This is a genomic window from Arthrobacter sp. efr-133-R2A-63 (genome assembly GCF_030209795.1).
Lineage (GTDB): Bacteria > Actinomycetota > Actinomycetes > Actinomycetales > Micrococcaceae > Arthrobacter > Arthrobacter bambusae_A.
This window is the reverse complement of sequence record NZ_JARVRG010000037.1, coordinates 1-56475: the sequence shown is the minus strand read 5'-3', so window position 1 is coordinate 56475 and position 56475 is coordinate 1. Positions and strand designations below refer to the sequence as shown.

The following is a 56475-nucleotide window of genomic DNA, read 5'->3' as shown; positions in this document are numbered from 1 at the left end:
CCTGGACTCGTCCGAACAGGACATCGACGAGCTCATTGACGTCAACCTTCGAGGCCTGCTCCAGCTCACGCGGCTGGTCCTGCCGGGCATGGTGGAGCGCGACCTTGGCCACATCATCAACATCAGCTCGATCGCAGGCGTCTACAACTTCTACGGCCACACGGTGTACCACGCCACGAAGGCCGCCGTGCACCAGATCTCCCGCCAGCTCCGGAACGACACCGTCGGCAAGCGCATCCGCGTGACGGAGATCTGCCCGGGCCGGGTGGAAACCGAGATCTTCGGCCGGAACATGGGCGGCACGCCCGAAGCCATGGAAGAAGCATGGAAGACGTACTACGAGGGCTACGAGTCGCTGACCACTGACGACATCGTCAACGCGCTCGACTACGCCATCGAAACCCCGCGCCACGTCAATGTGGGCATGCTGGAACTCATGCCGACGTTCCAGGTCCCGGGTGGCCTCACCTTCGACAGGCGCTGACCGCAACAAGCTGGCGGCCGCGAATCTCGCGGCCGCCAGCTCAGTCCTCTTGGAGCGCTTGCGTCAAGTGGTGCGTGGGGATGCGGTCGCGGTCGTAGGTGATTTCCGTGTAGCCGTGCGGTTCCGGCCGGCCGTCGTGCCCGAGGTTGACGAACACGATCTCCTCGATGGTCAGGATGCTGTCGCGGGTGATCATGTTGCGCACTTCCGCACGCATGGTCAGTGACGTCCGGCCGAAACGGACAGCCGTGAGGCCCATTTCCACCAGATCGCCTTGGACGGCCGAGCTGACGAAGTTGATTTCGGAGATGTACTTGGTGACGGCCCGACCGTTTCCAAGTTGGAGGATGGCGTAGATTGCCGCTTCCTCGTCGATCCATTTCAACAGGCTTCCACCGAACAGCGTGCCGTTGGCGTTGAGGTCCTCCGGACGTATCCACTTGCGGGTCCGGAACGTGATGTCAGCCTTTTCCATAATGCGAGATTAGCGGAGGCCAGGCGCCCGCGTCTCCTGCGGCGTGCCATGCTGGGCGGGACTCCGTAACATGGATACGGTGCACCCGGTTCAGGGCACAACACGAAACGCCGATTCGCGCACCATGCGGCACACCGGGAATGCGCTGGAGGAACACCATGAAGATCGACAAAACCCACCGTAGCGCCGGGCTGAGCGCCCCGCCTTCCGGCAGGGGCCGCTGACCATGCCACCGCTGGATGCCGTGCTGGGCGCGTGGTCAATGAACTGGCCCGCCCTGGTCATTCTTGTAGCCGCGGTCGCCCTGTATTTAAAGGGCCTGATGGGCGCCAAGCGCCGGGATATCCGCTGGCCCCTGTGGAACTCGTTTGCCTTCTTCGTCCTCGGCCTGGGCAGTTTCGCGGCACTGAGCTTCGGATTCCCGGGAACCTACAGCCACGATCTGCGGTGGGCCTTCACCCTCAAAGTGACGTCCTATCTCTTTGTGGTTCCGCTGTTGATCGGCCTGGGCAAGCCGCTAACACTTGCACGGCAGACCCTTGGCCCCGTGGGGGCGGCAAGGCTGGAAGCCGTCCTGCGGCACCGGCTTGTCCGCATGCTCAGCAACACGCTCGTGGCGGCGCTTCTGGGCCTCGCCATGTTCACGCTTTTCCTGACCCCGTTCTTCTACGTGCTCCGGACCAACCCCGCCGCCGACGTCATCCTGACCCTGCTGGTGCCCGTCATGGGACTCCTCATGACCGTGCCGATCATGGAAGACGGCGCAGGACGCACCGGATCGCTCATTGTGGTCGAATTCATTTTTGTATTCATTGAGCTGCTCGCCGACGCAGTGCCCGGGGTCCTGATGCGGCTCAGTCCGGGAATCCTCGACGGCGCCACGTCGGTTTTGGGCAATCAGCCAGCCTGGTTCCCCTCACCGTTGCGCGACCAGCAACTCGCCGGAGACTTGATGTGGTTCCTGGCTGAGACCGTGGATCTGCCCCTCATCATCCTGATGTTCGTCCGGTTCTCCCGGAGCGACAAACACGAGGCCAAGAGCTTCGACGACCTGAGCGATGAAGAAATCGAAGCCATGAATCGAGCTCACCTGGGACAGGGCGGACGCAGCCTGGATTGATCCGGTGACGGTTGCATCCAGAGGGCGGCCCGGTGCGGGCCTGTCCGCTAGGCCATCGCCGTGTGCGATGCGCTGTGCGAATCGATCGGCTTGGCGTAGCACTGCGAGTGGCTGACACCAATGTAGGGCCCGAAATTGGGTATGGCCGAGAAGCCGGCGCTCTCGTAGAAGCTGCGACCGTCCGATTGGGCCGACCCGGCTTCCGCAGTGATCACGCTGAAACCGTGGGCATGTGCCTGCGCCTCAAGCGCAGCGAGGATGGAACTGGCCACTCCTGAGCCCCGGGCGTACGGGACGACGTATAGCCGCTTGATTTCCGCGGTTTCGGCGTCCAGAATCCGGAGCCCTCCGCAGCCCAAAGGCTGGCCCGAGCACTTTTCGTACGCGACGACGAAGACCGCCGTGTCAGCTTCCGACGGCGCGGGCCCGGGCTCGTGGTCTGAATTGCCGAAACGTGCGTCCAATTCCGCTTGTTGCGCCGCGCGGAGATCTGCACCCACCGGATTGGCCCACGTGACCTGTCTGATGTTGAGCCGCGGATTGGTCTGCATCGGAACCTCTTTCGCCGGAGGGGGTTATGCAAATCAAGCCTAAGAAGCGGGGGTTACCGTGGTGTTTCCTCCGCGTAAGCGTCCGGAGAAATACCCGGTGTTGGGGTCGGCCCTAGGCAGCCGTCATTCGACGGCGTCGCCGGTCGGGTCCTCGACCGTCTGGTCGGCAAAGGCAAGCCCGCCGACCGGGCTTTGATCCCAGTGCAGCAGGCGCCAGCCGGTCTCCGGGTCGCCCTCGAGCACCACGATTCCGGTGTTCTGCAGCTGGTGGGTGGCGGCGAACTCGCGGCCGACATCCGCGGCACGGCGGCCTGCCCAGCAGCGGATCGCGGCACCATGGCTGACCACGACGGCGGTCTGGTCGCCTGCCGCTGCCACCTTGGCAATGGCGGCGTCGTAGCGGGCGAAGAACTCGTGTCCGTCACCGGCTCCCGGCATGCGGACATCCAGTTCACCGTCGGTCCAGGCGAAAACAGTGCTCATGTACCGGTGGTGCGATTCGTGGTCGGTGAGCTTCTCCAAAGCCCCGGCCTCAATCTCCTGCAGGCCGTGCAGTACGGTGGCCTCGAGCCCGAGGGCTTTTGCGAGCGGGGCGGCCGTCAGCTGGGTGCGGACCAGCGTGGATGCATAGATGGCCGTGATGTCCTCGTTCGCAAGTGACGCGGGGAGCGCGGCGGCCTGACGTTCGCCGAGATCAGTCAGTCCCGGACCGGGAAACGCCGTGTCCAACTGGCCCAGGACGTTTCCGGGGGTTTGCCCGTGACGGATAAGCAAGAGCCTCATGCTGACACAGTTCCTTACATCGATTCGGAAACGCAGGGTCCATGTTGCCTCTACTTCAGGTGGTCCACCAACTGATCCGCGATGCCGGTGTACTTGCCTGGAGTAAGTGCCAGGAGGCGTGCCTCGGCATCGGGAGACAGGCCCAGTCCCGAGACGAATTCCTGCATGCGGACGGCATCGACGCGCTGGCCGCGGGTGAGATCCTTGAGCCGCTCGTACGGGTTCTCCATGCCTTCGACGCCGGCGATGGCTTCGGCGCGCATGACCATCTGGATCGCTTCGCCCAGGACTTCCCAATTGGTGTCGAGATCGGCTGCCAATACCTCCTCGGCGACGTCAAGGGCCTTCAGCCCCTTGGCGACATTCGAGATTGCAAGGAGCGAGTGCCCGAATGCGACGCCGATGTTGCGCTGCGAGGAAGAGTCGGTGAGGTCCCGCTGCCAACGGGAGGTGACCAGCGTGGCGCCCAGCGTGTCCAGCAGTCCGTTGGAAATCTCCAGGTTGGCCTCGGCGTTTTCGAAGCGGATCGGGTTGACCTTGTGCGGCATGGTAGAGGAACCGGTGGCGCCGGCGACAGGGATCTGGCGGAAGTAGCCAATGGAGATGTAGCTCCAGATGTCCGTGCAGACGTTGTGCAGGATGCGGTTGAAGCGGGCGACGTCCGCGTAGAGTTCGGCCTGCCAGTCGTGGCTTTCGATCTGGGTGGTCAGCGGGTTCCACGTGAGTCCGAGGCCTTCGACGAAGGAACGGGATACGGCCTGCCAATCGGCGCCGGGAACGGAAGCGACGTGTGCGGCATACGTGCCGGTAGCGCCGTTGATCTTGCCCAAGTACTGGGTCTTGGAAACGCGGTCCAGCTGGCGGCTCAGGCGGTGCGTGATGACTGCCAATTCCTTGCCGAGGGTGGTGGGAGTTGCCGGCTGGCCGTGCGTGCGGGAAAGCATCGGGACGGCGCGGTTCTCCTCGGCCATCGCTTCGATCTGCTTCACCAAGGCCCTTGCGGCAGGGAGCCAGACATCTTCTACGGCACCCTTGACGCCCAAGGCGTATGAAAGGTTGTTGATGTCTTCCGACGTGCAGCCGAAGTGCACCATCGCGGTGAGGTTCTCGATGCCGATCGCGGGGAGGCGGCGACCGATGTAGTACTCAACGGCCTTGACGTCGTGGACCGTGACGGCTTCGATGTCAGCGAGTTCCGTGACCGAAGCGGCATCGAACTCGGTGACGATGGCGCGCAGCTTCTCCTGCTGTTCGGCGGTCAAGGGACCGGCGCCTGGAAGTACGTTGTTGCTGGTCAAGTGGATGAGCCACTCGACCTCGACGGCCACGCGGTCGCGGTTGAGCGCGGCCTCGGACAAGTAGTCGACCAAGGGAGCGACGGCGGACTGGTACCGGCCGTCCAGGGGGCCCAGTGCGATCGGCTCCGGCGACGCGGCGAGAGCAACGCGTCCAGAGGGCGTACGGGTAACAGCGGCGGCGACGGTTTCAGGCATGAGGCAATTCTTTCATGAACTCGGCTCACGCCATTAAGCCGGACTTCTCTATGTGCAAAACACTTTGACTTCCCCTTCACCCCGGCGTTTCCGGCAGGTTATCCACATAGCCGACAACATCGGTTCCGTGCCACCGGAGCGCAACGTAGCGTCAATGCCACAACATCAATGGACACAGAGGAGGGCAACATCTTGAGCGGCATTCTTATGGCGGCCGGGGGAACGGATCTGGATTCGCCGCAATGTATTTCACGAGGCGCGGAAATCCAGAAGCTCGGATGGCGGATGAGCGTTTGCGCGGACCAAGCCGACGCAGCCCTTGCAAGGCTGGCTCAGTTGCAACTCGAGCAATGGGAGTCGCCGGCCGGCCGCGCCTATCGGACCACGCTGGCATTACAGGCCGCATCCCTTCGAAGGGGGCGTGACGCCTTGCGCGAGGCCGCTGCGGTGACCCTCCGCCATTCCCGGAATGTGGCGTCGAAACTCCAGCCGGGCCTCTGATGGCCGAGGTTGCTCCCGTCGGCGCGGGCGGAACTCCCCAGCCTCGAACACCCGAGCCGGATGGCAGCTTGCGGATACGCGGCGGAGTGGGCGGAATCCGCTTCCAATTTGAAGAGCTGCTCGCCGGCGCAGCCGCGCTGGACGGGCTCGTGCTCCAACTGCAGGCGATTGAAGTGGAAGCTGAAGCGGTCAAAGTGGCCCTCTTCCCACACCAGGAATCGTCGTACGCGAGCGGGAGCAGCGCAATCATCGCGGTCGGGGAGAGTGGCCGGGAGATTGGGCGGGTCCGCGAACAGCTTCAGCGGATCGGCAAAGGTGTCAGGGCAAGCCACCGTGAATACGGGTTTGCTGAATCACACGCTGCGATCAGGCTGCGAATGGGCATGGGGGTGCCGATCCTCGGGACCGGCCTAAATGCCTTGGACCTTGGCCTGAGGGACGCAACAGAAGGAGCTGTCCGCGATCTGAGCCGGATATTGGAGCAGATGATGGGGCTACCCCCGGCAGCGGCCAACCTTGCAGGGGCGATCGTCGGGCCCACTGATGTCGGCGCCGTCTTGAGGGCAATCGCGGCGGCCCCCGCATTGTCTTTCCTCAGGCCTCGTCCCATTTCAGTCAGCCAGACAGAGACCACCACCAAGAGCGTGGACCTGTCCGCAGCAGGAATGCTCCGGGAACTGGATCACGTCAGTGCCACTTCAGAAGGCGAAATAGAAGTGGTGCGGATAGATAAGGGCGAAGGCAAGGCATGGGTGGTCTTGATTCCGGGCACCCAGCCGGGCAATCCGCCCGGAGGCAACAATCCATTGGACGAGGCCGGGATCGCAGAAGCGCTCGGCTACAACTCGGCGGAAACCAGCAAGGCCATCCGCCAGGCCTTGCTCGAGGCAGGAGCCGCAGCCGGCGAAACGGTGGTGGCAGTGGGCCACAGCCAAGGCGGAATCCATGCCATGAACCTGAGTCAGGACAAAGCCTTCCTCGCCGAGTTTGACCTCAAGTTCGTGGTGACCGCCGGATCACCCGTTGGCGGGATCACCCCTCAGGCCGGGATCGGGAGCCTGCACCTCGAGCACCAACAGGATTGGGTTCCCGGGGCGGACGGCAAAGCGAATCCGGATACCAAAGACCGGGTCACGGTGACCATGACCAATCCGGTGAGCCTGGCACCCGGCGAAGACCAGGGTATCGGCCCGGCGCACAAGCTCTCACGCTACGAGGAAGGGGCAAAACAGGTGCAGCTCAGTTCCGATCCGTCACTCGCGGCCTCCACCGCCACTCTGGGCGGGATACTTGGCGTTGGCGGAGTGGCCAAGGTGAGCCGGTTCAAGCTGAGCCGCGAAGCGACGACGGCCCCGCGGGGAGGGCGATGAGGAAGTGGCCGTGCTTGCTCGCCTCGGGCGCCTTACCGCCTGCTACCGCCCGGAATCCAACTGGCCACCATGGAGATCAGGCTGATGATGATCGCGGCGAGAACCGCTGTCCAGAAGAAACGGTCGATGGTCAGGTGTACCGGCGTGTAGCTGCTGAGCCACGCCGTCAGGGACAGCATGGCCGCGTTGATGACAATCGTGAAGAGCCCGAGGGTGAGGGTAGTGATCGGGAGGGAGAGCAGCCGGACCAAAGGCCGGACCAAGGCATTGACGATCCCGAAAATGAGCCCTATGAAGAGATAGGCAAGTACCACGCCCACGGTGTCGCCGCCCTGGGTGACCCCCGCGTTGCTTACGGCGTTGGTAGTTGCAGAGGTCGAGATATTGAACCCGGGCAGAATCCAGCTGGCAACCCAGAGGGCCAGCCCGTTGATCAGGACACGCACAATGAATGAACCCATACGCCCATGCTTTCACATGCGCCGGCCTTCGCATGCGCCGGCCGGAGAGCTTCCCAGCATGGCCCGGAGGCCTGCAAGTAGGCTGGTGCCATGAATTCTTCTGACAACGCACCGGAGGGCGTGCGTCCCCGCCCGGTTGTGGACAGGCTCCCCAAATATGCTGCAGGCAAGCCTCCCGTAGCGATCGATGGCCTGACCAGTTACAAACTGTCATCCAATGAAAACCCGCTACCCCCGATTCCCGCTGTGCTCGAGGCGATTGCTGACCAGTCGGACATCAACCGATACCCGGACCCGCTGTCCACCAAGCTGCGCACGGCGCTCGCCGACTTCCTGGGTGTCCCCGCTGACGACGTCGTCACAGGTGCCGGAAGCCTCGGAGCCCTGAACCAGATCCTTTCCACCTTTGCCGGGCAGAACCACGACGGCAAATCAGATGAGGTCATCTATGCGTGGCGCTCGTTCGAGGCCTACCCGATCAGCGTAGGGCTGGCAGGGGCTGAGAGCGTCCAGATTCCATTGCTTTCCGACGGCCGCCACGACCTCGAGGCCATGGCGGCCGCTGTCACCGTCCGTACCAAGGTGATTTTGCTCTGCACGCCGAACAACCCCACGGGTCCCATCCTCACCGCCGAGGAAACCGAACGGTTCATCCAGTCAGTGCCGGAGGGCGTCGTGGTTGTCATCGACGAGGCATATCAGGAGTTCGTCCGGAACGAGAACGCCGTGGACGGCATCAAGCTGTACCGCAAGTACCCCAACGTCGTGGTCCTCCGCACCTTCTCCAAGGCGCATGGCCTTGCGGGGCTGCGCGTTGGCTACAGCATTTCCGGCCCGGATCTCACCCAGTACCTGCGCGTCACGGCAACGCCGTTTGCCGTCTCGCAGATCGCCGAACGCGCCGCCATTACTTCGTTGGAGTATTTCGACCAAGTTGTTGAAAGGGTACAAAGCCTGGTCGATGAGCGGGACCGGGTGACCGCAGGACTCCGGGAGCTGGGATGGTTCGTGCCCGAGGCTCAAGGGAACTTCGTGTGGCTGAACCTTGGAGAGAATAGTGCCGAATTTGCCGGACTGGCAGGCGAACGGGCATTGTCCGTGCGGGCCTTCGGCAACGAGGGCGTCCGGGTCAGCATCGGAGAAGTCGAGGCCAATACCCGATTCCTGGAACTCTGTGCGTCCTATACAAAAGCGCCGCAGCCTTCCTAGCGGTTAACAAATGCCCCTGCGTCCCTTACTGCGGATAAAGTAAGGGACGAAAGCCAAGATATGCCGATTCCGGAATGCATTCCGGAATCGGCATATATCAGCGAATATTGCTCAGCATCGGGCTGCGGCAGGCAAGGAGACGGAATGGGCGCAACTCAATTGCCCACCCCCGGGATCAACGGAACGGGACTCGATCGGCAGTCTCCCGTGGGAGGCGCTTCAAGCGATCCCGCTGCCGAGATGATCCAGCTGCTCGGGCCGGACGGCAAGCTAGGTACGGATCCGGTCTTCTCGGACTACGCCAAGCGCCTTGATCCTGAGCAACTCCGGGGCTTCTACGCCGACATGGCCAAGGTGCGCCGCTTCGACCAGGAGGCCACGGCCCTCCAGCGTCAAGGTGAGTTGGCCCTTTGGGTTCCCCTGACGGGCCAGGAAGCCGCCCAGATCGGATCCGGACGCGCCACTCAGCGGCAGGACTACATCTTCCCCACCTACCGGGAACATGGCGTTGCACTGACCCGGGATGTGGATCTGGCGGAGCTCCTGAAGCTGTTCCGCGGAATTTCGAATGGTGGCTGGGATCCCACCGAGAACAACTTCCACCTCTATACCCTCGTGCTTGCGGCGCAGACCCTGCATTCCGTTGGGTACGCCATGGGAATCCAGCGCGACCAGAAACTCGCGGAAGCCAATGGTTCCAACGAGCCGAAGGCTGCCGTTGTGGCCTACTTCGGCGACGGCGCCAGTTCCGAGGGCGACGTCCATGAATCCATGGTCTTCGCGGCGTCCTACAACGCTCCCGTGGTGTTCTTCTGCCAGAACAACCACTGGGCCATCTCAGTCCCCACCGAGGTCCAGACAAAGGTCCCCCTGTTCAACCGGGCCAAGGGATACGGCTTCCCGGGCATCCGAGTGGACGGCAACGACGTCATCGCAGTCCACGCAGTCACGGAGTGGGCGCTTGAACACGCCCGCGAAGGCCGCGGTCCGGTGCTCATTGAGGCCTATACGTACCGTGTTGGCGCGCACACCACGGCGGACGACCCCACGAAGTACCGCGAATCCGCCGAAGAAACCGCCTGGCGGGGCAAGGATCCTTTGGATCGCCTGGAGAAATACCTTCGCAACGAGGGCCTGGCCGACGAAGCTTTCTTTGAGCAAGTCAGGGCTGACGGCGATGAACTCGCTGCTCATGTCCGTAGCACCACCCAAAATCTCCAGGGCCCCCACTTCCGCGAGTCATTCGCCGGGGTCTATGCCGAGCCGCACCCCCTGGTAGCCGAGGAACTTGCTTGGTTCGAGGAATACTCCGCCGGATTCGAAGGCGACGAGGAAGAAGGGGCGGGCAACTGATGACCACCATGACCATTGCCAAGGCCATCAATGAAGGCCTGCGCGCGTCGCTCACCAATAACCCGAAGTCCTTGCTCATGGGCGAAGACATCGGGCCGCTGGGTGGCGTCTATCGCGTGACCGACGGACTGATCAAGGAGTTCGGCGCGGACCGGGTTGTGGATACTCCGCTCGCCGAGTCCGGCATCGTCGGCACGGCCATCGGCCTGGCCTTGCGCGGCTACCGTCCCGTTTGCGAAATCCAGTTCGATGGCTTTGTGTTCCCGGGCTTCAACCAGATCACCACGCAACTGGCCAAGATGCACTCGCGCAGCGGCGGCAAGCTGACTGTTCCCGTGGTCATCCGCATTCCCTACGGTGGCGGGATCGGCTCGATCGAGCATCACTCGGAATCGCCGGAAGCGCTGTTCGCCCACACTGCCGGCCTCCGCATCATCACTCCGTCCAATGCCCACGACGCCTTCTGGATGATCCAGCAGGCCGTTGATTGCACGGACCCGGTCATCTTCTTCGAGCCCAAGCGCCGCTACTGGCTCAAGGGCGAGGTGGACACCGAAAACCCGGGACCGGCGTCGGACCCGTTCAAGGCGCACGTCCTCCGCGAAGGTTCCGACGCAACGATCGTTGCTTACGGGCCGCTGGTACCGGTGGCGCTGGCCGCCGCGGCGGCCGCGGAAGAGGACGGGCGCAGCATCGAGGTGATCGACCTACGCTCAATTTCCCCCATCGACTTCGACACCGTCACCGCTTCGGTCAAGAAGACCGGCCGTCTGATCGTCGCGCACGAAGCCCCGACGTTCGGGGGAATCGGTGGCGAGATCGCCGCGAGGATCAGTGAGCGCGCCTTCCTGCACCTGGAGGCTCCGGTGATCCGCGTGGGCGGTTTCCACATGCCGTATCCCGTGGCGAAGGTGGAAGAGGACTACTTGCCGGACATCGACAAGATCCTCGAAGCCCTGGACCGTTCCCTGGCCTACTAGCCGCCCCTGATTGCACCCGCCCCAACGCGGACGGGCCAGCCGAGATCGAGGACCTAAGTGACTGTTAAGAAATTCAACCTGCCGGATGTCGGCGAAGGCCTGACCGAGGCAGAAATCGTCTCCTGGAAGGTCAAGCCCGGCGACACCGTTGCCATCAACGACGTCATCTGCGAGATCGAGACGGCCAAGTCCCTCGTGGAATTGCCGTCCCCGTATGCCGGCACCGTGGCGGAATTGCTCGTTGCCGAAGGCATCACGGTTGAAGTGGGAACGGCGATTATCGGCATTTCGGACAATGCGCCGGGCGAGACAGCGTCCACGTCAGCCCTTGCTGCGCCGCTCGCCGAACAGCCTGCGGCTCCTAGCGCGGCCGTACCGGCCCCAACCGCCGCGCCTGCGGCGGAACAGGTCTTCGAAGCCTCGATGTACGGCAAGTTGCCCGCCGACGCAGGAACGTCCGACGCCGGAACGTCCGACGGCGGTCCCGCTGGCGGTCCGCTGGTTGGCTCCGGTCCGAAGGCCGACGCCGTCAAGCGCCGCCCGCGCAAGCGCCCGGAAGGCGCTACCGCCGTCCCTGCGGCCGCGGCGAACACGGCACCCGCCGCCGTCGAACGTGTCGCCGTTGAGCCCGCAGTCGAACCCACTGCTCCGGCAAACCAGACACCGGGTCTCGCCGGCCTCGGCGCCACGGTCAGCGGCATCGTCAACCGGGTGTTGGCCAAGCCTCCAGTGCGCAAGATCGCCCGCGACCTGGGGATTGACCTGGCCGACGTCGTTCCCACGGGAGCCCGTGGCGAGGTGACCCGCGAGGACTTGGTCAGCTACCAGTCGCAGCGCGATGCCGAGGTGGACCAAGCGGACAAGTTCTGGGGTGCATCCAAGAAGCCGCAGGATCAGCGGGTGGAACGGATTCCCGTCAAGGGCGTCCGCAAGGCCACCGCCAAGGCCATGGTCGAGTCGGCCTTCACGGCACCGCACGTGAGCATCTTCGTTGACGTCGATGCCAGCCGCACGATGGAATTCGTCAAGCGGCTCAAAGCCTCCAGGGACTTTGAAGGCATCAAGGTATCCCCGCTGCTGATTCTCTCCAAGGCCGTGATTTGGGCTGCGGCGCGCAATCCGAGTGTCAACGCGACCTGGGTGGACAATGCCGACGGCAACGGAAATGCAGAGATCCTCGTCAAGCACTACATGAACCTCGGCATTGCCGCGGCAACCCCGCGCGGGCTCATGGTTCCGAACATCAAGGATGCCCAGGACCTTTCCCTCAAGGAGCTGGCGCTCGCGCTCAATGAGCTAGCCAGCACGGCACGGGCGGGCAGGACCCAGCCTTCGCAAATGCAGGGGGGCTCGCTGACCATCACGAACATCGGCGCCCTGGGCATCGACACTGGAACGCCCATCATCAACCCCGGTGAGGTGGCAATCGTCGCGTTCGGCACCATCAAGCAAAAGCCTTGGGTGCTCGACGGCGAGGTCATCCCCCGCTGGATCACAACGCTCGGCGGTTCGTTCGATCACAGGGTTGTGGACGGGGACCTCTCTGCCCGTTTCATGGCTGACGTCGCGTCAATCCTCGAAGAGCCGGCGCTGCTGCTTGACTGAGCAAATCGGTATCAAGGACGGGCGGATCGGCATCATGGGAGAGCGGCGCCGGGTTGCCCGGACCCTGACGGAAGTCTTCCAGCCGCCCGCCGTCGTATCCGTCCTGCTGCTTATCAGCCCTGCGGTGCAACCGGGTTTCCCGGGGACAATATGGTTCGGCGTCCTGGGTGCGTTCTTTGTGTGCGTGCTGCCGTTTGCCTACGTCTTGATCATGGTGAGGCTCGGAAAACTCAGCGACCACCACGTCAGCGATCGCACGGAACGTGCGCCCTTGCTGATGCTTGCGCTCGTGTCCGTGGTTGTGGGGTTGTTGGTCCTCAATCTCATCAACGCTCCAACGAGCGTCTCAGAGATGATCCTTGCACTGATTGGCGGCATCGCTGTGTTGGCCGCCGTCAGCCTCGTGTGGAAAATAAGCGGCCATGCCTCGGCAATTTCCGCGGCCGCAGTGATTGCGGCTCTCATGTTCGGTCCGGCGTGGTTGCCGCTGTTGCTTCTGGTCCCGGCCGTCGGCTGGTCCCGCGTCGTCCTACGGGCACATACTCCCGCCCAGGTCATCGCCGGATCGTTGTTCGGCGGCGTGGTCATCGCGGGACTTTGGTGGGCCCTGCGCGGATGGCTTGGCTAGTAGGACGTGTAGCTGAGCGCGAGGTCGTGCAGTTGCTGGTCGTTCATGCTGCCGATCATTCCAAACGACAACACCATGGCCAGGGCTCCGACTGCGAGCATGGCGGAGGCGACCACAAACAACAATTTCCAGTCGGAGCGAAGGATGCTGCGGAAGGTCTCCGGCATCTGGAGCAGCGGGGAAATCAAGTTCGGGGCACTGTCTACCGAGCCGTCGTCGAGAAGTGCCACGACGCGGTCATTTGTCCGGTCGAAGCGCATGGAACTGATGTGGTTGCCGTGGCGCGCGAGCAGAATGTCGTGTCCGACGCGTTGGCGCGGCTGCAGACTAAGCAAAAGGGATCCCCTACGGGTTGTTGTGATGGGCGGCTCGCACCCTTGGGGGCCACTTCAATTTTACCGGCGGCATCATAGCCGCCCGGCCTAAATCGGGGTGAGACCGCCCACCACAACGCGTGATCCTGACGACTTACGGTTCGTCCGTCTTGGCGATGTAGACGTCGCACGGCGCGTTGTGCGCCACCGTGTTGGCAACGCTGCCGAGGACCCTGGCCAGTCCCTGCATGCGGCGGTTTCCTACCACGATCACTTGGGCACCCACACGTTCTGCTTCCTTGACGAGGGCCTCTCCGGCTTTGCCGAAGACGGCTCCGTAGCTGGTGGTCAGCTGGTCGGAGGCGAGTTCGGCAGCCACCTTGGCGGCTACCTTTTCCGCAGCGTCGGCGTCGGAGAGGATCCATTTGTCGCCGCCGCTTTCGACGACCTCCACGTGGGCGCCTTCAAAAGCAGTGATGACGCGCAGTTCCGCGCCCAGTGCGGTTGCCAAATTCTTTGCCGAATCGGCTGCCCGCCTTGCTGTTGCGCTACCGTCGACTCCGACGAGGACTATTCCGCTCATATATCTGCTCCTTTGCTGATGACATCGATGGCTTCTTGCAAAACCGGCGCCAATCGGCGGACGCCTTCGGCGATGGACTCCGGTGGCACTGCGCTGAAAGCCAACCTCAGTTTGTTGGATGGTTGGTCGGAGTGCGTGAACGCCGCGCCGGGGATGAACACGACCCCTGCCTCGATCGCCTTCTTGAGCAGCGGATACGTGTCCACGCCATCGGGCAGGGTCACCCAGACGAAGAAGCCACCCTCGGGCCTGGTCCAGCTAAGGCCGGAAGGCATGTGCTCTTCCAGCGCCACCAACAGGGCATTGCAGCGTTCCTCGTACAGGGCCCGATAGGTGTCAATCTGCCCGCGCCAGTCGTAGTCGCGGAGATATGCCGAGATGATCATCTGGTTCAGGGTGGGAGGGCACAACGTCACGGCTTCCGACGCCAGGTAGAAACGCCGCTGCAAGTGCTCGGGTACCAAGGCCCATCCGATACGCAGTCCCGGGGCAAAGATCTTCGAGAACGAGCCCATGTAGATGACGTCGTGTTCATTCGCGGCCCGCATTGGCTCCAGCGGCTTGCCGTCGAAGCGCAAGAGACCGTAGGGGTTGTCCTCGAGCACCAGGATATTCGCATTGCGGCATATATCGACGATGCGCTGACGCCTCGCCGGAGCAAGCGTGATGCCGGAGGGGTTGTTGAAGTTGGGGATCGTGTACAGGAACTTGATGGTTTTGCCCTGGGCCTGAAGGGCCGCGATCTTGGCTTCGAGGAGTTCCGGAACCAGTCCGTCGTCGTCCATGTCCACTGTCTCAACCTGGACCTGGTACGCCTCGAAGGTGTTCAGCGCGCCCACGTAGGTGGGGTTTTCCACGAGGACGACGTCGCCCGGATTGCAGAAGACCTTCGTAGCCACGTCCTGTGCCGACTGGGAACCGGCGGTGATGATCACGTTCTCCGGCCGGGCGTCCAAGATGCCCTCGGCGGCCATGATTTCGCAAATCTGCGTGCGTAGTTCCTCGGTGCCTTGTCCGCCGCCATACTGAAGCGCCGTCATACCGTCTTCCGCAATGATGCGGGCGGCGGTTTGGCCGAGCTTCTCGAGGGGGAGGGACTGCAGATAGGGGTTTCCGCCAGCGAGGGACACGAGTCCCGGCCGCATTGAGATGTCGAAGACGTCACGCACGGCGGACTGCTTGATGTTGGCGGCGCGCTCCGAGAAAAGATCCTCGTGGCGGTGGGCGGCAGTTGCTGCTCGCTCTATTGCGTCGATTGCTTCCGCGGGCAACTCGGGCCCGGCATCCAATGTTTCGTGGGTCACAGTGAAAGGATACTCCCCGGAGTTGCCAAATGAGCAACGGATGTTTCATCTCGATTTTGCGATTCCCGGTGCGAAGCGCTTTACGTCCGGACGCAGGAAGGCTGGAATAGAGCCATGACGACGCATCCCGAACTCGAATCCAAGGCGCTCCGCTTCCACGAGCTGCACGCCGTGCCACATGCGCCGTTGGTGCTGGTGAATGCGTGGGATGCGGCATCTGCGCTGATGGTTGAGGAAGCGGGAGCGGCGGCGGTGGCCACCTCCAGCTCGGCCGTCTCCTGGAGCTTGGGGTACCGGGACGGCGACCACCTTCCACGGCAACTCGCGATGGATGCGCTGTCGCGAATCGCCCGGGCCACCCGCTTGCCTGTGACCGCGGATATCGAGACTGGCTACGGGCGTACTGACGAGGAACTCCAGGCCACGGTTCGAGCGGTGCTGGACGCGGGCGCCGTCGGGATCAATATCGCGGACTCGGCGGACGAACCGCTGAGCGAGATCGCCGAACAGTCCAGGCGCATCGCGCTGATCAGGCAGACCGCCGAGGATGCGGGTGTCGGGCTGTTCATCAACGCGCGCACGGACACATATTGGTCCGGAAAGTTTCCGGATAGCGCATATGAGGAAACGCTACGTCGCGCGGATGCCTATCAGCGAGCAGGGGCGGACGGAATATTCGTGCCCGGGCTGGCGGATCTCCATATTCTTCACGAACTTTCCCGGCGGATCAGCGTGCCGCTCAATGCGCTGGCAGGCTTGGGTTCGCCGTCGCCCGGAGAATTGCACGACGTCGGTGTGCGGCGAATCAGCATTGGCGGCAGCACTGCCAGGGCCGCGTACGCGAAGGTCTCGAGGCTTGCCCGGGAGGTCCTTGGGGACGGAAACTGGTCGGGCCTCGCCGGCACCCGGAGCTACGCCGACATGGATGCGCTATTCGAGTGATTGGCCGCCTGGGCGCAAACTCAGGACGTCCGCGAGGGTGTTCCCGTCAATGTAGATGGCGGCCTGGGATGCTCCCGTGGCCGCCACTGCGGTCTGCGCGAGTTGGGTTTCGATCCGCGTTTGCTCGCACAAGCCTTCGGGGCGAAGCGACCCACTCAGGTTCACGACGGCGGTGGTGCCGTCGAGGTAGCCCGAAACGTAGTGCAGCGCGGTGCCCGAGAGTGCGTTGTACAAACCTGCCCGGGACGCGGTGTCGTCGGGCGCCAGAAGTTGCCCCATGGCCACGGCGAGCGGGTCGCTGCCGGAAGGGGAGGTGACTTGGATGGCCACGAGGCTGTCGTCGCAGCCGAACCGCGCACCGTGGTTGCCGCCGTCGCCGATAGCCACGAAAAACACGGTGGTTCCGGTCGATTCGCCGACGCTTGGGAGGGGCGCGGGAACCGGCCCTGTTGCCGGTTCCTGCGGGCTCGCCTTGGTTGGCAGCGACGCCGCGGGTGGCGGGTTGAAATACGGGGGAGGGGCGGGGAGGGGGGCGGGAACCGGGCCGATGACCGGTTTTTGCGTCCCGTGGGCGAAGCCGGGAGAGGCCGGTTGCGCGGAGCCTGACCCGACCGGAGTGCCGCCGTCGGGGGAAGCGCAGCCAGCCAGGCAGAGCGCGAGCGACAGGCACAGCGCGGCGATCGCCGTCGTCGTGCCTTTCGCGCCGCGCCTGACCCCCATGACAGCCCCGCTCCTGCCCTGATCACCTCTGGTGCCTGTAAGTCAACGTTACGGCTGGCCGCCCAGGCATGGGCCGCTCCGCCCATGACGGTTCGGCCTCAGCTCCGTCACGGAATGGTAGCGGCGCGGTGACGCTCTTGCTTTGGTGGCGAAGCCGTTCCGGCTAGTCCGTTCCCTTGATCTTTCTCCAGCCACCTGCGCGGTTGTTCGCCGCGATCTGCCGCAGCATGGTGATGAGGGGCGCGCGCGGAATCGGCTCGTGCCGGTGGAAGGTGATCATCCGGGCGGTCTTGTTGTCGTGTCCCGAGGTGATGATGTTGTCCGGGTCGGGGACGATTGCGCCGTCGTAGAGGAACAGGTTGACGTGGTCCTTGGCTGCCAGCAGCGCGCAAACGTTGCCGTCGAGGACGAAATAAGGCCGGCTGCGACGCTTGATCGTTTCGACGATGCCGGGCTCGGCTTCATGGATGAGGTCCCGTAGTTGCTCGGCAATGTCGCGTTGCCAATCCGGGAGGGCCTCAAGGTAGGCGTCGACCTCGGCATGGCGGTTGTAATCGGCCATGCCGACATCGTATCGACAAAGAATGCCCCCGCCCACGCATCAACGGCGGGACGGGGGCATTCTTGGGATACCGGAGGACTAGGCTGCTACTTCTTCCTGGACGGCGGTCAGCGGCTCGAAGATGGCCTTGATCTGCTCGACAACTTCGGCGTCGTCCTTCGGGTGCAGTTCAGCGAAGCGGATCATGGAGCCGGGAACGGCAAGCTTGACGTCTTCGAGGACCTTGGCGCCGGCGATGCCGGCTGCCTTGCGGGCCTCGTCCTGCGCCCAGACGCCGCCGAACTGGCCGAACGCGGTGCCGACGACGGCGGTGGGCTTGCCTGCCAGCGCACCGGCGCCGAACGGGCGGGACAGCCAGTCGATGGCGTTCTTGAGCGATGCCGGCATGGTGCCGTTGTGTTCCGGCGTGACCAAGAGGATCGCGTCAGCTTCGGCAGCCGCAGCGCGGAGGGCCGCGGCTTCGGCGGGAACCTGGCCTTCGACGTCGATGTCTTCATTGTAGAACGGGATGTTGCCGAGGGAGCCGTGGATCTGTACTTCGACGTTTTCGGGGGCGTTGAGCTGGATGGCTTCGGCGAGCTTGCGGTTATGGGAATCGGCGCGGAGGCTGCCAACAAGGGCGAGAACGGTGTTCTTGGACATGGGAACTCCTTGGGTCTGGCCGCGGACGGTGCCGCAGGCGCTCGGTTGTGGAGGCTTTTGCTGCCTTCGTAGATTCTAAACGGACTGCGGTCCGCTTAATATTCCCAAGGCTAGAATGTTTTTGTGAGCCTCATCCCCATCCGGCCCGGTTCGCCTTTCGGGACACAGCCGGAGCGCAGTGACGCCGCGCGTAACCGCGAACGGCTCCTTCGAGCTGCCAGGGACCTAGTGGCCGAACATGGAGTGGACGCCGTCACGATGGACATGCTCGCGTGCCGGGCCGACGTCGGGAAGGGAACGGTCTTCCGCCGTTTCGGCAGCCGCGCGGGACTCATGATGACCCTCCTGAGCGACGCCGAAGCGGAATTCCAGCGCGAGTTCATCTTCGGTCCACCGCCGCTCGGCCCCGGAGCGCCCCCATGTGAACGCCTCATTGCCTTCGGCGAAGCGCGCATCAAGTATGTCGAAGAATACGGAGAGCTGGCCCGTGCCGCGGCCGAGCATTCCCCGCAAAACCGGCACGACGCGCCGCCGGTCGTGTTGTGGCACCGGCACATCGAGATGCTGCTGAGGGAAGCGGGCCTGGACCGCGATCCTTGGCTTCTGGCTCTTTCGCTCGGCGCCACCCTCGATCCTGAGCGGATCCTCCACGCCCTCCGCGCGCATGGAGTCCCGGCGGAGCGACTGGCGGCATCGTGGCGGGAACTCGTCACGCGCCTGCTGAAAGACTGCTGACATAACCTTCGCCCGACTACCTTGGCCCGGTAGCGTAGCGGCATGACCCTCACACCGATCCGCACCGCCGTCGTCGGCTATGGCCTTTCCGGCAGCGTCTTCCACGCGCCGTTCATCGCGGCCAATCCCGCGTATTCGCTCGAGGTGATCGCGACTTCGGACGCGGGCCGCCAGGCCAAAGCCCAGGAGCGGCATCCCGGCACGAGGATCGTGAACGGCCCGGAGGACGTCTTGGCGCTCGCCGGCGAACTGGACCTCGTGGTGCTCGGCACTCCGCCCGCGACCCATCATCCGCTCGCGAAGGCCGCGCTGGAAGCCGGGCTCGACGTCGTCGTGGACAAGCCGTTTGCCGTGACCAGCACGCAAGGGCAGGAGCTGATCGAGCTGGCCGCGCGGCTGGGCCGCGTGCTTACTGTCTATCAAAACCGCCGCTGGGACGGCGACGCCCTCACCGTGAAGAAGCTGCTCGACGCCGGGACGCTGGGCGAGGTGATGCGCTGCGAAGCTTCGATGGAGCGTTGGGCGCCCGAAATCAGCAAGGCGTGGAAGGCTGGTGCCACAGCCGACGACGGTGGTGGGCTGCTCTTCGACCTCGGAACCCACCTGCTGGACCTGGCTGTGCAGATGTTCGGGCCTGCTGAAGTCATCCATGCCGAAATCCTGGCCCGAAGGCCTCAGGAAAAAGCCGATGACGACGTCTTCCTGGTCCTCAAGCATGCTTCCGGCGTGATCAGCCACGTCGCCATGAACGTCAACAGCCAGCTTCACGCTCCGCGCTTCCGCGTCCTGGGCAGCAAGGGCGGCTTCGTGAAGTTCGGGATCGATCCGCAGGAACCGTTCATCGTGTCGGGCGGCCGGCCCACGGACGGCGCCTACGGCGTCGACGATCCGCACCACTACGGAACCCTGGAAATCGACGGCGTGCGGAGCACGGTACCCACCGAGCGCGGCGCCTACCAGGAGTTCTACCGGATCCTTGGGGAGAAGATCGCCGACGGCGGTGCCGCCTCCGCCTTGCCGCTCCCCGTGGATCCGGCTGGCCCAGTCGAGGTACTCAAGCTGATTGAGCAGGCCAGGACACTGGCCTGAAAGTTTTTTTGAATCGGGCGTAACCTCGCCGGGACCGTCAGCGATGTAAGGGGAGTGTGGGCAACGTCCGCACTGATCATCCAGTAGCGACACGACCGCTGCCGGAGCAGTCCCAAAACGTTTGTCGGAGGGTTTCATGTCCTTGTTCACTGTCCTTGCCACCAGCAAAATCGCCGCCGGCGTCCTTGCCGCCGGAGCTGTAGCGGTTGGCGGAACCGGCGTCGCAGCCTTCAATGGAGCGCTTCCCAACGATATGCAGAAGAGCGCCCACGAGCTGCTCGGAGCCCCGGCTCCGACCGCGTCAAAAGCAGCCGATTCCGCAGAGTCCAAGACGGCCGACGCGTCACAGATGGCAACGTCCAAGGCCACTGACGCTGCTGCCGACGCCAAGTCCAAGGCCACGGACGCCGTCGATGACGCAAAGTCCAAGGCTGCCGCAGCAGCTGCGTCTGCCAAGGCCACCTCGCCGGACGCGTTCGGTCTTTGCACCGCTCTCCTCAACGGCGGCCTGAAGGCCGACACCAAGGTGCCTGGCTACTCGTCACTCGTCGTTGCAGCTGGCGGAGAGGCCAACGTCAACGCACACTGCGCCACTGTGGTGAGCGAAGGCAAGGCTGCCGGCTTGAAGGCTGACGGATCCGCTTCCGCCAAGGTCGACGCAAATGGAAACGCCGCATTGCCTGCTGTGCCTGCTGTTCCCGCAGTTCCGTCTGCACCGGCCGTCCCCGCTGTACCGGCCGTCCCGGCTGTGCCGTCCCACGTTCCGACCGCACCGGTGCACGTGCCGTCCGATTCTGTCAGCCCGTAACACTGCGGCTACGCTTGAACGGCGGGGCTCCTTGGCTAAATGACAAGGAGCCCCGCGACGCAACAGACTGTGGCGGTGGTCGTTTCCCAGGCCAGGGACGATGACCCCGCTGCGTGGGATGGAGGGGTCGCGGGTGCTTGACCCTTTGGCTGATGAATACTTGCAGGCGGATGAAGAAGATCCCGCACTGCTCTTCACGGCTGCCTACAACGAGTTTTCCGGACCGGTATTTGGATACCTGCGCGCCCGCGGCGTAGACGATCCGGAAGCAGTTACCCAGGACGTGTTCCTGGCTCTCTATCCCAAACTGGATTCCCTCCGAGGAGGACTCCAGGGGGCCAGGACCTTGCTCTTCTCCATAGCGCACGCGCGAATGGTGGATCACTACCGCAAGCGTGAACGCACACCTGATTCCGCCCCGTATGAAGCCGACCTGGATGCGCGAAGCGCGCCTTCGGCCGAGGACCAGGCATTCGGGCACGGGGAAGGCCTGGGAGTGACGGAGCTACTGGCCGACCTCAACCCCGACTACCGGGAGGTCCTTGCACTACGGGTCGTTGCCGACCTGTCGTTGGAAGAAACAGCGGCCATCATGGGCAAGTCCCAAGGAGCCGTGAAGCAGTTGCAGCGCAGGGCATTGAGTGCACTAAGAGAACGTGCGCTACTAAGGAATGGCACATCATGAGCGAAAAATCCGCATCCTTCGGGGAGCAAGGCGTTGACCGCCTGCTCGCTGAAGCCGGGCTCGACGAAGCATACGAGATCCGGACAGAGCTGCTGGAACTGCGCGCCCTGGCGAGCACCCGGCCGCAGCCATCGGCAGCTGTGCAAGCCTTGATGGCTCCCGGCCGCGTGGCGATCATGCCTGTCTCCGATGTCGGGGCGGCCGAGGCCGTTACCTCTGGAGAGACGGCTTCCGGCGCCGCGGCTGCTCCTGTAGATGAACTGGCCGCTCGTCGCCGCAAAAAGGGCCGTTTGACCTTCGCCGCCGTTGCCGTTGCGGCTTCCCTCGCCGCCGGGGCTACCGCCGCGGCTGCGTCCGAGGGCGGCATTCCAGGAACGATTGAACACTTGGGCGCCGTGGTGGGGTCGGTCGTCGCCCAGCTCACCCCTGGATCGGGCGGGAACGCTCCGCAACAGCAGGGAACGCGCCCGGAGCCAGGTCCCGTGCCTACCCGGGGGGCGGGCAATCCTGCGTCGCCTTCCCCGGAGTCGTCCAGCCCTGATGTACAAGGCAACAACACGCATCCATCGCCACGCGCGACTCCCAGCCATATCGCTTCAGGGTCCGACTCGGATCCGCGCAAGGGACTGCAAGACGTCGCCAAAGGCCGCTCCGGACCCATCACGATCCCGACGCCGGTGGTCCCATCGCCGACGCTGCCGTTGCCTCAGCCCGTTCCCTCCGAGATCCTCCCGGGCAACCCGGTCAAGCCGTAGCCGGCGGCGCGCGCGCCGGGACTGTCCGTTTAACGGTGGATTCGGGATTGGCATTTAGTTGATTCTTCCTTCGAAGGTGATGGCGAAGGCGTTGAGGGCCGGCTTCCATCGCATGGCCCATCGTGCCCTGCCTTTGCCGGCCGGGTCCAGTGCCCGGGTTGCCAGGTAAAGGCACTTCAGGGCTGCCTGCTCCGTCGGGAAGTGACCTCTGGCCCGGACCGCGCGCCGGTAGCGGGCGTTGAGCGATTCGATCGCGTTCGTGCTGCAAATGACCCGCCGGATTTCGACGTCATAGTCCAGGAACGGCACGAATTCACTCCACGTGTTCTCCCACAGCCGGGTGATCGCCGGGTACTGCCGACCCCATTTGGCGGAGAACTCCACGAAACGTTCCTTGGCTGCGGCCTCGGACGGTGCCGTGTAGACCGGGCGCAGGTCACGTGCCACTTCGTCCCGGTACTGCCGGGCCGCGAAGCGGAAGGTGTTGCGGATCAGATGGACAATGCAGGTCTGGACCACGGCCCGCTCCCAGACGGTGTTGATGGCCTCGGGCAGGCCTTTGAGCCCGTCGCAGACGCTGATGCAGACATCCTCTACGCCCCGGTTCTTGATCTCAGTCAGCACGGAGAGCCAGAACTTGGCGCCTTCCCCGCCGTCGCCTGCCCACAGGCCCAGGATGTCCCGCTCACCGCCGGTGCTCACCCCGATCGCGACATAGACCGGGCGGTTCGTGACCTGCCCGTCGCGGATCTTGACGTGAATCGCGTCAATGAACACCACCGGGTAGACCCGGTCCAGGGGCCGGTTCTGCCACTCGACCATCTCGGCAATGACCTTTTCAGTGATCCGGGAGATCGTGTCCTTCGAAACTCTCGCGCCGTAGACATCATCGAAGTGGGCGGCGATTTCCCCGGTCGTGAGCCCCTTCGCGCTCAGCGACAACACGATCTCGTCCACCCCGGTCAGGCGCCGCTGCCGTTTCTTGATGATCTGCGGCTCGAACGTCGAACCGGTGTCCCTCGGCACATCGATCTCTACCGGCCCGATCTCCGTCAGCACCGTCTTCGTGCGTGTGCCGTTGCGGGAATTTCCGCTCCCGCGCCCGGCTACATCGTGCTTCTCGTAACCCAGGTGGTCCTCCATCTCCGCCTCCAGGGCGGTTTCAAGGACGTTTTTCGTTAGTCGGTTCAACAGCCCGTCGGGTCCGACGAGCTCAATTCCCTGCTCCTTGGCCTGGGCCAGAAGCTGCTGCGCCAACTCGTGCTGATCCACATCAGTCGCCATGGGATCCAGTGTTTCGCTCACAGTCAGTCCTCCCCGCCAGGCACGCTGCCCGGCGTGTCAGGCCAACCCTGAATCCACCGTTATTCAGACACTCCCCGCGCGCCTGAGCCGCTCAGGGGCGTTTAGTTCGGTGACGTGGGCGTACTTCAGTGCCTTTGCTTGGTGTCGTAGCCGGCGTCGGTGGCGTCCGGAATGCGGAGGGTTTGTGCCTTGTATCCCGATTCCTGGCAGGGGCGGGGCTGTTGATTGGTAGGTATGACCGGTGGGGGTGCGGATGTCGAGGACATGCCGCTTCCCGATACCGGTTGTTGCTGTCCAGCCGTTGAGTTCTTTGGTGTGGTTGCAGGCTTCGCAGAGTCCTGCCCCGTTGGTCAGGTTGGTGGTGCCGCCGTGGTGCCAGGGGATGATGTGGTCGATGTGTCTGATGGGTGCGTCGCAGTAGGGGGTGCGGCAGGTGTCGTCGCGGGCCTGGATGAAGCGCCGCAGCCCGGGCGGGAAGAGCCGGGCGCGGGAGTCGACGCCGACCAGTTCCCCGGTTGCGGGTGCGGTGTAGAGGCGCCGGAGCCAGACCTTCAATTCGTGATTGTGGCCGGGACCTGTTTGGCCGTCCTCGGTCTGACCTGGAGCGGACGTTCCATGGCCGCTGCTGTCGTTGAGGAGTTTCCGTGCCCAGCCGGCGGGGACGATGCCGTAGCCGGGGAGCCGGGCTGGTTCGGCGTCGCTTTGGAAGAGGGTGCGGTCGGTCATGACGAGCTGGACCTCGACCCCGCTGATCCCTGCGGGGGTGCCGGTGGTGCGTTCGACCAAGGTGTCGGCCATGATCTGTCCCCGGGTGCGGGTGTCCTCTCCGGCGTTGCGGAGGGTGTCGGCGTGCCGGGACAGGGCAGCGTGCACGGCCACTCCTTGGGCGACGGGAAGCAGCGCGGTCAGGTAGGTCATGGTGTCCGGTGCCGGGCGGAGGCTGACGTGCCGTTCGGTGGCGGCGTGGCTGGCGCGTTGGGTGACGGTGCGGGGGTCCCGCCGGTAGGCCGCGGCCCGGGCGGCCGCGAGGATGGCTTTGTCTCCGGCGCCGTCGAAGGTGCCGGTGTCGGCGGCGAGTTCCTCGTCCACGGCGCAGCGGTCCTCGGCGGACAGGCAGGCTGTTTCCTTCACGAGCAGGGTGGCGCGCCACTCGTTCAACTGCCCGGTATTCAAGGCTGCGAGGGTGCGCGGCATTTCGGTGACCAGCGCCTTCGCGAGTCCGAGGAGCCGGGATCCTTTGGCGGGGGATTCCCGCCGGGCCAAAGCCACCTGGGCTGCGACGCCGCGTCCGCGTTCGTCGGCCGGGACACCGGCCGCGGCGTCGGCGCTGCGCTGGACGGCATCGAACGCCACCGCGATCCTCGCCTGCGCGGCCGCTGCCGCGGACTTCAAGTCTTCCAGGGCACGCAACTGGTTGATCAATTCGGCGCGGTCGGAACCTGGCCGAAGCGAAGCAACGGCGCCGATCAGCTCGTGCACGCGGACGCCCGGCACGGCAGCCTCCGGACCCGCACCGCCCGAAGGCGCACCCGATCCGATCAGCTGCGTTCCCCGAATACCGGCCATAACCAAAGCATTTCAGGGACCTACGACATTTTGGGCCGAAAAGATCCGTCCAAGCGAAAGAACCGAAAAAATTTTGAAAATTTTTGGGAAGGGCAAAGAAAGTGCCACCGACGTTAGCTGCATCCCTTCTTGATCTTCCGGAGCGCAGGACAACGGCGTCAAATGGGGCGAAAGAACGTCGATGAGGCAACCCATGGCTGCGAACTCCTGGGCTAGCGGACTCAAGCCGTCCGTTCCGTCCTTCCCAGTAGGTCACATTATCGGTCCCGTCAGGCAAGGGGAACCATACGGTCTCGGTCGCTACCGTTGGGTCCGGCCATGGTTCCAACAGCCCGGCGCGCTTGTGGCTAACCAGGCTTGGATGAAGCCGATATTCGTCCGTCTCCACAAAAACTACAACGGCGGGGTGCCGCTTCCCATGGAAGCCGCACCCCGCCGTCGGGCTCGAGGCGGAGAGAAACTATGCCGAGACCAGGTTGTGCCAGTCGGCGACGAGGGGCAGGTTGTGCGCCTCGGAAACCGAGTGGTGAGCCACGTGGCCTCCCGCGATGTTGAGGCCGGCGGCCAGGGCAGGGTCGCGGTCGAATGCGGCCCTGACGCCGAGGTTGGCCAGCGACACTGCGTAGCGCAGGGTGACGTTGGTCAGGGCGTAGGTGGAGGTGTTCGGAACGGCGCCGGGCATGTTGGCGACGCAGTAGAAGATCGTGTTGTGGACCTTGTACGTGGGTTCCTGGTGCGTGGTGGGGTGCGTGTCCTCGAAGCAGCCGCCCTGGTCCACCGCGATGTCCACTAGCACGGAGCCGGCCTTCATGCGGGAAACCAGCTCGTTGGTGACCAGCTTGGGGGCCTTGGCGCCCGGGATCAGCACGGAACCGATGACGAGGTCGGCGTCAACCACTGACTTCTCGATCTCGTACGCGTTGGATGCGACCGTCTTCAGGCGGCCCTGGTAGAGGGCATCCAGTTCGCGGAGGCGGTTGATGTTGATGTCGAGGATGGTGACCTCGGCGCCCAAGCCAAGAGCCATCGCGGCAGCATTGGTACCGGCAACACCGGCGCCGAGGACAACGACCTTGGCCGGACGGACACCCGGGACGCCACCCAGCAACACGCCCTTGCCACCGGCTGGAGCCATGAGGGAGGAAGCGCCGACGACGACCGACAGGCGGCCGGCGACCTCGGACATCGGTGCCAGCAAGGGCAGAGCGCGGCCGTCCTGGACGGTTTCGTAAGCGATGGCCGTGACGCCGGAGTTGATGAGTTCCTGGGTCAGCTCGGGCTCTGCGGCCAGGTGCAGGTAGGTGAAGAGGATCAGGCCCTTGCGGAAGCGGTGGTACTCGGCGCTGATGGGTTCCTTGACCTTCATGACCATGTCGGCGCGTGCCCAGACGTCGTCGGCTTCAACCACGATCTCCGCGCCGGCAACCGCGTATTCCTCGTCCGTGATACCGGAGCCCAGGCCTGCGCCCCGTTCCACCAGCACGGTGTGGCCGTGGGTGCGGAATTCGTGAACGCCCGCGGCCGTGATGGCAACGCGGAATTCGTTGTTCTTGATCTCTTTGGGGACACCGATGATCATTTTGGGCTCCATCTTCGAAAGGCTTCGACGGCCTTTTTCGCTGCGGGGGACTGTGATTCCAGAATAAATCCGCTGTGAGCCAGGCGACAGCAAAGGCGATCGTCACGGATGCGGGCTTCCCCGGAATTCCGGGGTTTTTACCGCTCGAGGATCGACATTTGTCGATATTGAGAGCGTCAGGTGTCGCCTGATGTTCGTCCGGCAAAGTAGTGTTTTCTCCATGCAACAAGACGTGGAGAAAATCGTCGAGGATGTCGCACTCAAGTTGGGCCGCGGCCTCTCCCTGGAGGACCTCGACGGCGTGTTGCTCGCCTACAGCTCCAACCAGTCCCACGCCGACCGGGTGCGCGTGAACTTCCTCCTGAGCAAGCGTGTCCCGGTGGACGTCAGTGCCTGGCAGCTCTCGCACGGCATCGCTACCGCAGTGCGTCCCGTCGTCGTGCCCGCCAATGCGGACCTCGGGATGGTGGGGCGCGTCTGCGTCCCGCTGCTGGTGCGCGGATTCCGCGTCGGGTACCTCTGGGTCCAGCAGGATCTTGACGAGCAGACCGCGACGGCGATACTCGCCGAATTGCCGGGCGTCCGGGACGAGTTGGACCTCCTCGCCGGGTTGCTGCTCGATTCCAACACGGCCGAGTCGGAGTTCCGGCGTCGACGTGAGCAGGAATTCCTCGCCGCATGCCAGGGCGAGTCCAACGCGGTGCCCGCCGTGGCGGGATGGAAGGAAATCCAGGGCAAGGGACCATGGCAGCTGGTCACCGTCCTCGACGCCGCGGACAGTGGAGGCGTCTCGGATCCAATCGCGGCGACCCTGACGCACCGTTCCGCCGCGCTGCAGGCTACTATCGGGGTCGATTCCGTGCTATTCAGCGCCGGCACCGAGACCCACTCGGTCCTGTTGTTCCGCGAAACCGGCGGGCGGGCAGAACACGCCCAGGTCCTGGTCCACTATCAGCTGGAACTCGCCAAGCGCGCCGGCCGGAAAGTGGACCGCGTCATTCTGGGCATCAGCGAGCCGTTTTCAGTCATCCGCCAGCTGGGCAGGGCCTACCGGCAGTCGAAGCTCGCGGCCCAGGCTGCCGCCGTCGACCCTCCGCTGGGCGAGCTGGTGGACAGCAGTTCGGCCGGTATCTACCAATTGTTCGAACGGCTTCAGGCGCCCGGTGGCTGGGACGATTCGGGCTCGGCACATTTCCAAGAGGTCGAGGATGCCGATCGAAACGGAGAGCTCCTGCCCGTGCTCGAACTGCTCTACGACAGCGACGGCTCTGTGCAGGACGTGGCCGCGAAGCTCCACTTGCACCGCAGCAGCATCTACAACCGGCTGGCGAGGGTTCGCCAGCTCATCGGCGCCGATCCGCTGAATGGTGCCACCCGGCTCGAACTCCACGCAGCGCTCAAAGCGCGCCGTTGGGCGGGCCGTCCGCGGATTTGACGCCGCTAGACCCGAAGCCGCGCTGGCCTACTTGTTGAACTGCCTCGACTGAATGCTGCAGCGCCAGCGGTCCGGGCGGTACTGAAGCATCTGCGTACGGTTGCTTTCGCAGCATCGCCCATGCCACTCGACGGCAGGTGTTCGATGCTGTCCCATCCTCATTGCAGGACCCCGGTTGCAGCATCCAAAATCGACCCAAGATCAACGCCTGATTGGGTGGGTTGCGGCGTGGGAGCAGGACTGGGACTGGCCGGGGTCCGTGGCCTCCAAGAACCTGTTGGCGCGGGGGACGGCGTGTCAGTCTGCGTTGGAGTCGGGGCGGGGGTGGTCGGCCCGCCGGGAGCCGGGCTGGGCGCAGGGGCAGGCTGGGCCGGAACCGGAACGGAAGGAACGGGCACCGGCGCGAGGCTCGGGGGCAATGCCGACGGGATCGCGGACGGGACCTGGACCGAAATCGATGGTCCCGGGACGCCCGACGGTTGGGCTGGGGCGGGTCCTTGCGGCGAATGTTGGGCGGGGTCCGCGGTGGTCTGGCCGGCCTTGGCGCTTGGGGTAGATGCCGAAGGTGATGCTGCGGCGCTGGGGGAAGCACTCGCCGTCGTGGAAGGGGCGCCGGACGGCGCGGAACCCTGGCTGTCCGTACTGGAAGCATCCTGCGTGCGGGATTCCTGGCCGAAAAAGGGCAGCTCAAGGGCTTGGCCCAGGGACCCGGCGGTCAACAAGATGCCTACGGCGCCTGCAACCACTGCCATGCGGTTGCTCATCGTCCGGATGCTGGCAGCTTTCTTGAGGACGGCGTGCGGTTCGTGGCTGAATGACGAGCCGGTAAACGAGGCCGGGCCGACGCCGGCGCGGGCTGCCGCCGGGAGTGCCGTTGTAGCTGCGCTCTCGGTCTTGGCTGGCTCGGCAGTCGAGGCGGCTGCTGTTGCGGCAGCCGCGGTCGCTGCAGCCATCGTCGCAGGAGCTACCGTCGGAATCGCTGCGGTTTCGTTGGCTTGGGCAGCGCGCTCGCGTTCGGCCGCGCGGGCGGCCGCACGCGTGGTGGGCACCGCCGTCGTCGGGGTTGCCGCGGGGGTGGGCTCCGGCGTCGAACTCAAAGGTTCAGAAGCGGGTGCCGCAACGAGCGGTCTGCCGTCTTTGGCCCGACGACGTCCGGTTGGCTTGGTGCTCTCGCTCGGCACTTGGGCACGGCGAGGCTGATCCATGGTTGGGGACATGGTGATTGCCTCTCAACGCCTTCGAGGTTAGCTGTCGGGTTCGGACGAGGCCGTCCGGCCGCGCTTGGCGGCTTCACCCCAAGGGCCTGTGGAGAAATAGGCCCGGAGACTCTGGGTCCCCCGTCTCTGCCGCGGGTCTGGCGGATTCCGGGTTGCGGCAGAGCTCGGCGTCAACCCGGAAGCGGCCCGGTGGGGACTGGGTCGCCCCTCGACGGTACAACAGCCGGCATGCAAAGTCACATTTGGATAACGGGCTGGGTGACCGGTTTTTGTCGGCTCCGCCCGGCGATGAGTCCCGCGACGTGGGCGGCGTCGCGCCCGACCCCGCCCACGAAGAACCGCCCCGTTCCACGGCGCCCGGCAGGTGAGCGGCCGGCCGTCCTCGTCCGCGGGAAGGCGCCCCTCGCCTAGCTTTCTACCTGTTGCTTTCCTCTTCTGCTGTGGCGGTCTTCTTCTGGGTTTCCAGCCACGCCATGATGTCCGCGAGCCTGATGCGGCGATGCGTGCCGCGGTATTCGACCGGGATTTCGCCACGGTCGGTCATGTTCCGCAGGTAGGTGTGCGATATTCCCGCGAGCTCAGCCGCCCGCGACGTCGTGAGCATTTCCTCGACGCTGCTGACGGTCACCGCTTCGCCCCGGCCGAGCCTGCCAAGGAGGTCGACGACGGCGTCCCTCGCCTCGTCCGGAAGGCGGTGGACTGTGCCGTCGACGAAGACGGTGATGTCGTTGCTGTCTTGGAGGGAGCGCGCCAGGTTCCGGGCGTCGTCCGCGGTCAAGCCGGGCGTCACGCGGGGAGCTATCAATGCCATGGCAGAAGCCTAGCCGCGCTCGGGGCCGTGCGGTTACGCCGCCGTGTTAGATTCACGCCTATGGTCAACTACCCCGCCAATCCGGATCCCGGCCCCGCCGTGTCCGCGGCAATCGAGCTGCTGGTGCGGCAGGGCTACGACGCGACGTCCGTGGACGACCTCGCCGAAGCCGCCGGGATCAGCCGGAGCACGTTTTTCCGCAAGTTCGGTTCCAAAGAGGACATCGTTTTCGCCGATCACGACCGTATTCTCGCGCGGGTCCAGGAGTTCCTATCCGGAACGACGGCGGATCCGTTCCGTGCCGTCGTGGACGCGGCTCTCCTTGTCTTCAACCACCACGTGGGTAGTCGGGAAACTTCCCTGGCGCGTTACGAACTCCTCCATCGAGTGCCGGCCCTCCGTGACCGCGAACTGGTGATGACGCATCGCTATCAGCGGGCTTTTCGGAATCATCTGCTTTCCGCGTTGCCCGAAGGCGAAAGCCGGGAGGCCACGGCTGTGGCCTTTGCTGCTTCGGTGGTCGCGGTGCACAACAGCGTCCTGCGCCAATGGCTGCGGGCGGTTTCTGCCGGAGAACGCGCGGCGGGTGCGGAGCGCGTCGGGAGCGTGGAGCGCGAGGCGCGGGAAGCTGAGGTCCCCGGGTTGGCCGCCCGGCTCGGGCGCGAATTGGGTGCCCTGGCCGATACCTTTGCTCGTGCTTCAGCCGCCGAGACTGGTGGAGGGCCGGTCGGTGCGCCGCCCGCGGAAAGCGGGCGCCCCGCCGTCGTGGTCGCTGTCCTGGATCCGGCAGCGGGCACGGAAGAAATCCTTCAAGCGGTCCGGGATGCCCTGGCCTAATTCTTCCCTCGCTGACATCGAGTTCCTTGACATGAAACTGAGTGTCAGTGCATGCTGGGAGTCGCAGATCGCAGTCCAAAGCGAGGATTCCCCATGACGACGATGTCCGATAGCACTTCCGAGGAACTGGATGCTGTGTTCCCGGCTGGCACCATGGAGCCAGAATATGTCCTGAACGAATCCCTGGACCCGGATCCTGCCTCCGTTTTCAAAGACATTGGCGGCGAAGACCGCGCTTACTGGAACCGTGCGCGGACTTTTGTGCAGGACGAAGTGCTCCCGGTCATCGCGGGGTACTGGGAGCGCGCTGAGTATCCGCTGCACCTGGTGAAGCGTCTCGGTGAGCTTGACCTCCTGCGCGATGGAATCGACGTCGACGGGTTCCCGGCCATGAGCAAAACCGCCGCCGGACTCGTCACGATGGAACTGAGCCGCGGGGACGGCTCCATCGGCACGGTGGTCGCGGTCCAGGGCGGATTGGCATTGCGGTCCGTGGCCGAATGCGGTTCCCCCGAGCAGCAGGCCCGTTGGCTTCCCGCGCTTTCCCGGGCCGAGGAATACGGCGCCTTCGCCCTGACCGAGCCGGCCCACGGCTCCGACTCTGTGGGACTCGAGGCGACAGCAACTGCCGTCGAGGGCGGCTATGTGCTCAACGGTGAAAAGAAATGGATCGGCAACGGCTCGATCGGAGGCCTGACCGTCGTCTGGGCCCGTGGTGATGATGGGCAAGTTCACGGATACCTTGTCCCGCAGGATTCGCCCGGATATTCCGCCACGACCATCGACGGCAAGCTCTCACTCCGGGCCATCTGGCAGGCACACATCCGCCTCGAGAATGTCTTCATCCCGACGGAAAACGTGCTCCCGGGCGCCCGGAGTTTCAAGGACACGGCCCGGGTGCTCCTGGCGACCCGGCTCGGAGTGGCTTGGTCCGCCGTCGGGCATGCCACTGCCTGCTACGAAACTGCGGTGCAGTATGCCGCCCAACGCCGGCAGTTCGGCCGCCCGCTGGCCGCTTCGCAGATTGTGCAGGAGCGCCTTGCCCGCATGCACTCCGAGCTTGCCACCATGCAGCTCATGGTCATGCAGATGACCAGGCTGGACGAGGAGGGCGTGCTGACTCCAGCACAGGCGGCGCTCGCGAAATTCACGTGCACCCGCACTGCCCGCAGCATCGCCTCGAACGCCCGCGATTTGCTCGGTGGCAACGGGATCTTGTTGGCCAACCGCGTGGCCCGGCATTTCGCCGACATCGAGGGCATCCATACCTACGAAGGCACAGAGACGGTTCAAGCGTTGATCATCGGGCGCTCGATCACGGGCATCTCCGCCTTCGCGTAAAGCGGCGTCCCGCACCGCGCCTCCTGAGACGCTCGCTCACCTATATGGCCAAAATCCCAGACGCGCGCTCGGATATGAGCCCAATCGGGGGAACGCCCGCTCAGATCATTACTCCACCACGGCGATCGCGAAGCCGCCCCACGCGCGTTTCTCGCGACCAAGTCCACGCTGTTCGAGGAGAGCCAACCCGTTGGACCGGAGAAGTTCGGCCAGGCGCTCCCGCGAAGGCGGTGTCCTGTCCACGCCGAACCTCAATGGCTCGCCCGCTGCGGTGGCCGCCGCCCGCCCGAATCGCCAATATGGCGTTCTCGATTCAAGGGCCTCGGTTGTGAAGTAGTCGAAGGCGAGCAAGCTCCCCGTGGCGCAACTCGCGACCTTCCGGAGCGTGTCCTCGATCGCGTTCCGGTCGAGGTACATCGTGACACCCTCCCAGAGGAAAAGCGCCGGACGCCCGACGTCGAACCCGGCGTCGACGAGTTTGGCGAGCCAATCATCCTTCTCGAAGTCCGCGGACACGAACGCTACCTTGTGCGTGTCGATTCCTGCCCTGTCGAGTATTTCGCGCTTGACCGCCTGCGTCCTTGCGGCATCTACCTCGAAGGAACTGACGGGCGTGTCCGGCGCGAGGCGGTACGGGCGTGTGTCGAAACCCGCGCCGAGGATGACCAACTGGTCGATCCCGGGAAGGGTGCGGTCTACCGCGTTGTCGAAGAACGTGACCCTCGCCGATGCCTCCGCTTGTGGAGGTATCTCGCCCTCAAAGGGGTAGCGGAACGTCTTCGGGACGAAACCCGTGACGCGGTGCGCGAAGACGGTCGGCCAGAATGCCAAACGCATGCCCAACCAGGGAACGCCGGGAAGCAGGGGCAACAACCGGTTGGCGGCCTGGTCTTCGCGCACGCCGAATTTGTGCATCGCCCACCTCGCGGAGAGCGGGGCCTGCGCACTTGTCGACACGCCAGAAGGTCTCGCAGACAAAAGCTTTCCCACCCAGATCACATAGCCGAGTAGCGACACCGGGAGCAGCGCAATGCTGAGCGCATAGAACGCGACGGCGGGATCGGGCTTGCGCATTTTCGTTCCCTTTCGGCTCATCGACGGTGAGCGGGCGTTCGGCGGGAGGCGCTCATAGGTGAGCGGGCGTTGGAAAAGAGGCCGCCTACTCGGCGTCGAGGTCCGTTTCCAGGAGTGTCACCAGGGAATCGAGGGCAGCGTCGGCGCCGTCGCCCTCCGCGCGAAGCACCACGACGTCGCCCTTGGCCGCGCCGAGCGTCATGAGGGAAAGGATGCTGGCGGCGTCGAGCGCGTCGTCGGCAGCCGAACCGGCCATAGCGATGGTCACTTCAACCGGCGATTCTCCCGCGGCTTCGGCAAAAATTGCCGCGGGGCGGGCGTGCAATCCGGAGCGGCTGGCGATGGTGGCGGTGCGTTCGGGCATGGTTTCTCCTTGTGTTCAGGTAGGACAGTGCAGCCGGGCTCAGAGCCCGAGTTCCTCGAGGATCGGCAGTTTGGCACGGACCCAGGCCTTTGCGTCGAGCGCATCCGGTGCGCTGAGCGCCAGCCGGGCCAGCTCCTGCGCCTGTTCCAACGTCACCGTTTTGAGCACGGTTCCGACGGCGGCAAGCGACCGCGCGGTCATGGACAGCGTGGACACGCCCAGGCCAACAAGCACGACGGCGAGGGCCGGGTCCGCGGCAGCCTCACCGCAGACGCCAACGGGTTTGCCGCTGCCCTCTTCGACCGAGCCAGCCACGGTCAGCTGGACGAGGCGCAGGACGGCGGGCTGCCACGGGGTGTTGAGTTCGGCGAGGGGCCCGAGTTGCCGGTCGGCCGCCATGGCGTACTGCGTGAGGTCATTGGTGCCGAGGGACGCGAAACCCACGTGGCGCAGGACCGACGCCGAGGTCAATGCCGCCGAGGGAACTTCCACCATCACGCCGGGTTTTTTGATGCCCGCGGCATCGCACATCGACGCGAAATGGGCAGCCTCGGCCGCAGTCGAGATCATGGGCGCCATGACCCACACCTCGGCCTCTGTTTCGTCGGCCGCTATGGCGATTGCCTCGAGCTGGCGGTCCAAAACACCGGGTGTGGTGAAGTCGGTGCGGTAACCGCGCACGCCGAGGGCCGGGTTGGGTTCGGTGGCGTCGGTGAGGAAGGGAAGGGGCTTGTCGGCGCCCGCGTCGAGGGTCCGGAGCACCACTTTCTTGCCCGGGAACGCGTCGAATACGCCCCTGTACGCGGCGGCCTGTTCCAGCACGGTCGGTTCGGTGTCGCGTTCCAGGAAGCAGAATTCGGTGCGGAAAAGGCCCACGCCCTGGGCGCCCAGCGCCGCGGCCGCGGCAGCGTCCTTGGCTCCGCCGACGTTGGCGAGGAGGGGCACCAAGTGGCCGTCCGCCGTCGTGCCGTTTCCGTCAAAAGCCGCAAGGGTGGCGGCATTTTCGACCCACGCGAGGGCGGCCGCGCGCTGTTCTTCGCTGGGTTCGAGGGAGAGTGAGCCGGCTGCGCCGTCCACGAAGACTTCGGCGCCGTCAGGAATTTCGTCCACTCCGCGGGCCGCGACGACTGCGGGCAAGCCGAGCGAGCGCGCGATGATCGCGGTGTGGGACTGCGGTCCGCCGCCCGAGGTGACCAGTGCAGTCACGACGGCGGGGTCCAGCGTTGCGGTGTCGGCGGGTGCGAGGTCTTCGGCCACCAGGATGAACGGAGTGTCCGACGCCGGGATCCCCGGGGCGGGGACTCCGCGGAGTTCGGCGACGATCCGCGCGCGGACGTCCAGGACGTCGGTGGCGCGTTCGGCCATGTATCCGCCCAGGTTGTGGAGCATTTCGGAGACGGAGGCTCCGGCTTCCCAGATGGCGCGTTCGGCGGAGCTGCCGTTGTTGTTGATGAGCTTGGTGGCCGACTTCAGGAGCATGGTGTCCTTGGCCATGAGCGCCGTGGCTTCGAGCACCGCCTTGCCGTCGCCGCTGGCCTTGTCAGCCCGTGCTTTGAGCTCGTCGTGGACCGATTGGGCCGCCGCTTTCAGGCCAGCGACGGCGTCTTCCGCAGTGGTGGATGCGGCTAGCTGTTCGCCCGACGGCGGTTCGCTGACTGGTTTGGGCATCTGACGGATAGTGCCAATGACGCGGCCCGGGCTAACGCCTACTCCTTGGAAATTCTGCACTGAAATCCTCTGTTCCTGCTCTCGGATCGGACCCACCGGCTGCGGCGCCTCGGGGTCCGAAAAAATCTCCTGTGACTCACTTCATATAGCGTTGCTATAGGTGCTAGGGTAGCGGCTATGAGTTTCGATGACCAGCTTCCGCCCAAAACTCGGCTGCTCCGTGCAGCTGCCGAGTTGCTGGCGAATTCGGACGGGTCACCGGTCTCTACGCGCCAAATCACCAAACTTGCCGGCGTCACGGCGCCCACGCTTTACCACCACTTCGGCGACAAGGAGGGGCTGTTCGATGCCGTCGTTTCAGCCGGCTTCGAGGAGTACGTGGCGGGAGAGCGGGACTTCGCACCCTCTGGGGAACCCCTGGAGGACGTCCGCCGGATGTGGGACAACCACGTCCAGTTCGGACTTACCCAACCGCACCTTTACCTGGTGATGTTCGGCAACATCCGTCCGGAAAGCAGGCCGGCCATCGTGGCTGATGCCGAGTCGCTTCTGGAGGAGATGCTGAGCAAGGCGGCCATTGCCGGGCAGATCAACGTACCCCCGCGCGAGGCGGCCAGGAGCATCCTGGCGGCCAACGTCGGCGTCACGCTCATGCTCATTGCAGAGCCTTTGGAAGACCGGAACCTCGAACTTTCCACCATGACCCGGGATTCCATGATTTTCGCCGTGTCCACGGAAATTGCCCGTGGCGCCGCAGCAGACGACTCCGGCAAGTCGTCCGTTGTTGTTGCGGCAATCGCGCTGAATGCGGCACTCCAAGCCTCGCATTCAGACCAGCTATCCAGTTCGGAACTGAAGCTCTTCCTTGAATGGCTTCACCGTATCTCCAGCAGCTCCTAGAGCTGTCCTCCTTCGATAGATATCGACTGATCCCGCACTGATGCGGGGCTCACGTTAGGAATTCACACAATGGCAACAGCGTCAGTTGCGAAACCGCGCACCAGCGTGCGCGTTGGTGTCCAAAAGTTCGGAACGTTCCTATCGGGCATGATCATGCCCAACATCGGGGCCTTTATTGCATGGGGCATCATCACGGCCCTGTTCATCCCGGCAGGCTTCTTGCCCAATGCGGACCTGGCCAAACTCGTGGGCCCCATGATCACGTACCTGTTGCCGCTCTTGATTGGCTACACGGGCGGCCGGGCCGTTCACGGCATCCGCGGCGGCGTGGTGGGAGCCGTCGCCACCATGGGTGTGATTGTGGGTACGGATATCCCGATGTTCATCGGCGCCATGCTCATGGGCCCGCTCACGGCCTGGATCATGAAGAAGCTCGACAAGGTATGGGAAGGCCGGGTCAAGCCGGGCTTCGAGATGCTGATCGACAACTTCTCGGCAGGCATCGTCGGTGCCGCCCTGGCCATCTTCGGCATGCTGGTGATCGGTCCGGTAGTGAAGGCCTTCAGCGACGGTGCGAGCAACGTCGTCGAATTCCTGGTCCACAACGGACTCCTGCCGTTGACCAGCATCTTCATCGAACCCGCCAAGGTCCTTTTCCTCAACAACGCCGTCAACCACGGCATCCTCACTCCGCTCGGCACGGAACAAGCACTGCAAAACGGCAAGTCCATCCTGTTCCTGCTTGAGGCCAACCCCGGCCCGGGCGTCGGCGTCCTGCTCGCGTACATGATCTTCGGCAAGGGCCTGGCACGCGCTTCTGCTCCTGGCGCTGCGCTTATCCAGTTTGTCGGCGGCATCCACGAGATCTACTTCCCGTACATCCTCATGAAGCCGATCCTGATCCTCGCCACGATCGCAGGCGGCATGACCGGTATCTTCACCTTGGTGGTCACCGGTGCGGGCTTGCGCTCACCTGCAGCCCCGGGCAGCATCCTCGCGGTCTTTGCCGCAACAGCGAAAGACAGCTACTTCGGTGTGGCGCTCTCCGTCCTCCTCGCAGCCACGGTATCTTTCCTGATCGCCTCGGTGATCCTGCGGACCAGCAAGACCACCGATGTGGACGCGTTGGGCCAGGCAACGTCCAGGATGGAAGAGCTCAAGGGCAAGAAGAGTTCCGTTTCCTCCGCCCTCCTGGGCGCCGGTGGCGGTACCGCCGTCCTGACCCGTCCTATCCAGAACATCGTGTTCGCGTGCGACGCCGGCATGGGCTCCAGCGCCATGGGGGCCTCGGTCCTGCGCAACAAGATCAAGGCAGCCGGGTTCCCGGACGTCAAGGTCACCAATTCGGCCATTGCCAACCTCAGCGACACGTATGACGTCGTGGTCACGCACCAGGACCTGACAGAACGCGCCCGGCCGGTCACCTCCAGTGCCGTGCACGTCTCCGTGGACAACTTCATGAACAGTCCCCGGTACGAGGAGATCGTGGAACTGGTCAAGAGCAGCAACGCTGAGCCCGGGACTGAAGATTCGACGGCGGTTGCCGAACCGGCCGCCGGTGCCCACGCCGCCCAGCCTGCCGCCGCCGAGGGCAAAGATGTCCTGCTCCCCCAAAGCGTGATCCTCAATGGTTCCGCGACGGACCGTGACTCGGCCATCGACGAAGCCGGCAAGCTCCTGCTGGACCGCGGCTCCGTGGACATGGGCTACATTCACGCGATGCACGAGCGCGAGGAATCCGTGTCCACGTACATGGGCAGCTTCCTGGCCATCCCGCACGGCACCAATGCTGCCAAGGACCACATCCTGCACTCCGGTGTGTCGATCGTCCGCTACCCCGAGGGCATCGACTGGGGCGGCAAGCAGGTCAAGTTCGTCGTCGGCGTCGCCGGCATCAACAACGAGCACCTCCACATCCTGTCCTCCATCGCCAAGATCTTCACGGACAAGGCGCAAGTGGCCCAGCTCGAGCAGGCCACGTCGGTGCAGGAAGTGCTGGATCTGTTCGGAAAGGTCAACGCATAGTGAAGGCAGTCCATTTCGGGGCAGGGAACATCGGACGCGGATTCGTCGGCTTGCTGCTGCACGAGGCCGGATATGAGGTGGTCTTCGCCGATGTCGCGGAGGCCTTGATCAGCCAGCTCGCCTCCGCATCCTCCTATGAGGTCCACGAGGTCGGCGAGAACGCCGCCGTCAAGACCGTGTCCGGTTTCCGGGCCCTGAATTCGGGCACCGAAGAGGCTGCCGTCGTCGCGGAAATCGCGACGGCGGACCTCGTCACCACTGCAGTGGGGCCCCACATCCTCAAGTTCGTGGCACCGGTGATCGCGCGGGGCGTCGCCGGCCGCTCGCCGTTGTTGGCTCCGCTCCAGGTCATGGCCTGCGAGAACGCGATCAACGCCACGGACCTCCTGCACTCCGAAGTGGAAGCCGCGTGGGACGGTGCCGCCGGTGACCTTTCCTCCGCTGCTGTGTTTGCGAACACGGCGGTGGACAGGATTGTCCCCAACCAAGCGCCGGGCCAAGGCCTGGACGTGACTGTGGAGACCTTCTACGAGTGGGTGATCGACCGCACGCCCTTCGCCGGGGAGGCACCGGTGATCCCGGGCGCGACCTTCGTGGACGAACTCGCTCCGTATATCGAACGGAAGCTGTTCACGGTCAACACGGGACATGCCTCGGCAGCGTACTTCGGCTATAGCGCCGGCTTGGAGAAGATCTCCGACGCCATGGCCGACGCCACCGTGGCCGCCCGGGTGCGGGCCGTGTTGGAGGAGACCAAGCAGCTTCTCGTGGCCAAACATGAGTTCGTCGAAGCAGAGCAGGAAGCGTACGTGCAGAAGATCCTGTCCCGCTTCACCAACCCGTACTTGCCGGACACGGTGAACCGGGTGGGCCGTGCTCCGCTCCGGAAGTTGGGCCGGCACGAACGGTTCATCGGGCCGGCCGCGGAACTCGCGGAGCGCGGAGTCACGCCGGTTGCCCTCCTCGATGCGATGGCCGCAGCCCTGCGTTTCGACGACGGCGCCGACGACGAAGCCGTGGAACTCTCCCGGATGCTTTCCGAGATGGACGCCGCCGAGGCGGTCGAGCGCATTACCGACCTGCCGCCGTCGCATCCGTTGTTCCCGCAGGTGCTGAAGCTGATCGAAGACCGCAAGGCCGAGTCCTAGGCTTTTCCCGGACGCTCGCTCACCCTCCTTCACATGAATGATGTGAAGGAGGGTTTCGGGTTTTGCCGTTATATGTGAGCGGGCGTCCTAGCGGGCGGCGGTGTCGACGGCGGTCGTCTCGGATTCGGCCATGGCTTTCCACTCTGCCACGCGGGCCTGGTGCAGCGGCGACTTCCGGACCAGGGCGTAGGCCACGGCGAGGATCGCGAACCAGATGGGCGTGACGAGCAGGGCCGTGAGGGTGTCCGGCTGGGTCGTCAGGGCCCAAACCAGGAAGCCGAAGAAGGCGAAGACCACCCACACCATCACGATCCCGCCGGGCATCTTGAAGGTCGATGCCTCGTGCAGCTGGGGCCGGCGCTTCCGGAAAACGAGGTAGCTCGCCAGGATGATGGACCATACGAACATGAAGCAGACCGCGGAGACCGTGGTGACCATGTCGAAGGCTGCTCCAATGTCCTTGCCCGCGTAGAGCAGGGCGACGCCGCCAAGGAGCAGCACGCAGGACAGAAACAGGGCGTTCTGCGGGACTTTGCGGCTCGAGAGGCGGCCGAACAATTTGGGGGCATCGCCGTCGTTGGCTAGGCCAAACACCATGCGCGACGTCGAGTAGATACCCGAGTTGGCCGAGGACATGGCAGAGGTCAGCACCACGAGGTTCACCACGGTGGCCGCGATGCCCAGTCCGGCCAGGGAGAACATGGCGATGAACGGGCTGTGGCCGGCCTTGAATTCCGTCCACGGGATGACGGACATCAGGATGATGAGCGCGCCGACATAGAACAGCATGACGCGGACCGGGATGGCGTTGATGGCGCGGGGCAGGTTGTGCTCCGGGTTTTTGGTCTCGGCCGCGGCGGTGCCCACCAGTTCGATGCCGACGAACGCGAAGACCGCGATCTGGAAGCCGGCAACGAACCCCATGAATTCCTTGGGGAAGAAGCCGCCGTGGCTCCAGAGATTGGTCAAGCTGGCGGCTCCGGCGTCGGACGTGAAGCCGGTGGAGATCATGACGATACCCACGATGATCAAAGCGGCGATGGCAACGATCTTGATGAGGGCGAACCAGAACTCAGTCTCGCCGAAGGCCTTCACCGTGGGGAGGTTCAGGAGGAGCAGGATGGCGATGGTCGCGAGGCCCGGAATCCAGAGCGGCACCCCCGGCCAGAGCTCATTTGCGTAGCCCGCGATGGCGATTACATCGGCCACTCCGGTTACCACCCAGCAGAACCAATAGGTCCAGCCGGTGAAGAAGCCCGCCCAAGGACCAAGCAGGTCGCCGGCGAAGTCGCTGAAGGACTTGTAGTTCAGGTTGGACAGCAGGAGCTGGCCCATGGCGCGCATGACGAAGAACAGCATGAAGCCGATGATCATGTACACGAAGATCACTGACGGGCCGGCGACGGAGATGGTCTTTCCGGAGCCCATGAACAGGCCCGTGCCGATGGCGCCGCCGATGGCAAGCAACTGGATGTGGCGGTTGCTCAGTGAGCGCGCCAGATGCGGCTCGCTGTCTTTGCTGGAGGCTGTGCGGTGCCCCGTTGTTGTCTGGTGAGACATATCTGTATCCTTCGGGTGATTCGCCGCATGGTGACGTGGCTAACAAATCTGCTAGTCCAAAGTAACTTGAAGCATCCAATAATTTGTGATTGATCGTTTCACCCAGAATTCATGAAAGCGCGTAAAACGAATCTTCCAGCTTGTGTCAGGCTGGTGCTATGAGTCACACAAATCCAGGGGTGAAGCCGCTGTTGAGCATGGTTCTGGACGAAGGAGTCTTCACGCTCCGCCGGGCACACTGGGAGGACCTGCCCGCCATTCTCAGATTGCTCGCCGCGGATCAGTTGGGCAGCTCCCGTGAAAATGCCGACGATGTCGGACCCTATCTGCAGGCGTTTCAGCAGATCAATGAGGATCCGGCCCAACTGTTGGTGGTCGGCCATTTGAATGGCGCTTGCGTGGCGACTTTCCAGCTGAGTTTCATCCCGGGTTTGGCTCGGAAGGGCTCATTGCGCTGCCAGATCGAGGCCGTGCGCGTCGCCGCAGAGTTGCGGGACCATGGCGTCGGGGCGGCCATGATGCAGTGGGCCATCGAAGAGGCTCGGAACCGCGGCTGCACCCTGGTCCAGCTCACCAGCGACAAGTCCCGCACGGATGCCCACCGCTTCTATGAGCGGCTTGGTTTCGTGGCCAGTCACGAGGGAATGAAGCTCGCGCTGTAGCGCCGGAGAGCGCAAAGGGAAATGCTTATCCTTGATATTTAGGTAACCTAACTGTTAGGATACCTAAGTATGAACGACAATCAAGCTGACGAAGCGCTCCTCGCCCTCGCCCAATCATTCCGGGAAGCCTTGCGGCAGAGCGTCTATGTGATGCGCCGCCTCGATTCCGAGGAGCAACTCAGCTCCGCCCAGCTTGGCGTCCTCAAGATGGCGCTCGACGGCGCTGCCCGCGTCGGAGGGATCGCCCGGAACCTGGGGGTCAAGGTCCCCAGCGCCACCGAGCAGATCATCAAGCTTGAGCGCGCGGGCCTCGTCAAACGGGAAGCGGATCCGGACGACTCCCGTGCCGTCCGCGTCGCCGCGACCGCGGCGGGACGTGCCGCCGTCGAGAACGCAGACCGCCGCCGCAACGAATTCATCGCCGGGATCCTCGGAACGCTGAGCGAAGCAGAACGCCACGCCGTGGAAGCCGCACTTCCGGTGTTCGACAAGATCAACCACTCAGTCCAGTACTGAACAAACCCAACTGAAGAAGCCCAAGAACTAGGAGAGCAGTCCATGAAAGGCCAGCTCGCAGAGCAACTGCAGCCAGCGGAAGAAACCCTCGAGGCCGAGAAGGCTTCGTTCCTCAAGCAACCCAAAGCTGTCTGGGCCACGGCGATTGCCGCCGTCTTCGCCTTCATGGGTATCGGCCTGGTGGACCCGATCCTGCCGGCCATCGCCAAGAACCTCCAGGCCAGCCCCAGCCAGGTGTCGTTGCTCTTCACGAGCTACTTCCTGGTGACCGCGGTCGCGATGCTCGTGACCGGTTTCGTCTCGTCGCGGATCGGCGGCAAAAAGACGCTGATGATCGGCCTGGCCCTGATTGTCGTTTTCGCCTCGCTGTCCGGCTTGTCCGGAAGCGTGGGTGAGCTGGTCGGATTCCGCGCTGGTTGGGGACTTGGCAACGCTCTCTTCGTGGCCACCGCGCTCGCAGTGATTGTCGGCGTCGCAAGCGGTGGAACCGGAACCGCGATTATTCTTTACGAAGCCGCCCTTGGCCTGGGCATTTCCCTCGGCCCCTTGCTCGGCGCGCTGCTCGGCGGCTGGCAGTGGCGCGCACCGTTCTTCGGCACCGCGGTCCTCATGGCCGTCTCCTTCATCGCCTTGCTGGCCCTGCTGCCCAAGACGCCGAAGCCGGCCACGAAGGCCCGTTTGCGTGACCCGCTCCTCGCCCTGGGCCACAAAGGCCTTCGCACCACTGCGGCCAGTGCCCTGTTCTACAACTACGGCTTCTTCACGATCCTTGCCTTCACGCCCTTCATCCTGGGAATGGACGCCTACGGTATCGGTGCCGTGTTCTTCGGTTGGGGCGTAGCCGTGGCCGTGTTCTCGGTCTTCGTCGCACCCCTGCTGCAGCGTCGCTTCGGCACCACCAACGTCCTGGTCGGCACACTCGGGGCGCTTTTGCTGGACCTCGTAGGGCTGGGACTGGCTGCGGGGCACTCGGTGACTGCCGTCGTCGTGCTCGTCATTGTGGCGGGCGCCCTGCTGGGCATCAACAACACGCTGTACACCGAACTGGCCATGGAGGTCTCCGATTCGCCGCGTCCCGTGGCCTCGGCCGGGTACAACTTTGTGCGCTGGATGGGCGGCGCGCTGGCTCCGTTTGTCGCTGCGCAGCTGGGCGAGCACTTCGGTCCCCAGGTCCCGTTCTTCGCTGCCGCCGTCGCCCTCGGGTTCGCGATCCTCGTAGCCGCAAGTGGCCGCCGATACCTGAAGTCGCACGAACCGCACCTCGTGTAGGCGGCCCCAATCAGCTCGCAGTTGTTGTCGTTATGAGCCTCCAAAACGACAACAACTGCGAGTCACTTGGGCCCGGGAGGCTACTTGGGTTCCGTGACCGCGAACTCCGCGGGCTTGGAGCCCTTCGGGACGAACAAGGTGTCGGCCTGCTCGAGGGACATGCCGTTCGTTTCGGGCACCTTGAACATGACAAAGAAGAACGACGCCGCGGCGAACAGTGCGTACATGCCGTAAGTCAGCGGCAGCGAACCGGCCGCCATGACGGGGAAGCTCAAAGTGACCGCGAAGTTGGCGATCCACTGGGCTGCAGCGGCCAGGCCCAGCGCGCGGGCACGGATGCGTGAGGGGAAGATCTCTCCCAGGAGCACCCACACCAACGGTCCCCACGAAGCTCCGAAGCTCACCACGAACACGTTGGCTGCCACCAGGGCAACCGGACCCCAGGCTCCGGTCAAGGACACCGAGGATCCCGACCCGGTGGCGGAGGAGAAGGCCAACGCCATGGCGCCAAGGGACACGGCCATCCCGATCGAGCCCGCGAGCAGGATGGGCCGCCGGCCGATGCGGTCCACGAGTGCGATGGCCACGAGGGTCACCAGGATGTTGGTGACGGACGTTGCCACCGAGATGGTCAGGGAGTCCTGTTCGTGGAAGCCGACTGCTTTCCACAAGGTGGTGGAGTAGTAGAAGATCACGTTGATGCCGACGAATTGCTGCAGCACGGACAGGATGATGCCGATCCACACCACGGGTTGCAGGCCGAAGGCCTTTCCACGCAGCGAGCCCTTCTTGGTGGAGAGCTCGTCCTCCTTGATCGAGTCGCGGATCTCGCGGATGTGGCGTTCGGTGTCGTCGCCGGGCATCAGGGTGTCGAAGATTTTGCGTGCGGTGTCTTCCTTGCCGTTGAGGACCAGGAAGCGCGGGGACTCAGGCAGCCGGAAGGCGATCACGCCGTAAACCGCGGCGGGCACGGCGCAGGCGATGAACATCCAGCGCCACGCCTCAATGCCGAGCCACAACGCATGGTGGGCGCTTCCCGCAGAGTTTGCCAGGACGGCGTCGGACAGCAGGGCCGCGAAAATACCGGTGGTGATCGCCAGCTGCTGCAACGATGCGAGCCGGCCACGGACCCGGCGCGGGGAGATTTCAGAGATGTAGGCTGGCGCGATCACGGAGGCGAGGCCGATGCCGAGGCCGCCCACCAAGCGCCAGAAGACCAGGTCCCAGATGCCGAAAGCCAAGCCCGTCCCGATGGAACTGACCAGGAAGAGAGCGGCGCCCAGCTTCATGGCGGGGATGCGGCCGTATCGGTCGGCCACCTTGCCCGCGAGATAGGCCCCTGCTGCACAGCCGAGCAACGCGACCGCCACAGCGAGGCCAGTGACGGCCTCGCTCAGCATGAATTCGTCCTTCATCGCATCGACGGCCCCATTGACGACGGAGGAATCGAAGCCGAAGAGGAAACCGCCTACCGCCCCGGCAACGGCCAGGCCAATTACCTTGCGTGGGACGCCGGAGCGGCTGTCTGAGCTGGAATCGGGCATGGCTCTCCCTTGGGAAAATTTGTGGACTGTGCGGCGCGGTCCTCGTCGGCGCCTGGTTCCGACGGGGACGTCGGGGCACTCGCGCTACACAGTGTGGCACGCTGCCAGCGTGACTTCCAGTCAACGCGGCCGGCCACGCAGGAGGTGTCACGCCACGCAGACTTTTGCGCCGCCGTCGGACGCTTGCCCGCACGAACACTGGAAACGACAACGGCAGGCAGTCCAAAAGACTGCCTGCCGTTGCGCGGTTCGAGATATTGCCTAGTGGGCCGAAACGGACTCTTTCGCAGCCGTCTTCGGATCCGTCAGCTTCTTGTTCGGCAAAGCGAACGTAATGAGGAACGCGAGGCCGGTGAGGGCCGCGGCGGTCAGCATCACGGTGTCGATCGACTGTGCGAAGCCTTCAAGGATGGGGCGCGTGAGCGCCGGGTTTGCATGGTGCAGCCAGCTGGTGTCGTTCAGCGAATCGTTCGTGGCGCCGTTCTTGAAGAAGTCGTACAGCTTCGCGTTGGCGGGATCCGCAGCAACCGCGGGATCCTTGAGCACCTTGAGGTAATCGGCGCTGCCCATGGCGTCCTTCATGCCCGAGGCGATCTTGTCGGCGGCCAGGCTGAAGAGCATCGAGATGAACACGGCGGTTCCCACGGCACCGCCCATGGAACGGAAGAAGGCAGCGGTAGACGTGCCCACGCCCATGTCCTTCGACGGCACGGAGACCTGCATGGCCAAGGTGAGCGGCTGCATGCAGAAGCCCAGGCCCATGCCGAAGAACACGGCGATCAGGCCGGGGACCCAGAGTCCGGTGTCCACGCCGAGGGACAGTCCCATGACGATGGCAGCCGCGGTCAGGATGCCCGTGCCGAGGATCGGGAAGATCCGGAAAACGCCCGACGACGAGATGGTACGGCCCGCTGTAATGGAACCGAAGAGGATGCCCACCGTAAAGGTGATCATCATGAGGCCGGCCTCGGTGGGAGTCAGGCCCTTGACCAGCTGGAGGTACATCGGGAGCATCGCGATGGCCCCGAACATGCCGATACCAATGATGAAGTTCAGCAGGGAAGACAAGCCGAACGTGATGTTCCTGAAGAGCCGCAGGGGGATCAGCGCGTAGTCCCCGGCACGCCGCTCAACCAGCAGGAACGCGATGATGCCGATGACGCCAAGCCCGTAGCAGATCCACGAGTTGCCGGAGGTCCAGCCCCAGCTGCGGCCTTGTTCGGCCACGAGCAGCAGCGGGACGATGGCCAGCGTGATGGCTCCTGCGCCCCAGTAGTCGATCTTCTGCTTGACGTGCTTCGCGGGCAGGTGCAGGTAGAAGAACACCACGGCCAGCGCGGCCAGGCCGATGGGCAGGTTGATGAAGAAGACCCAGCGCCAGCCGTCGAAGCCAAGGATGTTGGCGGAGCCTGCGAAAGCACCGCCGACCACGGGGCCGAGGACCGAGGAAACGCCGAAGACGGACATGAAGTAGCCCTGGTACTTGGCACGATCCTTCAGGGCAACGATGTCGCCGATGATGGTCAGCGCGAGGGCGAGCAGACCACCGGCGCCCATGCCCTGGATGCCGCGGGCGATGGCGAGCTCGGTCATGGAGTGCACGGAACCGGCGTACAGGGAGCCCGCGAGGAAGATCAGGATCGCGGCCAGGTAGAGCGGACGGCGGCCGAAGATGTCGCTGAGCTTGCCGTACAGCGGGGTGGTTACCGTGGATGTGATGAGGTAGGCCGTAGTCGCCCACGCCTGCAGGGACAGGCCGTCGAGGTCGTTGGCGATGGTGTAAATGGACGTGGACACGATGGTCTGGTCCAGGGAGGACAGGAACATGCCGAGCATGAGGCCCACCATGACGGTGAGCGTCTGACGGTGTGTCAGGACCTCTCCGGCGGCCCGCACAGGCGTGGCTTTGGACATTGCTTCTCCAAGGGTGGATGAAAAGGGGACTAAGCAGGATAGTTGCTTTCAGTAACTATCCTAATGGCTCCTCTATTCCCTGTCTTACCCGATTGGAGAGAAATATGTCACCGTTCCACGAGAATCCCGTCGGGATCGCAGTAGATCAGGTTGCCGGGTTCGATGTGAACTCCATCAATCAGCAGCGCGATGTCCACTTCGCCGCGGCCCACTTTGGAGCTCTTCTTGGGGTTACTCCCGAGGGCCTTGACGCCCAACGGCAGCCTCGCGATCGCCACGCGATCGCGGATGGCACCATTGATCACGACGCCGGACCAGCCGTTTGCGACGGCGCTCTCGGCGATCATGTCCCCCATGAGAGCCGTGCGCAGCGAGCCGTAGCCGTCCACCACCAGCACGGCGCCTTCGCCGGGGGTCGCCAGAACCGCCTTCACCAAGGCATTGTCCTCAAAGCACTTGATGGTGCGAACGGGGCCGTTGAAGTGCGAGACGCCGCCGAGGTCCTGGAACTGCAGTGATATCGACTCAACATCCTCGGCACGCTCGTCGTATAAATCTGCGGTGTTGATGGGGTTCGCTGGGCTGTTCATCGTTGATCCTCCTCGGTCCGTTGGAGTTACCCTAACGTGCGCGGACGTGCCTTGGCGCTAGGCTGAATTCACACGTCCAGACGCCAGGGGAGAACCGTCATGAGCCCGTCCGATCCGCCCGGTTCCCTGCCTGAGGGACCGGTGACGGATCCTGCCCTCGATCCTGCGCGAACACACGGCCCGACGACGGCCCTCGCCGAGCCCGTGGAGCGCGTCCGATCGCTGTGGGTCACCGGAGTGGTGCTCGTCAATGTGGGCATCAACGCTGCTTTCTTCGGGCCCATCCAGGTGTTGCTCGGACAGCAGGCAATCCACTTTGACGAAGGACAGAAGGAAGCCATCCTTGCGCTTGTCACGGGATGCGGCGCCGCGGTATCGATGGTTGCGAATCCCCTTTTCGGAGCGTTCAGCGATCGCACTACGTCACGCCTCGGGCGACGCGTTCCGTGGGTACTCTTCGGTGCCATCCTCGGCACCGCAGCCTTGGTGGCCCTGGCGGGCGCTCCCAATGTGGCGGTCATGACCATTCTGTGGTGCCTTGTCCAGGCCGGCTGTAACGGAGCCTATGCGGCTATCACAGCTGCTATTCCGGATCGAGTACCAGTTCCTCAGCGCGGCGCGGTCGGCGGGCTCGCGGCTATGGGGCAGACCGTGGGCATTCTCGCGGGCGCGGTGATTGCTTCCGTGGTTTCCGGGAACTTTGCCCTCGGTTACATCGTGTGCGCTGCCGCGCTGCTGGCCGGGGTCGTGCTCTATCTATTCAAGAATGACGACGTGCCTCTCGTTCGGGAGGCCAGGCCACCGTTCAAACTCTGGACATTCGTCAAGGGGTTCTGGATCTCGCCCGTCAAGTACCCGGACTTCGCGTGGGCCTGGCTGACGAGGTTCCTGGTCAATGTCGGCAACCACATGGTCACGTTGTACTTGCTGTTCTTCCTCAAGGATGCCGTGCACCTCGAGGAAGCGCAGGGGATCAAGCCGGAGTTCGGCGTCCTTATCCTGACGGGCCTGTATGCCGTCATGGTGATCATCACCAGCGTGGTGGGCGGCGCCATCAGCGACCGCATGGGCAAACGCAAACCGTTGGTCATTGTCTCGTCCGTCGTCATCTCGATAGCCGCGTTGATCCTCGCGTTCGAACCCACGTGGACAGGGGCCATTGCGGGTGCCGTGGTGCTTGGCGTGGGCTTCGGTGCGTATCTGGCGGTCGACTTCGCCCTCATTACCCAAGTGCTCCCTGCGGCGTTGGACCGGGGCAGAGACCTTGGGGTCATCAACGTGGCCAACTCTTTGCCGCAAGTGATTGCGCCGGCAATTGCCTCCGTTTTCGTTGTGTTCTGGGGTGGCTACGTTTCGCTGTACTTGGCCGCAGCTGTCGTCGGTCTGCTGGGTGCCGTATTCGTTGTGAAGATCAAGGGCGTCGCGTAGCCTCCGGGAATCGGTTCTCAGGGAACTGACAACTTGCTGCCGTATCATTGTCAGGACGCGCTCGGTCTTTGGGGGGCCGCGCAATCTCCCCGAACGAAGCCCAAACCAACAGAACGCCGGAAATGTCCGAACCGAACTCCTTGGAACCGTATTCGCTGGATCTGGCCGCGGGGTTGCCCCAAATGGCGGCTGCTCCCACGACGCCGAGACAGCTATTGCGCTACGCCCGGATACTGAAGACTGCCGCCGGATTCGCCCAGCGCCAGTTCGATACTGTGAGCCTTTCCGACGTATCCACCAGGGCCCACGTTCCGCTCGGGACGCTCTACCGATACTTTCCGTCCACGGTTCACCTGATGCTTGCCGTCTACCGGCAGCAGCTGCGGGAACTCAACGACTCCAAGCCGGCGTCTTCGAGGTGCAGCCAGCAGGAACTCACGGGTCTCGGGATGGAGATTTTCCACATGCGGGTCATGCAACCCGCCGTCGAGCATTGCTTGTCCCGCACGTGGGATACCCGCGATGGCGACATCCCCGTGCTCTTGCGGGATATCGAAGCGCTCTCGGCCGAGATGGTGGCTGCTGCGATCGGTGACGCTGGGAGGGCCCGGATTCTGCTCCACGTCGTCAGTGGTCTGGTCCAGTCCGTCAACTGCCGCCGGATCTCACTTTTCGACGCGGAGAAGGACCTCAAGAACGCCTGCAAGTTGATTGCGGACGCGTAGCTTTTACGGGAATCAACGTAATTGGTCTAGACCACTACGACCAAAAGTATGAGTTTATGGCTGGATGTCTCTAGTCTTCCTATCAAGCCCTTGTCTACGAAGACAGGAGCCAAGCGGCTAGCAGCCCATATCCGCAGGAGCTTCACAGCACGGACCAGCCACCCTTGGTCCGGCACCGAAGCCTCTATACCTGCCCGAATTGTGCCGTGGGTTCACGGCTAGCCTGAGGAGACAACGACGTGTCCGTCGAGACCATCACCCCTGAACAGAATCTGACTGCCCTGGCGCTGAGCGAAGAGGAAATCTTCGCCGCCCACGAAGGCGGCAAGCTCTCCGTTTCCAGCACCGTGCCGCTCTTGAACAAGCGGGATCTTTCCATTGCGTACACCCCCGGCGTCGCCGAGGTGAGCCGCGCGATCCACGCCAACCCTGAGCTTGCACGGACGCACACGTGGGCCGAGCGCCTCGTGGTGGTCGTTAGCGACGGTACCGCCGTCCTGGGCCTGGGCGACATCGGACCCAGCGCCTCCCTCCCGGTCATGGAAGGGAAATCGGCGCTGTTCAAGGCCTTCGGCGATCTCGACTCCATCCCCTTGGTCCTCAACACCACCAACGTGGACGAAATCATCGAGACCCTGGTCCGCCTGCGTCCCAGCTTCGGCGCCGTCAACCTCGAAGACATCTCCGCGCCCCGCTGCTTCGAACTCGAAGAGCGCCTCATCGAAGCCCTCGACTGCCCCGTCATGCACGATGACCAGCACGGCACCGCCGTCGTGGTTCTCGCAGCATTGACGAATGCCGCAAAGGTGACCGGCCGCGAACTTGAGGGACTGAAAGTTGTGGTGTCCGGTGCGGGCGCCGCGGGCATCGCCGTCTCCGAGATCCTGCTGACCGCTGGCGTCAAGGACGTCGTCCTTCTGGATTCCAAGGGCGTGATCAACGCGGAGCGCGCGGACCTCGTGGCCGACTCGGGCAGCGTCAAGGCCCGCTTCGCCCAGCGGACCAACCCCCGCGGCCTTTCCGGAGGACCCGCAGAGGCCCTGAACGGCGCCGACGTGTTCATCGGCGTTTCCTCGTCCAAGCTGGCCGAGGAACACTTGAAGCTCATGAACCAGGATTCGATCGTGTTCGCGCTGTCCAACCCGGACCCCGAAGTCCTGCCGGAGGTCGCCGTGAAGTACGCGGCCGTCGTGGCCACTGGCCGCAGCGACTTCCCGAACCAGATCAACAACGTCCTGGCCTTCCCCGGGATTTTCCGCGGAGCCTTGGACGCCGGGGCACGTCGGATCACTCCGGCCATGAAGATCGCCGCGGCCCGCGCCATCGCCGCCCTCGCCGAGGAAGAACTCTCCGCCGATTACATCGTGCCCAGCCCGTTGGACCCCCGCGTCGCTCCTGCAGTCACGGCGGCGGTTGCCGCGGCGGCTGAATAGCGCGCGCGCAATACCCGAAGAGCCGACGACGGCGACGCTTCCGTGCTGGGAAGCGTCGCCGTCGTTTTTTTGTTCCGAAGTGCGGGATATGTGAGCGAGCGTTGGGGATTTTGGCGGGATATGTGAGCGAGGGTTGGTTCCGGCAAACGCTCGCTCACTTATGCCGGCGTTTACACGAACGCTCGCTCACCTCTCGCGTTGGCTCCGAGGATGAATCCGTTGGCTTCGCGGTGGAGATCGGACGCTGGAAGGCAGATTCGGCGTTCCCGCGTCCTTGACCGTGGATAGGGTGGCGGACATGGAACAGACACTGAAAGTTGTACGGCATTGGGGCGCCCCCGCGGCGGCCGTCATTTTCTTCACGCTGTGGTGCGTGGCGGAAGCGGGATTTATGGCGCCATGGATCCCCCATTGGGCCGAATTGTGGAAGCTTATTCTGTCAAGATTATCGATACTGATCTTGACCACACTCGCCATTGCTGTTTCGGCATGGCGACCCGTGCTGTCTCTGGGATTCACGACTGTATTGCTGGTTGGTCAGTTGGTGTACTTTATCCCCGAGCCGTATTCCGAAGATTGGCCCATCTACTTCGGTTCCTTCATCGCCTTGGGGTTTTCGATGTGGACCGCGAGGGGCCGTCTGCCATTTGTTGTCGCCGGGTGCAACGTGGTCTTCGCCGGCGTGATGACGTTCATCATGCTTTCGTGGCGATACGGGGGCGGCGTTGGATGGTTTAGGCAATTGTTCATGGGCGACCGGTACGCTTTGGCCAACTACGGACCGCAGCTTTTCTTTATACTCTTCACGCTCGCCGCCGGCTGTGCGGCCGTCGGGATCGCCTTGCGCCTTTACGAAGAACGCGGAAGTCTCTTCAACGCCCGGAACCTCGTCCAGGCGAACCTCAAGGAGACCGAGGTCGAGCTGGTCGTGGAGCAGGAGCGCACGCGGATCGCCCGGGACCTCCACGACGTCTTGGCGCACTCGCTCGCAGTGATCGCCGCGCAAGCTGACGGCACCCGGTATCTCAGCCAGGACCAGCCCAAGGCCGTGCTCGACGCCTTGGAGAACATCGCGGTATCCGCCCGCCATGCTCTTGTGGACGCCCAACGGGTCATTGAGGGAGTGCGCGACGACGGTCTGGTGGCCCCGCAGCCCCGGCTCACCGACGTCGGGCCTCTCGTGGAGCGGATGCGTCAGGGGAGCCTCAAGGTCCAGCAGAGCGAAACCGGAATTCCGGTGGACCTTGGCGCGGGCCAGCAACTCGCGGTATTCCGGATTGTGCAGGAATGCCTCACGAACGCCCTCAAGCACGGCGGACGCGGCACAGCAGTGCGCCTTCATTTTGACTGGAGCGGCCCGGGGCTGACCATGCACGTCGCTTCGGAATTGCCGGCGTCCGTTTCGACTGGGGGGACGGACGACGACGATGCCGCCGAACGTGTGGGGCGCGGGATCCCCGGAATGCGCGAGCGTGCGCACCTCGCCGGCGGCTGGCTCAGTTCCGGGCCTGACGGCGAGCAGTTCCGTGTGACGGTCTTCATCCCTTATGGCTCTCGCCCGGCGGCGCTCCTTCCGGAAAACGGAGCGGACGAGGATGTTTCGTCCGGCACGGAACCGGAGCAGGAGCCGTCGTTCGCCCTCCAGGCTGCCTCGCCGTCGTCGGGCCCTGAGTGGGAAAGCGTCGGACGTGGCTGAAATACCCATCACGGTTGCTTTGGTGGACGACCAACCACTATTCCGTTCCGGTATCCGCATGCTGGTGCAGAGCCAATCGGACATGGACATGGCCTGGGAGGCCGACGACGGCGAGCAAGCCGTAGCCCTCGCGGCCAAGCAGCGGCCGGACGTCATGCTGATGGACCTTCGGATGCCCGTGCTGGACGGAGTCGAGGCCACGCGGCGCATCACGGAGGAGGCCGATGCAGCCGGCGTGGACAAGCCGAAGATCATCGCGCTGACCACGTTCAACAGGGACCAAGCCGTGGTTGACGCCGTACAGGCGGGTGCGAGCGGCTACCTGCTCAAGAGTGCCGAGCCGGAATTCCTGTTGGCGGCTATCCGGACCGTCTATTCGGGATACTCGGTGATCGCGCCTGGTTCGGTTCACGAGCTCTTCCAGCACGCCGCGAGGACAGTGCCGGTCGCCGGGCCGGACCTCACCGTGATGGACGAGCTGTCTCCACGCGAGCGGGATGTGTTCCTGCTGGCGGCCAAAGGCTTGGGGAACGCCGAGATGGCGCAGAGCCTGTTTGTCTCCGAGGCCACCGTGAAATCCCACCTGCGCAGTGTCCTCAGCAAGCTCGGGCTGCGCACCAGGCTTCAGCTCGTGGCGTTCGCCTACGAACGCAGGCTCCTCGGGTAGGCACCCGGGAACGGTCAGGCCCCGGGCCCCAGGATGCAAAGGCGGCGGCCGCCCGGAAGGAGCGGTCGCCGTCGTGCAACTGCAGAGTGCTGCAGAGTCAGGGTGCGCTACATGGCGCGGCCCTTCGACTCCTCTCTTACATCGCGTCCAAGCCACACGCCAAGGGCAACCATGACAACACCGAGAACCAGGTGCAGCCAGTCGTCCGCGGCGTTCATGGGCACGAAGTCAGCGCTCATGTTCGACAAAGTGATGAGGCCGTAGATCCACAGGACGAGGTAGATTGCGCCGCCACCGATGAGGTAACCACGCGCCATCCTTCCAGTCCTCGCGAAGTACAGGCCTGCCGCGCCGAATAGCAGGTGGACAATGTTATGCAGGATGGATACTTGGAAAACTCCAAGAAGCATGGCGCCCGAGTCATGTCCTGCGAAGGTCATGGCGCCGTAATTGCTGGTGATGCCCGGGATAAATCCCAGGACGCCAACAGCCAGGAAAACCCAGCCCAAACCGAGTGCTGTGTTGTGGAGCGTCAGCCCCATTGCGTGGTGCTGCGCGGGGTGTGAAGCAGTAGTCATAGCTCCTCCCGATCACGATACTAATCCGGCCCTTCAAATGGAGGGCCGCATCGCGGCAAGGAGTCGGAACCCTGCCGACGTGGATATCTTACTCCCGAAAACCCCGGAAATAGAGGGCAAAGGTCGGGACAAACGCAGCTAGCATGGTTCTGTGATGCCCAATTCTGCGACGCTTTATCCTGCGATGGCAGGGCAACCGTGAGTGAGCCATCGGCTCCCGGAGTCCGCGGAGCGATTTTCGGGGACACCAGGGACATCACGCCGTTCCGGAACGGACATGTCCGCACATCCGTAGGTGGATTGGCTGAGGGCTTGAGCGGAGCGATTTGGGGCGTCCTGAAAGGAAAGGCCGCAGGTCGGATCGACGTGGCCGGGGAAGTTCCGAGGCTCAAACGGCTGGCCGGCAAGACCGCCAAATCGGTCTACGACGCGGTCTTCACGAGCACGGAACCGGACCGCCTCCTCACCCTGGCGCGCAGCTACCCCGGCTGGGCTGGCCTCTGCTATGTGATGGCCGGGCTGCTTGTGTACCAACACGGCGGTTATCTCCGGGCGTCCGAGCTTCTGCAGCGGGGCTTGTCCATACGGATCGACGACGCCGCCAGCCAGTTCTCCTCAAGCTACCTCCGCAGGGTGGTCACGCGGATCGAGGTAGCGGAACGGATTGACGTTCCGGTCCTGTTCAGCGAGGAATCCGTGTTCCTTGCGCTCTCGCATTGCTTCCGGGAGACGGGCCAGACGGCCGAGGCCCTGGACATCCTGGCCAGCTTGCCGCCGTCGTTGCCCTCTGCTTTGGCCCGCTGCACCGCAGCGGCGGCGCTCGACCGGCACGCCGACGTCGTTGCCTGGACCGAGGGGCTCCGCAACACGGACGACCTCTCGGCGGCGCTGCTGCTGATACGTGCGCAGTCGCTCAGGGTATTGGGGGAGCGGGAGGCGGCACAGGCTGCTCTCGTGGAGGTGCTTCGGAGGAAGAAGACAAGCCTTGCCTTGCGCAATGACGCGCTCACGGACCGGGCCTTGTCGAAGCTTGAGGTCAGGCGGCGGCCCAACCCGCGGCTTCCCGTTCCAAGGGTGGTTGTGCGTCGGAAACAAGGCAAGCCGGAAGAGGCCGAGCTGGACGCCGTCGATGGGATCCGCAAGGACATCGAGGTGCGCCGAATGTGGAACAAGGACTTCGGCGAACCGGACGACTAAGGCCGGCCCCGCGTCACCCGAGCAGCGGAAGTAGCTGTTCGCCCAACAGAACAGCCCCAAGCCCCATCATGATGATGCCGCTGCTGAGGGTGACCACACGTGCGGCGGAAGGCCGGGACTGAAGCAGCTTTCGTGAAGTCAGTGCCACTGCTGTGTAAATGGCTCCCGCCAACAACACGAACGTGAGGCCCAGCACGCCTGACTGTACCGCCACCGGCAAGGACGCCTCGGGGCTCACGAATTGCGGCACCAGCGCGAGGAAGAACAGCAGCCCTTTGGGGTTGATGCCGCTTGTGCCCATGCCTTGCAGGAAGGTGCGCAACTGGTTTCGGGACTGCCCGACGGCGTCATCCGCACCGAAGCTTGCGCCGCGCCACGAGCGCACGGTGCTCACGCCGAGCCAGAGCAAATAGGCTGCGCCCGCGATCGTCAGCCAGCCAAGAAGCCCCGGAACCCCCGTCAGGAGGGCCGCGAGTCCGGCCACCAGGAGGGCCGTGTGCAGCACGTAGCCGCTGCACAGGCCGGCCACGGCGGGGAGGAAGCTGCGCTGCCGCAGGCCTGCGGCAATCGAATACGCCCAATCGACGCCCGGGGTGCACGCCAGGGTGACGGCGACAATGACGAAGGCGAGGAAAAGGTGCGGATTCATGGTGGCTCCTGGCTGGTGGTTACACCATGAACTTTATGGAAAATCGGCCCATAAGTGTTCCCATCTTTAGCCAGACTTGCCGGAATTTAGGTAAGATATTTGCGTGATCGATGGAATAGATAGAACTATTTTGCGCCACCTCAAAGAGGATGGCCGAATGACTGCCACCGCGCTCGCAGCCAAGGTGGGATTGACGGTGGCTCCGTGCCACCGAAGGCTGCGGGATCTTGAGGCGTCGGGCGTGATCCGGGGGTACAGGGCAGACATCGATCCCGGTGCGATTGGCTTGGGTTTCGAAGCGATAGTCTTCGTGACCCTGCGTCAGGCTGACCGCGCCACGATGTCGGAGTTCGAAGACCGTGTCGCGGCCATTCCGAACATCGTCGAAGCCCAGCGGCTCTTCGGCTCGCCGGACTACCTCCTGCGCGTGATCGCAGCCGATCTTCCGGCCTACCAGCGCTTCTACGACGACCAGCTCTCGGCACTTCCCGCCGTCGAGCGCCTCAATTCGACGTTGGTGATGAAGAACTTGAAGTCGAACGCAGGACCGCCGGTCTGAGTTCGGTTAAATGTCGTAGCCTCCTGGCAGAGTGTTTCCATGGAAGCGATCGGATACTTCGACAAG

Annotated in this window: 56 protein-coding genes and 1 riboswitch (1 of these 57 only partly in view); of the genes, 32 read left to right on the top strand and 24 right to left on the bottom strand. The window is 64.1% G+C overall.

What is annotated here, in order from left to right; all coding sequences use genetic code 11:
* Positions 1-484, top strand: partial view of an SDR family oxidoreductase gene (locus QRN45_RS19295; protein WP_078107213.1) — the 3' portion only. 266 nt of this gene lie to the left of the window's left edge; 484 of the gene's 750 nt are visible here — the last part of the coding sequence; its start codon lies off the left edge, out of view; the stop codon is at positions 482-484.
* 40 nt (positions 485-524) lie between these two features.
* On the opposite strand, the gene QRN45_RS19290 is transcribed toward QRN45_RS19295, so the two are convergent.
* Positions 525-959, bottom strand: coding sequence for an acyl-CoA thioesterase (locus QRN45_RS19290; protein WP_078107214.1), 435 nt, complete (start codon positions 957-959; stop codon positions 525-527).
* Positions 960-1185: 226 nt separating this feature from the next.
* Between QRN45_RS19290 and QRN45_RS19285 the strand changes: the two genes are divergently transcribed.
* The gene (locus QRN45_RS19285; protein WP_241709746.1) at positions 1186-2079 is read left to right on the top strand and encodes a cytochrome c oxidase assembly protein; all 894 of its coding nucleotides are present in this window, start codon (positions 1186-1188) and stop codon (positions 2077-2079) included.
* A gap of 47 nt (positions 2080-2126) precedes the next feature.
* On the opposite strand, the gene QRN45_RS19280 is transcribed toward QRN45_RS19285, so the two are convergent.
* The 3 genes from QRN45_RS19280 to purB form a co-directional block, all read right to left on the bottom strand.
* On the bottom strand, positions 2127-2630 hold the full coding sequence (locus QRN45_RS19280; RefSeq protein ID WP_241709745.1) for a GNAT family N-acetyltransferase: 504 nt from the start codon (positions 2628-2630) through the stop codon (positions 2127-2129).
* A gap of 123 nt (positions 2631-2753) precedes the next feature.
* Positions 2754-3413, bottom strand: a complete 660-nt coding sequence (locus QRN45_RS19275; protein ID WP_241709744.1) for a histidine phosphatase family protein — start codon at positions 3411-3413, stop codon at positions 2754-2756.
* A 50-nt stretch (positions 3414-3463) separates the two neighbouring features.
* Positions 3464-4906: an adenylosuccinate lyase gene (gene purB / locus QRN45_RS19270; RefSeq protein WP_241709743.1), complete on the bottom strand. Its 1443-nt coding sequence runs from the start codon at positions 4904-4906 to the stop codon at positions 3464-3466.
* 192 nt (positions 4907-5098) lie between these two features.
* Between purB and QRN45_RS19265 the strand changes: the two genes are divergently transcribed.
* Positions 5099-5407, top strand: a complete 309-nt coding sequence (locus tag QRN45_RS19265; protein WP_241709742.1) for a hypothetical protein — start codon at positions 5099-5101, stop codon at positions 5405-5407.
* Complete coding sequence (locus QRN45_RS19260) at positions 5407-6777, top strand: hypothetical protein (RefSeq protein WP_241709741.1); 1371 nt, start codon at positions 5407-5409, stop codon at positions 6775-6777. Before QRN45_RS19265 ends, QRN45_RS19260 begins: the two co-directional genes overlap by 1 nt.
* Before the next feature lie 32 nt (positions 6778-6809).
* Here QRN45_RS19260 and QRN45_RS19255 read toward each other — a convergent pair whose 3' ends face one another.
* Positions 6810-7238: a phage holin family protein gene (locus QRN45_RS19255; RefSeq protein ID WP_241709740.1), complete on the bottom strand. Its 429-nt coding sequence runs from the start codon at positions 7236-7238 to the stop codon at positions 6810-6812.
* 90 nt (positions 7239-7328) lie between these two features.
* On the opposite strand from QRN45_RS19255, the gene QRN45_RS19250 reads away from it, so the two are divergent.
* The 5 genes from QRN45_RS19250 (at position 7329) to QRN45_RS19230 (ending at position 13013) form a co-directional block, all read left to right on the top strand.
* The gene (locus QRN45_RS19250) at positions 7329-8447 is read left to right on the top strand and encodes a histidinol-phosphate transaminase (protein WP_241709739.1); all 1119 of its coding nucleotides are present in this window, start codon (positions 7329-7331) and stop codon (positions 8445-8447) included.
* 144 nt (positions 8448-8591) lie between these two features.
* Positions 8592-9800, top strand: coding sequence for a pyruvate dehydrogenase (acetyl-transferring) E1 component subunit alpha (gene pdhA / locus QRN45_RS19245; protein WP_241709738.1), 1209 nt, complete (start codon positions 8592-8594; stop codon positions 9798-9800).
* A complete protein-coding gene (locus QRN45_RS19240; protein ID WP_241709737.1) occupies positions 9800-10780 on the top strand; it encodes an alpha-ketoacid dehydrogenase subunit beta in 981 nt (326 codons plus the stop codon). Before pdhA ends, QRN45_RS19240 begins: the two co-directional genes overlap by 1 nt.
* A gap of 57 nt (positions 10781-10837) precedes the next feature.
* Positions 10838-12385 (top strand): dihydrolipoamide acetyltransferase family protein, encoded by a 1548-nt coding sequence (locus tag QRN45_RS19235; protein WP_284764319.1) that lies wholly within the window; start codon positions 10838-10840, stop codon positions 12383-12385.
* A gap of 34 nt (positions 12386-12419) precedes the next feature.
* Positions 12420-13013: a phosphatase PAP2 family protein gene (locus tag QRN45_RS19230; RefSeq protein ID WP_284764326.1), complete on the top strand. Its 594-nt coding sequence runs from the start codon at positions 12420-12422 to the stop codon at positions 13011-13013.
* Here the strand turns inward: QRN45_RS19230 and QRN45_RS19225 are convergent.
* The 3 genes from QRN45_RS19225 to QRN45_RS19215 form a co-directional block, all read right to left on the bottom strand.
* Positions 13010-13348 (bottom strand): hypothetical protein, encoded by a 339-nt coding sequence (locus QRN45_RS19225; protein WP_284764318.1) that lies wholly within the window; start codon positions 13346-13348, stop codon positions 13010-13012. The two genes, QRN45_RS19230 and QRN45_RS19225, sit on opposite strands and share 4 nt — an antisense overlap.
* Positions 13349-13481: 133 nt before the next feature.
* Entirely contained in the window at positions 13482-13910 is a 429-nt protein-coding gene (locus QRN45_RS19220) for a universal stress protein (RefSeq protein ID WP_241709734.1), read from the bottom strand.
* Positions 13907-15214 (bottom strand): aminotransferase-like domain-containing protein, encoded by a 1308-nt coding sequence (locus tag QRN45_RS19215; RefSeq protein WP_241709733.1) that lies wholly within the window; start codon positions 15212-15214, stop codon positions 13907-13909. Before QRN45_RS19215 ends, QRN45_RS19220 begins: the two co-directional genes overlap by 4 nt.
* A 114-nt stretch (positions 15215-15328) precedes the next feature.
* Here QRN45_RS19215 and QRN45_RS19210 point away from each other — a divergent pair, with 114 nt between their 5' ends.
* Complete coding sequence (locus QRN45_RS19210) at positions 15329-16156, top strand: isocitrate lyase/PEP mutase family protein (RefSeq protein ID WP_284764316.1); 828 nt, start codon at positions 15329-15331, stop codon at positions 16154-16156.
* Here the strand turns inward: QRN45_RS19210 and QRN45_RS19205 are convergent.
* From QRN45_RS19205 to QRN45_RS19195, 3 genes are all read right to left on the bottom strand, one after another.
* The gene (locus QRN45_RS19205) at positions 16145-16876 is read right to left on the bottom strand and encodes a GerMN domain-containing protein (protein WP_284764315.1); all 732 of its coding nucleotides are present in this window, start codon (positions 16874-16876) and stop codon (positions 16145-16147) included. The genes QRN45_RS19210 and QRN45_RS19205 overlap by 12 nt on opposite strands.
* A gap of 163 nt (positions 16877-17039) precedes the next feature.
* Entirely contained in the window at positions 17040-17438 is a 399-nt protein-coding gene (locus QRN45_RS19200; RefSeq protein ID WP_284764314.1) for a DUF1801 domain-containing protein, read from the bottom strand.
* Positions 17439-17516: 78 nt separating this feature from the next.
* On the bottom strand, positions 17517-18080 hold the full coding sequence (locus tag QRN45_RS19195; RefSeq protein ID WP_078107237.1) for an NAD(P)H-dependent oxidoreductase: 564 nt from the start codon (positions 18078-18080) through the stop codon (positions 17517-17519).
* A gap of 123 nt (positions 18081-18203) precedes the next feature.
* On the opposite strand from QRN45_RS19195, the gene QRN45_RS19190 reads away from it, so the two are divergent.
* The 5 genes from QRN45_RS19190 to QRN45_RS19170 all read left to right on the top strand — a co-directional run bounded on the left by QRN45_RS19190 (position 18204) and on the right by QRN45_RS19170 (position 22152).
* The gene (locus QRN45_RS19190) at positions 18204-18815 is read left to right on the top strand and encodes a TetR/AcrR family transcriptional regulator (protein ID WP_241709729.1); all 612 of its coding nucleotides are present in this window, start codon (positions 18204-18206) and stop codon (positions 18813-18815) included.
* Positions 18816-18857: 42 nt separating this feature from the next.
* Positions 18858-19904, top strand: coding sequence for a Gfo/Idh/MocA family protein (locus QRN45_RS19185; RefSeq protein ID WP_284764313.1), 1047 nt, complete (start codon positions 18858-18860; stop codon positions 19902-19904).
* Between the two features lie 136 nt (positions 19905-20040).
* Positions 20041-20712 (top strand): hypothetical protein, encoded by a 672-nt coding sequence (locus QRN45_RS19180; protein ID WP_284764312.1) that lies wholly within the window; start codon positions 20041-20043, stop codon positions 20710-20712.
* A 133-nt stretch (positions 20713-20845) separates the two neighbouring features.
* Positions 20846-21397, top strand: a complete 552-nt coding sequence (locus tag QRN45_RS19175; protein ID WP_241709781.1) for an RNA polymerase sigma factor — start codon at positions 20846-20848, stop codon at positions 21395-21397.
* Complete coding sequence (locus QRN45_RS19170; RefSeq protein WP_284764311.1) at positions 21394-22152, top strand: hypothetical protein; 759 nt, start codon at positions 21394-21396, stop codon at positions 22150-22152. Before QRN45_RS19175 ends, QRN45_RS19170 begins: the two co-directional genes overlap by 4 nt.
* A gap of 54 nt (positions 22153-22206) precedes the next feature.
* Here QRN45_RS19170 and QRN45_RS19165 read toward each other — a convergent pair whose 3' ends face one another.
* The 3 genes from QRN45_RS19165 to ald all read right to left on the bottom strand — a co-directional run bounded on the left by QRN45_RS19165 (position 22207) and on the right by ald (position 26602).
* Positions 22207-23436: an IS256 family transposase gene (locus QRN45_RS19165; RefSeq protein ID WP_241709780.1), complete on the bottom strand. Its 1230-nt coding sequence runs from the start codon at positions 23434-23436 to the stop codon at positions 22207-22209.
* 84 nt (positions 23437-23520) lie between these two features.
* On the bottom strand, positions 23521-25023 hold the full coding sequence (locus QRN45_RS19160; protein WP_284764310.1) for an HNH endonuclease: 1503 nt from the start codon (positions 25021-25023) through the stop codon (positions 23521-23523).
* Positions 25024-25483: 460 nt separating this feature from the next.
* The gene (ald, locus tag QRN45_RS19155; protein ID WP_284764309.1) at positions 25484-26602 is read right to left on the bottom strand and encodes an alanine dehydrogenase; all 1119 of its coding nucleotides are present in this window, start codon (positions 26600-26602) and stop codon (positions 25484-25486) included.
* 220 nt (positions 26603-26822) lie between these two features.
* Between ald and QRN45_RS19150 the strand changes: the two genes are divergently transcribed.
* Entirely contained in the window at positions 26823-28037 is a 1215-nt protein-coding gene (locus tag QRN45_RS19150; protein WP_284764308.1) for a PucR family transcriptional regulator, read from the top strand.
* 228 nt (positions 28038-28265) lie between these two features.
* A complete protein-coding gene (locus tag QRN45_RS19145; protein WP_284764307.1) occupies positions 28266-29237 on the top strand; it encodes a hypothetical protein in 972 nt (323 codons plus the stop codon).
* Between the two features lie 19 nt (positions 29238-29256).
* A riboswitch (cyclic di-AMP (ydaO/yuaA leader) is annotated at positions 29257-29407 on the bottom strand.
* Between the two features lie 262 nt (positions 29408-29669).
* On the opposite strand, the gene QRN45_RS19140 is transcribed toward QRN45_RS19145, so the two are convergent.
* The gene (locus QRN45_RS19140) at positions 29670-30065 is read right to left on the bottom strand and encodes a helix-turn-helix domain-containing protein (RefSeq protein ID WP_284764306.1); all 396 of its coding nucleotides are present in this window, start codon (positions 30063-30065) and stop codon (positions 29670-29672) included.
* Positions 30066-30125: 60 nt separating this feature from the next.
* Here QRN45_RS19140 and QRN45_RS19135 point away from each other — a divergent pair, with 60 nt between their 5' ends.
* Both QRN45_RS19135 and QRN45_RS19130 read left to right on the top strand, forming a co-directional pair.
* Entirely contained in the window at positions 30126-30902 is a 777-nt protein-coding gene (locus QRN45_RS19135) for a TetR/AcrR family transcriptional regulator (protein WP_284764305.1), read from the top strand.
* Positions 30903-30995: 93 nt separating this feature from the next.
* Positions 30996-32243: an acyl-CoA dehydrogenase family protein gene (locus QRN45_RS19130; RefSeq protein ID WP_502870735.1), complete on the top strand. Its 1248-nt coding sequence runs from the start codon at positions 30996-30998 to the stop codon at positions 32241-32243.
* 108 nt (positions 32244-32351) lie between these two features.
* Here the strand turns inward: QRN45_RS19130 and QRN45_RS19125 are convergent, their stop codons facing one another.
* From QRN45_RS19125 to ptsP, 3 genes are all read right to left on the bottom strand, one after another.
* Complete coding sequence (locus QRN45_RS19125; RefSeq protein ID WP_264637089.1) at positions 32352-33317, bottom strand: class I SAM-dependent methyltransferase; 966 nt, start codon at positions 33315-33317, stop codon at positions 32352-32354.
* A gap of 85 nt (positions 33318-33402) precedes the next feature.
* Positions 33403-33681 carry an HPr family phosphocarrier protein gene (locus QRN45_RS19120; protein ID WP_264637088.1) on the bottom strand — a complete coding sequence of 93 codons (279 nt, stop codon included), beginning with the start codon at positions 33679-33681 and terminating at the stop codon, positions 33403-33405.
* A gap of 39 nt (positions 33682-33720) precedes the next feature.
* Positions 33721-35409, bottom strand: a complete 1689-nt coding sequence (gene ptsP / locus QRN45_RS19115) for a phosphoenolpyruvate--protein phosphotransferase (protein WP_078107263.1) — start codon at positions 35407-35409, stop codon at positions 33721-33723.
* A gap of 117 nt (positions 35410-35526) precedes the next feature.
* On the opposite strand from ptsP, the gene QRN45_RS19110 reads away from it, so the two are divergent.
* From QRN45_RS19110 to QRN45_RS19100, 3 genes are all read left to right on the top strand, one after another.
* Positions 35527-36249 carry a TetR/AcrR family transcriptional regulator gene (locus tag QRN45_RS19110; protein WP_241709717.1) on the top strand — a complete coding sequence of 241 codons (723 nt, stop codon included), beginning with the start codon at positions 35527-35529 and terminating at the stop codon, positions 36247-36249.
* A 69-nt stretch (positions 36250-36318) separates the two neighbouring features.
* Positions 36319-38274 carry a PTS mannitol transporter subunit IICBA gene (locus QRN45_RS19105; protein ID WP_241709716.1) on the top strand — a complete coding sequence of 652 codons (1956 nt, stop codon included), beginning with the start codon at positions 36319-36321 and terminating at the stop codon, positions 38272-38274.
* On the top strand, positions 38274-39422 hold the full coding sequence (locus QRN45_RS19100) for a mannitol-1-phosphate 5-dehydrogenase (RefSeq protein ID WP_241709715.1): 1149 nt from the start codon (positions 38274-38276) through the stop codon (positions 39420-39422). The genes QRN45_RS19105 and QRN45_RS19100 overlap by 1 nt, the downstream gene beginning before the upstream one ends.
* Positions 39423-39509: 87 nt before the next feature.
* On the opposite strand, the gene QRN45_RS19095 is transcribed toward QRN45_RS19100, so the two are convergent.
* Positions 39510-40982 (bottom strand): amino acid permease, encoded by a 1473-nt coding sequence (locus tag QRN45_RS19095; RefSeq protein ID WP_078107267.1) that lies wholly within the window; start codon positions 40980-40982, stop codon positions 39510-39512.
* Positions 40983-41140: 158 nt separating this feature from the next.
* Here QRN45_RS19095 and QRN45_RS19090 point away from each other — a divergent pair, with 158 nt between their 5' ends.
* The 3 genes from QRN45_RS19090 (at position 41141) to QRN45_RS19080 (ending at position 43429) form a co-directional block, all read left to right on the top strand.
* Positions 41141-41644: a GNAT family N-acetyltransferase gene (locus tag QRN45_RS19090; RefSeq protein ID WP_078107268.1), complete on the top strand. Its 504-nt coding sequence runs from the start codon at positions 41141-41143 to the stop codon at positions 41642-41644.
* Between the two features lie 69 nt (positions 41645-41713).
* Entirely contained in the window at positions 41714-42160 is a 447-nt protein-coding gene (locus tag QRN45_RS19085; RefSeq protein ID WP_241709713.1) for a MarR family winged helix-turn-helix transcriptional regulator, read from the top strand.
* Between the two features lie 42 nt (positions 42161-42202).
* Positions 42203-43429 carry an MFS transporter gene (locus QRN45_RS19080; RefSeq protein ID WP_241709712.1) on the top strand — a complete coding sequence of 409 codons (1227 nt, stop codon included), beginning with the start codon at positions 42203-42205 and terminating at the stop codon, positions 43427-43429.
* Positions 43430-43509: 80 nt separating this feature from the next.
* On the opposite strand, the gene QRN45_RS19075 is transcribed toward QRN45_RS19080, so the two are convergent.
* From QRN45_RS19075 to rraA, 3 genes are all read right to left on the bottom strand, one after another.
* Complete coding sequence (locus QRN45_RS19075; protein ID WP_241709711.1) at positions 43510-44973, bottom strand: sugar porter family MFS transporter; 1464 nt, start codon at positions 44971-44973, stop codon at positions 43510-43512.
* 261 nt (positions 44974-45234) lie between these two features.
* Positions 45235-46887 (bottom strand): MDR family MFS transporter, encoded by a 1653-nt coding sequence (locus QRN45_RS19070; RefSeq protein ID WP_241709710.1) that lies wholly within the window; start codon positions 46885-46887, stop codon positions 45235-45237.
* 107 nt (positions 46888-46994) lie between these two features.
* Positions 46995-47477, bottom strand: a complete 483-nt coding sequence (gene rraA, locus QRN45_RS19065) for a ribonuclease E activity regulator RraA (RefSeq protein ID WP_241709709.1) — start codon at positions 47475-47477, stop codon at positions 46995-46997.
* A 99-nt stretch (positions 47478-47576) separates the two neighbouring features.
* Here rraA and QRN45_RS19060 point away from each other — a divergent pair, with 99 nt between their 5' ends.
* From QRN45_RS19060 to QRN45_RS19040, 5 genes are all read left to right on the top strand, one after another.
* Entirely contained in the window at positions 47577-48905 is a 1329-nt protein-coding gene (locus QRN45_RS19060; RefSeq protein WP_284764304.1) for an MFS transporter, read from the top strand.
* Between the two features lie 122 nt (positions 48906-49027).
* Positions 49028-49630 (top strand): TetR/AcrR family transcriptional regulator, encoded by a 603-nt coding sequence (locus QRN45_RS19055; protein WP_241709707.1) that lies wholly within the window; start codon positions 49028-49030, stop codon positions 49628-49630.
* Between the two features lie 239 nt (positions 49631-49869).
* A complete protein-coding gene (locus tag QRN45_RS19050; protein WP_241709706.1) occupies positions 49870-51063 on the top strand; it encodes an NAD(P)-dependent malic enzyme in 1194 nt (397 codons plus the stop codon).
* Between the two features lie 460 nt (positions 51064-51523).
* Positions 51524-52759 (top strand): sensor histidine kinase, encoded by a 1236-nt coding sequence (locus QRN45_RS19045; RefSeq protein WP_284764303.1) that lies wholly within the window; start codon positions 51524-51526, stop codon positions 52757-52759.
* Entirely contained in the window at positions 52752-53426 is a 675-nt protein-coding gene (locus QRN45_RS19040; RefSeq protein WP_241710988.1) for a response regulator, read from the top strand. Before QRN45_RS19045 ends, QRN45_RS19040 begins: the two co-directional genes overlap by 8 nt.
* Before the next feature lie 107 nt (positions 53427-53533).
* Here the strand turns inward: QRN45_RS19040 and QRN45_RS19035 are convergent, their stop codons facing one another.
* Complete coding sequence (locus QRN45_RS19035; protein ID WP_078107278.1) at positions 53534-54004, bottom strand: DUF4383 domain-containing protein; 471 nt, start codon at positions 54002-54004, stop codon at positions 53534-53536.
* Positions 54005-54202: 198 nt separating this feature from the next.
* On the opposite strand from QRN45_RS19035, the gene QRN45_RS19030 reads away from it, so the two are divergent.
* Positions 54203-55201 carry a hypothetical protein gene (locus QRN45_RS19030; RefSeq protein ID WP_284764302.1) on the top strand — a complete coding sequence of 333 codons (999 nt, stop codon included), beginning with the start codon at positions 54203-54205 and terminating at the stop codon, positions 55199-55201.
* A 13-nt stretch (positions 55202-55214) separates the two neighbouring features.
* Here QRN45_RS19030 and QRN45_RS19025 read toward each other — a convergent pair whose 3' ends face one another.
* Positions 55215-55850, bottom strand: coding sequence for a LysE family translocator (locus QRN45_RS19025; protein ID WP_264637084.1), 636 nt, complete (start codon positions 55848-55850; stop codon positions 55215-55217).
* Between the two features lie 103 nt (positions 55851-55953).
* On the opposite strand from QRN45_RS19025, the gene QRN45_RS19020 reads away from it, so the two are divergent.
* A complete protein-coding gene (locus QRN45_RS19020) occupies positions 55954-56409 on the top strand; it encodes an Lrp/AsnC family transcriptional regulator (protein ID WP_078107280.1) in 456 nt (151 codons plus the stop codon).
* The last annotated feature ends 66 nt before the right edge of the window (positions 56410-56475 follow it).

Coding starts and splice junctions, on each gene's coding strand:
- QRN45_RS19290 (WP_078107214.1), bottom strand. CDS start 959: ATGGAAAAGGCTGACATCACGTTCCGGACCCGCAAGTGGATACGTCCG.
- QRN45_RS19285 (WP_241709746.1), top strand. CDS start 1,186: ATGCCACCGCTGGATGCCGTGCTGGGCGCGTGGTCAATGAACTGGCCC.
- QRN45_RS19280 (WP_241709745.1), bottom strand. CDS start 2,630: ATGCAGACCAATCCGCGGCTCAACATCAGACAGGTCACGTGGGCCAAT.
- QRN45_RS19275 (WP_241709744.1), bottom strand. CDS start 3,413: ATGAGGCTCTTGCTTATCCGTCACGGGCAAACCCCCGGAAACGTCCTG.
- purB (WP_241709743.1), bottom strand. CDS start 4,906: ATGCCTGAAACCGTCGCCGCCGCTGTTACCCGTACGCCCTCTGGACGC.
- QRN45_RS19260 (WP_241709741.1), top strand. CDS start 5,407: ATGGCCGAGGTTGCTCCCGTCGGCGCGGGCGGAACTCCCCAGCCTCGA.
- QRN45_RS19255 (WP_241709740.1), bottom strand. CDS start 7,238: ATGGGTTCATTCATTGTGCGTGTCCTGATCAACGGGCTGGCCCTCTGG.
- QRN45_RS19250 (WP_241709739.1), top strand. CDS start 7,329: ATGAATTCTTCTGACAACGCACCGGAGGGCGTGCGTCCCCGCCCGGTT.
- pdhA (WP_241709738.1), top strand. CDS start 8,592: ATGGGCGCAACTCAATTGCCCACCCCCGGGATCAACGGAACGGGACTC.
- QRN45_RS19240 (WP_241709737.1), top strand. CDS start 9,800: ATGACCACCATGACCATTGCCAAGGCCATCAATGAAGGCCTGCGCGCG.
- QRN45_RS19230 (WP_284764326.1), top strand. CDS start 12,420: ATGGGAGAGCGGCGCCGGGTTGCCCGGACCCTGACGGAAGTCTTCCAG.
- QRN45_RS19220 (WP_241709734.1), bottom strand. CDS start 13,910: ATGAGCGGAATAGTCCTCGTCGGAGTCGACGGTAGCGCAACAGCAAGG.
- QRN45_RS19210 (WP_284764316.1), top strand. CDS start 15,329: ATGACGACGCATCCCGAACTCGAATCCAAGGCGCTCCGCTTCCACGAG.
- QRN45_RS19205 (WP_284764315.1), bottom strand. CDS start 16,876: ATGGGGGTCAGGCGCGGCGCGAAAGGCACGACGACGGCGATCGCCGCG.
- QRN45_RS19200 (WP_284764314.1), bottom strand. CDS start 17,438: ATGGCCGATTACAACCGCCATGCCGAGGTCGACGCCTACCTTGAGGCC.
- QRN45_RS19195 (WP_078107237.1), bottom strand. CDS start 18,080: ATGTCCAAGAACACCGTTCTCGCCCTTGTTGGCAGCCTCCGCGCCGAT.
- QRN45_RS19185 (WP_284764313.1), top strand. CDS start 18,858: ATGACCCTCACACCGATCCGCACCGCCGTCGTCGGCTATGGCCTTTCC.
- QRN45_RS19180 (WP_284764312.1), top strand. CDS start 20,041: ATGTCCTTGTTCACTGTCCTTGCCACCAGCAAAATCGCCGCCGGCGTC.
- QRN45_RS19170 (WP_284764311.1), top strand. CDS start 21,394: ATGAGCGAAAAATCCGCATCCTTCGGGGAGCAAGGCGTTGACCGCCTG.
- QRN45_RS19165 (WP_241709780.1), bottom strand. CDS start 23,436: ATGGCGACTGATGTGGATCAGCACGAGTTGGCGCAGCAGCTTCTGGCC.
- QRN45_RS19160 (WP_284764310.1), bottom strand. CDS start 25,023: ATGGCCGGTATTCGGGGAACGCAGCTGATCGGATCGGGTGCGCCTTCG.
- ald (WP_284764309.1), bottom strand. CDS start 26,602: ATGATCATCGGTGTCCCCAAAGAGATCAAGAACAACGAATTCCGCGTT.
- QRN45_RS19150 (WP_284764308.1), top strand. CDS start 26,823: ATGCAACAAGACGTGGAGAAAATCGTCGAGGATGTCGCACTCAAGTTG.
- QRN45_RS19140 (WP_284764306.1), bottom strand. CDS start 30,065: ATGGCATTGATAGCTCCCCGCGTGACGCCCGGCTTGACCGCGGACGAC.
- QRN45_RS19135 (WP_284764305.1), top strand. CDS start 30,126: ATGGTCAACTACCCCGCCAATCCGGATCCCGGCCCCGCCGTGTCCGCG.
- QRN45_RS19130 (WP_502870735.1), top strand. CDS start 30,996: ATGACGACGATGTCCGATAGCACTTCCGAGGAACTGGATGCTGTGTTC.
- QRN45_RS19125 (WP_264637089.1), bottom strand. CDS start 33,317: ATGCGCAAGCCCGATCCCGCCGTCGCGTTCTATGCGCTCAGCATTGCG.
- QRN45_RS19120 (WP_264637088.1), bottom strand. CDS start 33,681: ATGCCCGAACGCACCGCCACCATCGCCAGCCGCTCCGGATTGCACGCC.
- QRN45_RS19110 (WP_241709717.1), top strand. CDS start 35,527: ATGAGTTTCGATGACCAGCTTCCGCCCAAAACTCGGCTGCTCCGTGCA.
- QRN45_RS19105 (WP_241709716.1), top strand. CDS start 36,319: ATGGCAACAGCGTCAGTTGCGAAACCGCGCACCAGCGTGCGCGTTGGT.
- QRN45_RS19095 (WP_078107267.1), bottom strand. CDS start 40,982: ATGTCTCACCAGACAACAACGGGGCACCGCACAGCCTCCAGCAAAGAC.
- QRN45_RS19090 (WP_078107268.1), top strand. CDS start 41,141: ATGAGTCACACAAATCCAGGGGTGAAGCCGCTGTTGAGCATGGTTCTG.
- QRN45_RS19085 (WP_241709713.1), top strand. CDS start 41,714: ATGAACGACAATCAAGCTGACGAAGCGCTCCTCGCCCTCGCCCAATCA.
- QRN45_RS19080 (WP_241709712.1), top strand. CDS start 42,203: ATGAAAGGCCAGCTCGCAGAGCAACTGCAGCCAGCGGAAGAAACCCTC.
- QRN45_RS19075 (WP_241709711.1), bottom strand. CDS start 44,973: ATGCCCGATTCCAGCTCAGACAGCCGCTCCGGCGTCCCACGCAAGGTA.
- QRN45_RS19070 (WP_241709710.1), bottom strand. CDS start 46,887: ATGTCCAAAGCCACGCCTGTGCGGGCCGCCGGAGAGGTCCTGACACAC.
- rraA (WP_241709709.1), bottom strand. CDS start 47,477: ATGAACAGCCCAGCGAACCCCATCAACACCGCAGATTTATACGACGAG.
- QRN45_RS19060 (WP_284764304.1), top strand. CDS start 47,577: ATGAGCCCGTCCGATCCGCCCGGTTCCCTGCCTGAGGGACCGGTGACG.
- QRN45_RS19055 (WP_241709707.1), top strand. CDS start 49,028: ATGTCCGAACCGAACTCCTTGGAACCGTATTCGCTGGATCTGGCCGCG.
- QRN45_RS19035 (WP_078107278.1), bottom strand. CDS start 54,004: ATGACTACTGCTTCACACCCCGCGCAGCACCACGCAATGGGGCTGACG.
- QRN45_RS19025 (WP_264637084.1), bottom strand. CDS start 55,850: ATGAATCCGCACCTTTTCCTCGCCTTCGTCATTGTCGCCGTCACCCTG.